Origin of the sequence: Leisingera methylohalidivorans DSM 14336, assembly GCF_000511355.1 — a bacterium.
In the GTDB taxonomy this organism is placed as follows: domain Bacteria; phylum Pseudomonadota; class Alphaproteobacteria; order Rhodobacterales; family Rhodobacteraceae; genus Leisingera; species Leisingera methylohalidivorans.
Genome location: NC_023136.1, coordinates 230,687 through 285,395, shown reverse-complemented (window position 1 = coordinate 285,395; position 54,709 = coordinate 230,687). Strand labels below are relative to the sequence as shown.

Annotated in this window: 44 protein-coding genes and 2 pseudogenes (1 of these 46 only partly in view); 33 read left to right on the top strand and 13 right to left on the bottom strand. The window is 62.9% G+C overall.

The features are described from left to right. The first annotated feature begins 10 nt into the window (after positions 1-10). Entirely contained in the window at positions 11-922 is a 912-nt protein-coding gene (locus tag METH_RS22480; protein WP_024092620.1) for a LysR family transcriptional regulator, read from the top strand. 692 nt (positions 923-1,614) lie between these two features. Here METH_RS22480 and METH_RS22475 read toward each other — a convergent pair. From METH_RS22475 to METH_RS22460, 3 genes are all read right to left on the bottom strand, one after another. Beyond that, positions 1,615-2,697 carry an extracellular solute-binding protein gene (locus METH_RS22475; RefSeq protein ID WP_024092619.1) on the bottom strand — a complete coding sequence of 361 codons (1,083 nt, stop codon included), beginning with the start codon at positions 2,695-2,697 and terminating at the stop codon, positions 1,615-1,617. Next, positions 2,688-4,397, bottom strand: coding sequence for an ATP-binding protein (locus tag METH_RS22895; RefSeq protein WP_024092618.1), 1,710 nt, complete (start codon positions 4,395-4,397; stop codon positions 2,688-2,690). The genes METH_RS22475 and METH_RS22895 overlap by 10 nt, the downstream gene beginning before the upstream one ends. Before the next feature lie 1,009 nt (positions 4,398-5,406). Next, a complete protein-coding gene (locus METH_RS22460; protein WP_024092616.1) occupies positions 5,407-7,431 on the bottom strand; it encodes a TonB-dependent receptor family protein in 2,025 nt (674 codons plus the stop codon). A 435-nt stretch (positions 7,432-7,866) separates the two neighbouring features. Here METH_RS22460 and METH_RS22455 point away from each other — a divergent pair, with 435 nt between their 5' ends. Genes METH_RS22455 through METH_RS22440 form a run of 4 tightly spaced genes read left to right on the top strand, consistent with a single transcriptional unit; the run spans position 7,867 to position 11,705 of the window. Continuing rightward, a complete protein-coding gene (locus METH_RS22455; protein ID WP_245603023.1) occupies positions 7,867-8,859 on the top strand; it encodes an ABC transporter substrate-binding protein in 993 nt (330 codons plus the stop codon). After that, positions 8,856-9,902, top strand: coding sequence for a FecCD family ABC transporter permease (locus METH_RS22450; RefSeq protein ID WP_024092613.1), 1,047 nt, complete (start codon positions 8,856-8,858; stop codon positions 9,900-9,902). The genes METH_RS22455 and METH_RS22450 overlap by 4 nt, the downstream gene beginning before the upstream one ends. Continuing rightward, positions 9,892-10,926 carry a FecCD family ABC transporter permease gene (locus METH_RS22445; protein WP_024092612.1) on the top strand — a complete coding sequence of 345 codons (1,035 nt, stop codon included), beginning with the start codon at positions 9,892-9,894 and terminating at the stop codon, positions 10,924-10,926. The genes METH_RS22450 and METH_RS22445 overlap by 11 nt, the downstream gene beginning before the upstream one ends. Continuing rightward, a complete protein-coding gene (locus tag METH_RS22440) occupies positions 10,923-11,705 on the top strand; it encodes an ABC transporter ATP-binding protein (protein ID WP_024092611.1) in 783 nt (260 codons plus the stop codon). Before METH_RS22445 ends, METH_RS22440 begins: the two co-directional genes overlap by 4 nt. Before the next feature lie 92 nt (positions 11,706-11,797). Here METH_RS22440 and METH_RS22435 read toward each other — a convergent pair whose 3' ends face one another. Both METH_RS22435 and METH_RS22430 read right to left on the bottom strand, forming a co-directional pair. Next, entirely contained in the window at positions 11,798-12,124 is a 327-nt protein-coding gene (locus METH_RS22435; protein ID WP_024092610.1) for a YnfA family protein, read from the bottom strand. Beyond that, positions 12,121-12,534: a MerR family transcriptional regulator gene (locus METH_RS22430; protein ID WP_024092609.1), complete on the bottom strand. Its 414-nt coding sequence runs from the start codon at positions 12,532-12,534 to the stop codon at positions 12,121-12,123. The genes METH_RS22435 and METH_RS22430 overlap by 4 nt, the downstream gene beginning before the upstream one ends. 76 nt (positions 12,535-12,610) lie before the next feature. On the opposite strand from METH_RS22430, the gene METH_RS22425 reads away from it, so the two are divergent. From METH_RS22425 to METH_RS22395, 6 genes are all read left to right on the top strand, one after another. Next, positions 12,611-13,003, top strand: a complete 393-nt coding sequence (locus METH_RS22425) for a mercuric transporter MerT family protein (RefSeq protein WP_024092608.1) — start codon at positions 12,611-12,613, stop codon at positions 13,001-13,003. A gap of 12 nt (positions 13,004-13,015) precedes the next feature. Next, complete coding sequence (locus METH_RS22420) at positions 13,016-13,330, top strand: heavy-metal-associated domain-containing protein (RefSeq protein WP_024092607.1); 315 nt, start codon at positions 13,016-13,018, stop codon at positions 13,328-13,330. 240 nt (positions 13,331-13,570) lie between these two features. Beyond that, complete coding sequence (merF, locus tag METH_RS22410) at positions 13,571-13,795, top strand: mercury resistance system transport protein MerF (RefSeq protein WP_024092605.1); 225 nt, start codon at positions 13,571-13,573, stop codon at positions 13,793-13,795. Between the two features lie 143 nt (positions 13,796-13,938). Then, positions 13,939-15,363: a mercury(II) reductase gene (gene merA / locus METH_RS22405; protein ID WP_024092604.1), complete on the top strand. Its 1,425-nt coding sequence runs from the start codon at positions 13,939-13,941 to the stop codon at positions 15,361-15,363. Between the two features lie 136 nt (positions 15,364-15,499). Continuing rightward, positions 15,500-16,102 carry a cytochrome c biogenesis CcdA family protein gene (locus METH_RS22400; protein ID WP_024092602.1) on the top strand — a complete coding sequence of 201 codons (603 nt, stop codon included), beginning with the start codon at positions 15,500-15,502 and terminating at the stop codon, positions 16,100-16,102. Between the two features lie 228 nt (positions 16,103-16,330). Continuing rightward, complete coding sequence (locus METH_RS22395; RefSeq protein WP_024092601.1) at positions 16,331-17,575, top strand: MFS transporter; 1,245 nt, start codon at positions 16,331-16,333, stop codon at positions 17,573-17,575. 533 nt (positions 17,576-18,108) lie between these two features. Here METH_RS22395 and METH_RS22390 read toward each other — a convergent pair. From METH_RS22390 to METH_RS22360, 7 genes and pseudogenes are all read right to left on the bottom strand, one after another. Next, positions 18,109-18,852 (bottom strand): annotated as a pseudogene (locus METH_RS22390) (IS91 family transposase); the annotation flags it as partial. Between the two features lie 81 nt (positions 18,853-18,933). Next, positions 18,934-20,487, bottom strand: coding sequence for a DUF4384 domain-containing protein (locus tag METH_RS22890; RefSeq protein ID WP_024092598.1), 1,554 nt, complete (start codon positions 20,485-20,487; stop codon positions 18,934-18,936). After that, on the bottom strand, positions 20,484-20,891 hold the full coding sequence (locus METH_RS22380) for an ExbD/TolR family protein (protein ID WP_024092597.1): 408 nt from the start codon (positions 20,889-20,891) through the stop codon (positions 20,484-20,486). The genes METH_RS22890 and METH_RS22380 overlap by 4 nt, the downstream gene beginning before the upstream one ends. After that, positions 20,888-21,298, bottom strand: coding sequence for an ExbD/TolR family protein (locus tag METH_RS22375; protein ID WP_024092596.1), 411 nt, complete (start codon positions 21,296-21,298; stop codon positions 20,888-20,890). Before METH_RS22375 ends, METH_RS22380 begins: the two co-directional genes overlap by 4 nt. A 16-nt stretch (positions 21,299-21,314) precedes the next feature. Further along, a complete protein-coding gene (locus METH_RS22370) occupies positions 21,315-21,932 on the bottom strand; it encodes a MotA/TolQ/ExbB proton channel family protein (RefSeq protein WP_024092595.1) in 618 nt (205 codons plus the stop codon). A 3-nt stretch (positions 21,933-21,935) separates the two neighbouring features. Continuing rightward, positions 21,936-22,355 (bottom strand): hypothetical protein, encoded by a 420-nt coding sequence (locus METH_RS22365; RefSeq protein WP_024092594.1) that lies wholly within the window; start codon positions 22,353-22,355, stop codon positions 21,936-21,938. Between the two features lie 64 nt (positions 22,356-22,419). Further along, on the bottom strand, positions 22,420-23,265 hold the full coding sequence (locus METH_RS22360; RefSeq protein ID WP_024092593.1) for a hypothetical protein: 846 nt from the start codon (positions 23,263-23,265) through the stop codon (positions 22,420-22,422). Between the two features lie 186 nt (positions 23,266-23,451). Between METH_RS22360 and tssA the strand changes: the two genes are divergently transcribed. The 22 genes and pseudogenes from tssA to METH_RS22250 all read left to right on the top strand — a co-directional run bounded on the left by tssA (position 23,452) and on the right by METH_RS22250 (position 53,771). Further along, positions 23,452-24,522 (top strand): type VI secretion system protein TssA, encoded by a 1,071-nt coding sequence (gene tssA, locus METH_RS22355; RefSeq protein WP_024092592.1) that lies wholly within the window; start codon positions 23,452-23,454, stop codon positions 24,520-24,522. A 78-nt stretch (positions 24,523-24,600) separates the two neighbouring features. Further along, positions 24,601-25,116 (top strand): type VI secretion system contractile sheath small subunit, encoded by a 516-nt coding sequence (tssB, locus tag METH_RS22350; RefSeq protein ID WP_024092591.1) that lies wholly within the window; start codon positions 24,601-24,603, stop codon positions 25,114-25,116. 15 nt (positions 25,117-25,131) lie between these two features. Further along, the gene (gene tssC / locus METH_RS22345) at positions 25,132-26,628 is read left to right on the top strand and encodes a type VI secretion system contractile sheath large subunit (protein WP_024092590.1); all 1,497 of its coding nucleotides are present in this window, start codon (positions 25,132-25,134) and stop codon (positions 26,626-26,628) included. 67 nt (positions 26,629-26,695) lie between these two features. Beyond that, complete coding sequence (locus tag METH_RS22340; RefSeq protein ID WP_044008849.1) at positions 26,696-27,196, top strand: Hcp family type VI secretion system effector; 501 nt, start codon at positions 26,696-26,698, stop codon at positions 27,194-27,196. Between the two features lie 91 nt (positions 27,197-27,287). Next, entirely contained in the window at positions 27,288-28,091 is an 804-nt protein-coding gene (locus METH_RS22335; RefSeq protein ID WP_024092588.1) for a type VI secretion system accessory protein TagJ, read from the top strand. Then, positions 28,084-28,581, top strand: a complete 498-nt coding sequence (gene tssE / locus METH_RS22330) for a type VI secretion system baseplate subunit TssE (protein ID WP_024092587.1) — start codon at positions 28,084-28,086, stop codon at positions 28,579-28,581. Before METH_RS22335 ends, tssE begins: the two co-directional genes overlap by 8 nt. A 1-nt stretch (position 28,582) precedes the next feature. Next, the gene (tssF, locus tag METH_RS22325) at positions 28,583-30,460 is read left to right on the top strand and encodes a type VI secretion system baseplate subunit TssF (protein WP_024092586.1); all 1,878 of its coding nucleotides are present in this window, start codon (positions 28,583-28,585) and stop codon (positions 30,458-30,460) included. Beyond that, positions 30,424-31,479 (top strand): type VI secretion system baseplate subunit TssG, encoded by a 1,056-nt coding sequence (gene tssG, locus METH_RS22320; protein WP_024092585.1) that lies wholly within the window; start codon positions 30,424-30,426, stop codon positions 31,477-31,479. The genes tssF and tssG overlap by 37 nt, the downstream gene beginning before the upstream one ends. 1 nt (position 31,480) lies before the next feature. Continuing rightward, the gene (gene tssH, locus METH_RS22315; RefSeq protein ID WP_024092584.1) at positions 31,481-34,204 is read left to right on the top strand and encodes a type VI secretion system ATPase TssH; all 2,724 of its coding nucleotides are present in this window, start codon (positions 31,481-31,483) and stop codon (positions 34,202-34,204) included. Between the two features lie 35 nt (positions 34,205-34,239). Next, positions 34,240-35,487 carry a hypothetical protein gene (locus tag METH_RS22310; protein ID WP_024092583.1) on the top strand — a complete coding sequence of 416 codons (1,248 nt, stop codon included), beginning with the start codon at positions 34,240-34,242 and terminating at the stop codon, positions 35,485-35,487. A 69-nt stretch (positions 35,488-35,556) separates the two neighbouring features. Next, entirely contained in the window at positions 35,557-36,411 is an 855-nt protein-coding gene (locus METH_RS22305) for an ion transporter (protein ID WP_024092582.1), read from the top strand. After that, a pseudogene (gene tssB, locus METH_RS25095) lies at positions 36,404-36,916 on the top strand (type VI secretion system contractile sheath small subunit); the annotation flags it as partial. The gene METH_RS22305 and the pseudogene tssB (METH_RS25095), both read left to right, overlap by 8 nt. Before the next feature lie 339 nt (positions 36,917-37,255). After that, positions 37,256-41,368 (top strand): type VI secretion system contractile sheath domain-containing protein, encoded by a 4,113-nt coding sequence (locus tag METH_RS25310; RefSeq protein ID WP_342667109.1) that lies wholly within the window; start codon positions 37,256-37,258, stop codon positions 41,366-41,368. Between the two features lie 64 nt (positions 41,369-41,432). Next, entirely contained in the window at positions 41,433-43,544 is a 2,112-nt protein-coding gene (locus METH_RS22290) for a type VI secretion system Vgr family protein (RefSeq protein WP_024092580.1), read from the top strand. Between the two features lie 9 nt (positions 43,545-43,553). Continuing rightward, positions 43,554-44,162 (top strand): DUF6931 family protein, encoded by a 609-nt coding sequence (locus METH_RS22285; RefSeq protein WP_044008888.1) that lies wholly within the window; start codon positions 43,554-43,556, stop codon positions 44,160-44,162. A gap of 15 nt (positions 44,163-44,177) precedes the next feature. Further along, positions 44,178-44,480, top strand: coding sequence for a PAAR domain-containing protein (locus METH_RS22280; protein WP_024092578.1), 303 nt, complete (start codon positions 44,178-44,180; stop codon positions 44,478-44,480). Positions 44,481-44,524: 44 nt separating this feature from the next. Next, positions 44,525-45,964 (top strand): type VI secretion system-associated FHA domain protein TagH, encoded by a 1,440-nt coding sequence (gene tagH / locus METH_RS22275; RefSeq protein WP_245603022.1) that lies wholly within the window; start codon positions 44,525-44,527, stop codon positions 45,962-45,964. A gap of 47 nt (positions 45,965-46,011) precedes the next feature. Further along, positions 46,012-47,352, top strand: coding sequence for a type VI secretion system baseplate subunit TssK (tssK, locus tag METH_RS22270; RefSeq protein WP_044008848.1), 1,341 nt, complete (start codon positions 46,012-46,014; stop codon positions 47,350-47,352). Positions 47,353-47,366: 14 nt separating this feature from the next. Further along, positions 47,367-48,800, top strand: coding sequence for a type IVB secretion system protein IcmH/DotU (gene icmH, locus METH_RS22265; protein ID WP_024092575.1), 1,434 nt, complete (start codon positions 47,367-47,369; stop codon positions 48,798-48,800). Continuing rightward, positions 48,797-52,369, top strand: a complete 3,573-nt coding sequence (tssM, locus tag METH_RS22260) for a type VI secretion system membrane subunit TssM (protein ID WP_024092574.1) — start codon at positions 48,797-48,799, stop codon at positions 52,367-52,369. Before icmH ends, tssM begins: the two co-directional genes overlap by 4 nt. Beyond that, positions 52,369-53,049, top strand: a complete 681-nt coding sequence (tagF, locus tag METH_RS22255) for a type VI secretion system-associated protein TagF (RefSeq protein ID WP_024092573.1) — start codon at positions 52,369-52,371, stop codon at positions 53,047-53,049. Before tssM ends, tagF begins: the two co-directional genes overlap by 1 nt. Beyond that, positions 53,049-53,771, top strand: coding sequence for a PP2C family protein-serine/threonine phosphatase (locus METH_RS22250; protein ID WP_024092572.1), 723 nt, complete (start codon positions 53,049-53,051; stop codon positions 53,769-53,771). The genes tagF and METH_RS22250 overlap by 1 nt, the downstream gene beginning before the upstream one ends. Before the next feature lie 81 nt (positions 53,772-53,852). Here the strand turns inward: METH_RS22250 and METH_RS22245 are convergent, their stop codons facing one another. Next, positions 53,853-54,709 carry the final stretch of a serine/threonine protein kinase gene (locus METH_RS22245; RefSeq protein WP_024092571.1) on the bottom strand. Its footprint extends 1,312 nt past the window's final position, so the window shows 857 of its 2,169 coding nt (coding positions 1,313-2,169); its start codon lies off the right edge, out of view — the gene reads right to left on this strand; its stop codon occupies positions 53,853-53,855.

The following is a 54,709-nucleotide window of genomic DNA, read 5'->3' as shown; positions in this document are numbered from 1 at the left end:
AAGCCACCGCATGGACCGTCCCAACTTGCCTTTGAATGCCTTACGCGCCTTCGAGGTCGCTGCGCGGCAGGGGAGTTTCACCCAAGCGGCTATTGAACTGCGGGTCAGCCAGGCAGCTGTGAGCCATCAGATCAAAGGGCTGGAAGACCTGCTTGGAGTGCAGCTTTTCACCCGGACGCCAAAGGGCCTGCTCCTGACGGATGAGGCCATGGCATTGTTCCCCGTGATCAATGACAGCCTCGACCGGGTTGGGCGGGTTCTCGATGGTTTTCTGGACGGACGGTACCAGGAGACGCTGCATGTGGGGGTTGTCACGACCTTTGCCGTCGGGTGGCTGATGCCGCAACTGGCTGCCTTTCGCAGCGCCCACCCAGGGATCGACCTCCGCATCTGGACCAACAACAACCGGGTGGATATTTCCAAGGAAGGCTTGGATATGGCAATCCGTTTCGGCGCCGGGCGCTGGAGCGGGATGGAGACCGTTCCTCTTATGGAAGCACCGTTGACGCCGCTTTGCTCTCCACGGCTAGCAGAATATCTGCAGAAGCCTGCCGACCTGCACGGACACGTTCTCTTGCGTTCCTATCGGGCGGATGAGTGGCCCGCATGGTTTGATAAAGCCGGTACAGCCTGCCCCAACCTGTGCGACCCGATATTTGACAGCTCCATCGCCATGGCAGACATATCCGAGAATGGGGCGGGAGTTGCGCTGCTTTCCCCGGCAATGTTTGCCGAGAGATTGGAGACTGGGCGGCTAGTCGCACCATTTCCCGTTCAGATAGAAACCGGCCGCTACTGGCTGACATACCCTGCTCACAAACCTCCCACACCGGCTATGATAAGCTTTCAGGAATGGGTTCTCGACTGGAATTCCAAGGAATCCCCTCAGGCAGCACCGAAGGCGGGCGCGATTGCAAAGTAGTGTCAATCTCGTTGTTCAGATTACTGAGGCCAATCGCTGCGCTAACCTCGAACCTGCAGCTAAGGACCGGTTTTGTGAAGTTTCACTGCGGCATTGAACCGATCAACGAAGGTCTGGATTGGGCCGTCCCTTCTCACGTATTGTTGCTTCACACGCAGTATGCTGCATCTGCTCGGTAGATAAAATGGGCTCACTGCTGCCTTGCGGCACCGCAGCGCCAAAAACCAACACGAGCCTGCCCCAGGCCCACTATGACCGGCTCGAGCCAGCCCAATTCGGCCATTCGCACGAAGCGCAGCGATGCCTTCGCTGCAGGCGCGAAGGATCCCGCCAGTCTTCCCGAGAGCGGACCTCTAGGCGAGCTCAGCTTGCCAGGACGATGCTGCACCCCGCTCGAAGGTCAGAGAAGCGCAGGAAGCGCCCTTTGCAAACTCGGCCGTGTGACGTAGCCAGCCGAAGTTTTGTGCTGCGGTGCAGCCCGCCGTTTCTGCCGTTCGCTGCGGCCGCGAGGTTCTGGAGCCGGTGAACTCACACAGTGCGGACGAAGCGACCTTTCGCTGCGTTCGTTCCAACGGCAGCTTTATTGCCTCCGGGAACCTTGATGCCAAAGGCCTGTACGGCGGGCCAGCGCCGCCGAGGCCATGTTCGCTTCTGTGAAGATTCTCAGCGCACTGCGCTGACGCCCGATGCCGCTACAGCCCGATCTGAAGCAGCCTCCAGCGGTGGTCGAGGCCGCGTTTTTCCTCGCCACTGCGGGGTTTGACGAAATAGAGCCTGTCGCGGGTTTCTTGCGGCAGAGTCAGCGCAGGAATTTCGTAACTGGGATCGCCGATCTCTGCGCGCGCGGCCAGCACGCTGTTGGTGGCATTGGTGAAAAGCGTCGCCCGTGCCATCTCCTCCGGTTGGAGTACGTGATTCACCAATTGGTTCGATGCATCAAGGTTGCTGGCATCGCTCGGGATAACAAACAGGTCTGCCCATAAATTGGTGCCTTCCTTCGGCATCACGTAGTGATACCTGTCGCTTTCCTGCTCCAGCAGTGGGGCCAGCCCTTCCGTGCTCCAGGCGACTGCCAGGCAGACTTCGCCGTCCATCAGCGCATCATACTGATAAGAATCAAAAGAGCGGACATAAGGCGCGATGGCGGACAGCACGCCGAATGCGGACTCAAGATCCTGTTCCGATTTCGATTGCGGGTTCAGACCAAGGTAGGCGAGCGCGGCGGCCACAACTTCCTCGACAGAATTGACAATTGTAATACCGCAGTCCGCGAGCTTGCTGGCATTTTCAGGGTCGAACACCAGTGCCCAGCTGTCGAGCGGTGCGTCAGGCAAGCGCTTTAGCACCGCGTTGCGGTCATAGGCGATCCCGGTAGTACCCCACAGGTACGGCAGGGCGTAGCCTTCTGCTTGCGGCATTGATGCCAAGAAAATCTGCATCAGCTGGGGGTCGAGTGCGGCCGCGCTGGGAATATCAGACAAGCTGAATTTCCGGATCGCCCCGGCCTCCGTTAAGCGCCCGACAGATTCAGAGGAAACGACCGCCAAGTCATAGTTGGTGCCGCGGGCAAGCAGCCGCGCTTCGGCCTCGTCGGCATCTCCATAGGTGTCCAGCACGATCTCAGTACCCGTGGCTTCCTGGAAACCTTCGACGGTTTCCGGATCGATGTAGCCGCTCCAGTTGTACAGCCGCACCTGACCGTGGTCCGCTGACGCCGGGGCTGCCAGTGCGGCCGCGGCAGCAGCGACTGCGGCAATCTTCGATTTCAGGCACATTTCGCATTCCCTTCAGGGGTTATGCCGGCCTCCTCCGGCCAGAGACGGGTCAAGGCAGCGGCGAGCGCCGCTTTGTTGACCGGCTTCGCAAGGTAGTCGTTCATGCCTGCAGACAGGCCTTCGGAACGCTGTTCGCTCATCGCGTTGGCGGACAAGCCGATGACCGGCACCGGCTCCAGGCCCAGTTCCTGCTCCTTCGCCCGGATCGCCCGGGTGGCATCGAGCCCGTCCATATCCGGCATCCGAACATCCATCAGCACCAGATCAGGTGCCCAACTGCGGGCCAGCTCAACTGCTTCAACGCCATTCCCTGCGGTTATAACGGTGCATCCCAAACGCTCCAGCATCTTGCCCGCGACTATTTGGTTAACCCGGTTGTCATCAGCGACAAGCACCTTCTTGCTGAACGAGGCGCCGGCCGGTTCGGGCTCGGGCACTTCGGCGGGGGGCGGAACTTTTTCGACCGGGAACTCCACAGTGAATTCGGAACCTTCGCCCTCCGCGCTTTGCAGCGATATCCTGCCGCTGATCGCTTCGGTGAGATTTTTTGTGATGGCGAGGCCCAACCCCGTTCCGCCAAACCGCGTGGTCGTGGTCGCATCGGCCTGCGCGAATTGTTCGAAAATCCGTTCCTGGGCTTCCGGCGGGACCCCGATCCCGGTGTCCCTGACGGCAACCCGGATCACCCGTGTGCCGTCCTGGGCTGACGGCAGTTCCTGCAGCTTCACTTCCACCGAGCCGTTCTCGGTGAATTTCAGCGCATTGCTGATGAGGTTGACAACAATCTGCCGGATCGCCGTGCTGTATCCCAGCACGTGCCAGTTGTTCACATCGGTGCTTTCGCTCAAATTCAGGTCGATATTCGCACTCTGGGCCCGCGCGGAAAACAGGTCGATGACCTCCAGGCAAAGCACGCGGACGTTAAACGCCTCTGCCTCCATTTCCAGCTTTCCGGCCTCGGCCTTGGACAGGTCCAGGACGTCATTGATGATGCTCAGCAGGGAATTGCCGCTGATGATCATCATGCGGATCATGTGCCGCTGCCTGTCATCGAGCTCAGTATCGTTCAGCAGCTCCGCCAAGCCAAGCACACCGTTCAGCGGAGTCCGGATTTCGTGGCTCATGGTCGCCAGAAACACCGACTTCGCCTCCGACGCAGCTTCGGCCTTGCGCCGGCTCGCCTCGATCTCCGACTGAGCGCTGATGATGAAGCGCTCCATTGGCACATGCACGAACCGGGCGGCGACATACACGCCAATTGCCCCGATGGCGACAGCCACCAGGGCATAAATCAGCTGCGTTTCAGCCGCGATCCGGCCGCTTCGCGCCTCGGCCTCCTTGGCCTTCATGAACAGCGGCAGCAGCCGTCTGGACAGGTCCGAAGCCAGCGCCGCAGCCTTTGAAACAGCGGCGGCGTCCCGGTTTCCGGCGGGGTCTGTCAAAACCCCGGTCAAAAACACGATGTCTTCGAGTTCGGATACTGGGTTCAGCGTTGGCTGGGACAGGATTTCCTGCGCTTGCGGCGAAAATGCAGCAAGTGCGCCGGCGCCGGTGAGTTCTGTAAGCGAGTCTGCCGCGGGCCTTGCGCTTCGCCGGATGCGCCCGCGCGCGATCAGCGCCTTCTGGCTGCCCGGCTCGTCCCTCAATTCATCAAACGCCAGCGACAGTTCGGCAAGTGAGACCAGAAGCTGGTCAAGCACCCTGGTGTTTTCCGCCCGCTGGGCTACGCTCCTTTGCCCGGACAAGGTTACGCAGAATGCGGCCACTGCGGCAGCCAGCAAGATCGCCAAGGCGATGCCGCTGCGCAGCCGGAGATATTTTCGAGTGACTCGCTGCTTTGTCATTTGGGGCCCGGAGTTTTGTTGTTTTGATAAGCCCTTGCGGCAACTTCTGGCAGACTAGAACTGAATTTCCATTCTGAAAAGTAAGCATTGAAGATCAATTAACCGGCCGATATCGGAAAGTTTACCCAGAATTCCTGTTCCTGCTGCCTGAAAGCGGCTCTGATCCGGTCAGGGCTGGACACGGCTAAATCCTTCAAACTTCTTTCAAATTGAGAAATATCGAGGTCTTGCGGCCGCGGCATGAGCCATTGGACGTGAATAACGGCGAGAGCAATTGCGTATTTCCTGAGAACGGACAGCGAAAATGGAGCATTGACCGGCAGCATTGACTACGCGGGCATTCTTGCCTTTCGTAGCATCCGGCAAACTGGAATTCTAAGCGGCCGGACACTACGCTCGGCCTAAACGTGAACTTTCAGGGTGAGGCAGGGAGGCGCCCGGAGCAGATGGGCAACGATCCCAAGATCGTTGCCTTTCCTTTGAAGCGGGACAAGTAAGCGGCGGGGACGCGGCGAGCGCCGCACCGCTGCCAAGGACCGCGAAATCGCGCGGCCGCGCTTAGGTTCAGTTGCGGCCAGAAAGACAAGGCGCGTATAGCGACGCCAATGTGCTGCCGTCGCTGGATCGCGTTAACAGTGATGGCCACTGTGAGAATGGCAACCTTCAGCTTGATTGCCGCTTCATCAACTTCTGGAAATAGGCTGCTGACGACCAAGAGTTCCGAAGGTTGATTTCCGGCACTGTTCCCCGTCAGGGAACATGAGTTTGGGACCGATCAAGAGGCGCCGGCCAGGCGCGGATTCCACGAACAATGGGAAAGCGGCGGCCTGGCCGGCGATGGTGCGTTTTTTGCCTGGAGCGCTGATCAGAAGTCAGCTTGGACGGCAACAACAAAGCTGCGTCCCGGCTGGGCAACTCGGCCGATGGGGCTCACGTCAACACCGCGGGTGTAATAGTCCTCATCAAAGAGGTTGTTGATCGCTGCGGTAAGGCGGACATTCCGGTTGGAAACGCCGAGGTCCTTGGACGCCTGCAGGTTCCACACCCAGGCAGACGGCAGAGGGCCCGCCGAGCCATCGGCCGTTTCAACCTGGGTATTGGCGGCGTCACTGAAAGCAGCGCTGCGGTAATGGCCATTGAGGCCGAAGGCCCAGCTGTCCAATTCGTATTCAGCCGTCACATTGAACTGATGGTCCGAGGCGTAAGGCACTTCGTTGCCCGCAAATTGCCCCGCAAGCTGCTCGGTATCGGTCAATGTATAATTCGCCTTCAGCGACAGGCCCGGCACCGTATAGGGCTGCCACGCGGCGGTCAGCTCAACGCCCTGGTGCCGGGTCTCGCCCAGGTTCTGGAACTGCAGGCTGGCCCGGTCGAACTCAATCTGGTCGGAGAAATCGATCCGGAACAGCGCAGCGCTGAGGCTGATGTCCGAGGTTGGCTCATAGCGCATCCCCAGCTCGTAGTTCCACGCCAGTTCGTTGCTGACCGGCGCGCCGCGGGTCACCTGCGCCACCTGCGGAACGCGCAGGGACTTGTTGGCATTGGCGAACAGGAAGACGCTGTCCGCCGCCTGGAAGCCAACCGCCAGGCCGGGCAGGAGTTCGGTGGTGCGGTTGCCCGACGCAGTATTGTTGATGCGGTCGCTGAAATCGGTCTCTACAGACTCGTAGCGCAGGCCAGGGGTGATCTCCAGCCGGTCATTCATCAGTGAAACCGTGTCGCTGATGTAAGCAGCATAGGCGTCGGTTTTGAAGTACCAGTCCCGCGCGGCCGTGGTGGTGCCGGTGGTGAGATTGGTGCGGTCGACGGCAAAATCGACCTCTTCGCGCACGTACCGGGCGCCGACCACCAGCTTGTGCGAGGCATATCCGGTGTGGAACAGATTTGTGTAGCGCGGTTCGGTGCCGTAGACTGTGAATTCGCGCGGGCTGCTGGCCACGTCAGTTGCCGGGGTGTCCGGGTCGAACGGCTGGCCAAAATCGAAGGTTCGGTCCGATTTATGCGCGAAATTTACCCAATGGAATTCCCCATTGCTTCCGATCTGGCGGTCATAGGTCAGAGAAGCGCGCAGGGTTTTTGCATCAAAGGCATCATGCGGGCGCGTTGATTGGCTCGGATCCTGTTCGTAGGCCTGCGACGACAGCGCCCCGGGCAGTTCCGCGTCCACATCGTAATACTGCAGGCGGCCTTTCAGGCTGCTCCAGTCATCAATCAGCCACTCACCATCAACCATCACGTTCAGGACATCGGTTCCGGAATGCTCCCGGCCGCCGTCGCCAGTAATTGCGTTGACCTGCGCTTGCAGACCGAAATCCGGGGACACGAAGCCGCCCCACCGGAAGTAGGTGTCGCTCAGAAGGTTGCCGGTGCGTTCATCCACGATGAATTTCTGCTTGGCGGTGCCGGAAACCTCTTGCGGGATCGGCTTGCTGATCAGGTCGATAACGCCGCTGACGTTGTTCGGACCGAAACGGACAGCTCCGCCGCCGCGGACGATATCTGCCCGGGCGATCATTTCCAGGCTTGCCGGAAACAGCGAGAGCCCGGTCCCGGTGTAAGGTGCCAGCGCCAGCGGGATACCGTCCAGCAGCATCATGACCCGCTCACTGCGCAGCGGGTTGAGGCCGCGGATCCCGATGTTGGGCAGCACGCCGGTGCCGGTCTCGTCCTCGACACGGACGCTGGGAACCTTGCGCAGCGCATCATCCAGCGTCCGGTTCGCCTGCTCATGGAGGTCTTTTTCGGACAGGACATCACGTGCGCCCGGGTAACGCTTGACCTCTGCTTCCGTGGAATCGCCGAGCCAGCTACCGTCGACAGTTATTGCTTCCAGTTCGAGGACTTCGGCGTCCGTCTGATTGGCTGGCTGCGCATGCAGAGCCGCCGGCATCCCCAGGCTTGCGGTTGAAAGTATCAGAAGTCCCAAGGTGCTGACTGGCGAGCCAAGAGACCGCTCTGGCCGTATGTAAGTATTTCCTGCGTGAGTGGTTCGCATTTTCGTGTTCCTCGTCCCGATCGAAATTCGCATCCGGAAGAACTGCTTGCAGGAGTTGATCAGCGCATTCTTTGCGCCAGCCGGTACCCGTGAGCATGGGGCAGCCGGCAGGTCTCTCTGTCTTTTGTTTGGCTGTATTCGCCGCGGTTCACATGGTCCTGATGCAACCGGGCTTGACGGACTGCCGCTTGGCTGGGTCCCGGCTCTCATAGGTGGCAGCCCCCGCGCCGTCAATCCTGACAAAAAAACTTTTTTGCAGGCTGCTAATGGCCGTGGAACCCGCGGATATTCTGAACAATCGCATTTCTGACAAAAAGACTTTGACGGCGCATGGCCTTGCCTGTAACTGCAGCAGCCATCAGCCAGCCCTCCGGCGAGCCAGATATGCAAACGAGCTATGGTCCCGGTTACATGCGCTGTTTCATTCTTGCCATCGTTCTTGGTCTCGCCGCTGCTGCCGCTCAGGCGCGTGAAGTGGTTCATGCGCTTGGCACGGCACATGTACCGGATGCGCCTCAACGGATCGTGGTGCTGGAGTTCTCCTTCCTCGATGCCTTGGCCGCGGCCGGGTTGAAACCGGTGGGCGTCGCGGATGACAACAAGCCGGAGCGCATCCAGCCTGTGCTGCGGGACCTGACCGGAGACAGCTGGACCAGCGTCGGCACCCGCAAAACCCCGAGCCTGGAAGTGATTGCCGCGCTGCAGCCTGATCTGATCATTGCAGACACCGCCCGGCATGGCACAATCCGTAGCACGCTGGAGCAGATTGCTCCGGTGATCTTCTACGACAGCCTGACTGGCGGATACGAGGATGTGCTGTCTCAGGCTGCCCGTATCGGCGAAGCGGTAGGCCGGGGCGAGGAAATGGCTGCATTTCAGGCCGGTCACGCTGTGCGGATGAGCGCGATACGTGAGCAAATCGCGGCCGCAGCCAATGGCCGCCCCGCGCAATTCGGGGTCGTAAGCAGCCGAGGGCTCTGGCTGCACAGCCCGCAATCTTATGCCGGCACATTGCTGGACGTTCTCGGCTTCGATGCAGCCGGGCCAGAGACCGAGGGCAGCTCCTACGGCGCTCTCTACCAGACTGTAACGCTTGAGCAGCTATCGGAAACCGATCCCGCCATTCTGATCCTGGGCAAACCTGCCAAGGGGGATACGATTGATCAGGCCTGGGCGTCCGAAGCACTTTGGCAACAGCTTGAAGCGGTCCGGAATGGAAATGTCTTTGATGTTTCCTCCGATCTCTGGTCCCGGTCGCGGGGCATGCTGACCGCCGAACAGTCCGCAGCAGATCTTCTGGCCATCGCAAAGTCGCTCCAGTGAACGGGGCCCGCTGTGTGATTCAGGCCGGCGAAAAGCATACGGTCCGCTGGGACCGGGTATTCTGGGTGCTGGCCGGATGTGCAGCCTTAGCGGGAGGCACCGGGCTTTCGCTGGCCACAGGCGGGCGCAGTGATGTCGGGCTTGCCGATCTGTCAGGTTTGTTCCGGGGTGCTGAGGCGACACTGGCCGAACAGACCATGCGCGATATTCGAGTGCCGCGCACCCTGTCGGCGGTGCTGCTGGGCGCCAATCTCGGGGTGGCCGGGCTGCTCCTGCAAGCGGTGACACGCAACAACCTGGCTTCGCCGGGCCTGCTTGGAATCAACCAGGGGGCGGCGCTGGGGATCGTGCTGGGAGTGGCGGCTCCCGGGTTTGCGGCGGTGCCATTGCCGCTGCTGGCGACGTTCTGCGCCCTTACCGCGGCAGCTCTGACCTTTGCCATTTCGGGGGCATTTTCCGGGCGTATCGATGCGATGCGGCTGATATTGGGCGGGATTGCCGTGGGCGCACTTGGGTTTGCCGCAGTGCGGCTCGGCTATACGCTGGAGGACGACGTGTCGCGTCAGATCGTGCGCTGGACAGTCGGCGATGTCGCCGGGGTGCGGATGGATGCTGTGGTGCGGCTGGCTCTGGTCGCGGTGGCAGGCGGCGGCTCAGCCTTCGCCCTGGCTCACCGGCTTAACCTGATGGCACTGGGACAGGCCGCCAGTCACGGGCTGGGCGCAGACCCCCGCCGCACGCTGGCCGCCGGCACGGGTTTAGCAGCCATTCTGACCGGGGTCAGCGTGTCCGTGGCCGGCCCCATCGCGTTTGCCGGACTGGTGGTGCCCCATCTTGCGAAAAGCCTGGCAGGCCCGGATTACCGCCGGCTGGTGCCGCTGGCCGCACTTCTGGGAGCCGGGCTGATGGCCTGGGCAGATGCGCTCTCGAAATTGTGGCCAGGCATGGCGGAGATTCCGGTAGGCGTGGTTGTGGCCCTGATCGGCGCACCCTGGCTTCTGGCGGCAGTTCTCAGCGGCAAAGGAGCAGGCAATGCTCGCTGATCCTTTATCCTATCACCGTTTCGGCAGCCGCCGGGCTTCCTGCCCCCTGATCTTTCTCTCGCTTGTACTGACTGCTGCCGTGCTGTTCGGCCTCACCAGCGGCGCAGTTCCCATCCCTGCCAGCGTCCTATGGAACACGCTGTTTGGTTTTGAGGGGCCCCGTCAGGATTTCATTATCCTCAACCTGCGTCTGCCCCGTACCCTTCTGGCTGCGCTTACTGGTGCTTCGCTCGCTGTCTCCGGGGCGGTGATCCAGTCGCTGCTGCGCAATCCGCTGGCAAGCCCGAAAATCGTCGGCATCAATTCAGGCGCCGCCTTTGCGGTTCTTGGTTGCACGTTAATCCTGCCCGCTCATGCCAGCGGTTTGGCCCCCTATGCGGCAGCAGCGGGAGGGTTGGCGGCTGGCGGTCTGGTGTGGATCATGGCCAGCCGGGGACAGACGGATGCCGCCCGGCTGACCCTGATCGGAATTGCAACCGGGTTTGCGCTGGATGCTGCGGTTGAATTTCTGCTGGTCACCCAGACCGGGCCTGAGTTTTCAGCGCCGATGATCTGGCTGACAGGCAGCCTGTGGGGCCGCGGCTGGCCGCATCTTGCCGCTGTCGCGCCGGTACTGACTGTGCTGATCTTACTGGCTTTCCTGCTGAGCTTCCGGCTGGACCTGCAATATCTCGGCCCCGCCCGTGCGGCAGCGCTTGGGGCGCGCAACCGGCTGGAACGCGGAGCGGCCTTTCTCGTGGCAGTCCTTCTGGCCGCCATTTCCGTCAGCGTGGTCGGGGTCATCGGCTTTGTCGGCCTGATGGCGCCGCATATCGCTATGCGGCTGGTCGGCGGGCGCCATTGGCCGCTGCTGCCTGCCGCGGCGCTGACCGGCGCGATCTTCTGCGCGGGCGCTGATGCCGCCGGCCGCGCCATCGCGCCGCCGGTCGAGATTTCAGCCGGCATCATCACGGCGTTGCTGGGCGCGCCGTTTTTCATTTGGCTTCTTGTAACAGAGAACCGCAGTCAGAGAGGCACCGGATGATCGAGCTTGAAAACCTCGTGGCAGGCTACCGGTCTTTCCGCCTCCACCCTGCAAGCTTGCGCTTTGACGCGGGCAAGCTGACTGCTCTGATTGGCCCGAATGGCTGCGGCAAGTCCACCCTTTTCAAGGCGGTATCCGGGCAGCTGAAAGCGGATAGCGGGCGGATCCGCGTTAGCGGTGAAGACATTGCGCGCCTGTCCCCCCGTGCCCTCGCCCGGCGGCTCGCCCTGTTGGCGCAGGACAATGAAGTGCCGCCCGGGGTCACCGTGGCTGATCTGGTAGGCTATGGCCGCGCCCCGCATCAGAACCTGCTGGGCATTGGTGATGCCGCCGACCGGGCTCTTGTGGCCCGTGCCATTACCCGGATGGGGCTGGAGGAGCTCGCCGGGCGCAAGCTGGCGACCCTGTCCGGGGGGCAGCGCCAGAGGGCATTCATTGCCATGGTTCTGGCCCAAGACACGCCGGCGATGCTGTTTGACGAGCCGACCAGCTGGCTGGACATCCGCCACCAGGTGGAGGTGTTGAGACTGATGCGAAGCCTGGCCCGCGAGGGGCGGAGCTGCATCACTGTGCTGCACGACATCCCGCAGGCGGCCCGCTATGCCGATGAAATCGTGGTTATGAACTCAGGCCGGGTAGTGGCGCATGGCGCGCCTCGGCAGGTGCTTACGGCGGAGCTGATCGAACAGGTCTATGGCCTGCCTGTCGAAATCCATCCCGACCCGGTAACCGGAACACCAGTCCCGGTGCCGCTGGAGACGGTCTGCCCGGTTCAGTAGTTCAGCATGCAGCAGAGATTGGCTTGCCAAGCATCGCAAGTGGCGGCTGTCAACATGCGTCAGCCAAGGTGGCGATAACCCGGAGGCGGGAGTCAACCTCGAGACGGTACCAGGATGAGTGCGCTGCCGATCAGGCAAATCGTCATTCCTGTTATATCCCATCGGTCGGGGCGGTTGCCTTCGGCCAGCCACATCCAGAACATGGAACTGGCGATATAAACGCCGCCATAGGCGGCGTAGGCCCGGCCGGCAAATGCGCTGTCTGCGCGCGTCAGAAGGTACGCGAACAGCACAAGGCTTGCGATGCCGGGCACCAGCCAGAGCGGCGACCGGTCCAGACGCAGCCACGCCCAGAAGGCAAAGCACCCGGCGATTTCCGCCAGGGCTGCCAGGGCAAAGATCAGAAACGTCCCGGTCAAGATGCCAGCGCCTCCAGCACCGGGCACTCCGGGACATCCTCGCCGGAACATTGGGCAGCTGTTGCGGCCAGTACTTTTTCGATTCTGCGAAGGTCTGCAATTTTCCGGCGTACATCGCTGAGATGGCGTTCGGTCAGGGCTTTCACCTCACCGCAGGTCTGGGTGCCGCCGTCGACCAGGCCAAGCAGATCTTTGATTTCTTCAATGGCAAAGCCCAGCTCGCGGGCCCGCAGGATGAAACGCAGGCGCTGAACATGGGCTTGCCCGTAGATGCGGTGGCCCGCAGCCGTGCGCGGCGGGTCCGGCATCATGCCGGTTTTCTCGTAATAGCGGATGGTTTCAAGGTTGCAGCCCGTTGCCTTGGCCAGCTCCCCCCGGGTGAGAGCTGTCGCGTCTTTGTGATCCGGCATCGTATAGAACCTCCTTGCCCCTGTAGCTACTACAGGCCTTACACAAGGTGCCAGCACTATTTGTGAGGAGACAAATATGAGGATTGCTGAAAAGCAAACCAGAGAAGCGGAAACAGGTGTGGACCGAAGCAGCAAAGGCTGGCTTGCCGCGGGCGGGCTGCTTGGCGCGGTTTTTGCGTCCGCCTGCTGCGTCGGGCCGCTGGTATTGCTCACGCTCGGAATCTCGGGAGCCTGGATCGGCAACCTGACCGCCCTTGAACCCTACAAGCCGGTTTTTGCCCTGATCGCGCTTGGCTTCATCGGCGCCGGCTTCCGGCAGGTTTACTTCCGCAAGCCGGTCACCTGCGAACCGGGGTCCTACTGCGCCAAACCCTCCTCGGCCCGCATCACCAAGACAGCGCTCTGGATTTCGCTGGTTCTTGTTGTGGCAGCTCTCACCATCACCTTGTGGGCGCCGCTCTTCTACTGAAAGGAATATCTCATGAAGAAATTGCTCGCTGCCGTTCTCGGGCTTGGCCTTCTTGGGATGGCCCAATTTGCGGCTTTGACGATGCCCGCAGCCGCCCAAAATCTTGCTGCGGAGGAGACCGTGACCTTCGAAGTCGAAAACATGACCTGCGCGCTCTGCCCGGTGACGGTGAAGCGCGCGATGGAAGGCGTGGACGGCGTGCGCTCCGTCGAGGTGGATTTTGACGCAAAGACAGCCACCGTGGTCTTTGACACAGCTACAACGAGCGCCGAAACCATTTCGGCGGCCTCCGCAAATGCCGGCTATCCGGCAGTGGAGAAAGGCTGATCCCATGCGTGACAGCCTGATGGGAGGCTTCGCTGCGGCGGTCCTGGCCGCACCGCTAGTGATAATCTGCTGTGGCGGCGGCGGTGTCTTTTTGTCTGCGCTCGTTGGAACCGCGGGCGGATGGCTGACTGGGTACGGTGTGATTTCCATTGGGCTGGCGGCTGCGGCTCTTACACTGGTCCGGCGTGCGGTGCGCCGCGGCCGCCCGGCCGGCCAGTGTCTGGCTGGGAGCAACAAACCATGACTGAAAAAACTGACCGCAAGTTGCTGACCACTGGAATCGCGGGCACCCTTGTCGCCGCATTGTGCTGTTTCACACCAGTCCTGGCAGCGCTCCTTGGCGTTGTGGGGCTTTCTGCGGTGCTGGGCTGGATCGACTATGTTCTGTTCCCCGCGCTGGCGTTCTTCCTTGCCCTGACGGCCTATGCCGTCTGGCGGAGGCAGCGGCGGGCACAGCAGAACTGACACGGAATTTTGTGACGAGGATTGTTGCTGCCCCCCGTTGGGGCGGGCTCATTTCGGGCTCAACCCGGTGCCGGCAAAGACCGCCGGAGCATAACCCAAACACATAACAAAGGCGCTCGTGCGCGTCTTGAAAGGATAGACCAATGAACAGCGACTGCTGCACGCCAAGTAGGGAATATGACCTTGCAGTCATTGGGGCCGGTTCGGCCGGGTTCTCGGCCGCGATCACGGCCGCCGAGGGTGGCAAACGGGTGGCGCTAATCGGGCATGGCACCATCGGCGGCACCTGCGTGAACGTGGGCTGTGTGCCTTCGAAAACAATGATCCGTGCCGCCGAGGCGGTACATGGCGCGACGGCTGCGCATCGCTTTCGCGGCCTGAAAGGCAGCGCAGAAGTCACAGACTGGGCTGCGATCATTAGGGCCAAGGATGATTTGGTGGCCACGCTGAGGCAGAAGAAATATGCCGATTTGCTCCCAGGATACGAGGGTGTCACCTATATTGAGGAAGGCCCCGCGCGGCTGGTTGCGGGCGGGGTCGAGGCCGGAGGCTGGCTGATCCGGGCGCCGAAGGTGATCATTGCAACGGGCGGAGGGCCCGCGCGGCCGGATATCGCGGGTATTGAGGATGTGCTGTCCCTCGACAGCACCTCTCTGCTTGAGCTGGACCATCTGCCTGAGCGCCTGATTTTTCTGGGCGGCGGCTATATTGGAGTCGAGTTGGCGCAGATGATGTCCCGGATGGGCGTCGATGTGACCCTTGCCTGCCGCTCCCGCCTGCTGCCGCAGACCGAACCCGAAGTATCTGCGGCGCTGGCGGATACCCTGCGCGACGAAGGCATTACGATTTTGGACGGCGTTAGCTATGAGGGCAGCCGCCGCGACGGCGGCGACGCAGTTCTGAACGTGCAAAAGGACGGTGCGGTGCAGGATCTGGCAGCAGACTATCTCGTCCTGACTACCGGGCGCACCCCGAATACCGAGGGGCTTGGCCTGGCGGAACTGGGGGTTGAAACAGATACGCGAGGGGCCATTGCTGTCGGCGCGGATATGCAAACCAGCCGCCCCGGCGTCTATGCGGCTGGGGATGTGACGGACCGCGATCAGTTTGTCTACATGGCGGCCTATGGCGCGAAACTGGCGGCCCGCAATGCGGTTCTGGGCGGCAGCGAGACTTACGATAACGCGACGATGCCCTGGGTTGTGTTCACCGACCCGCAGGTGGCGGGCGTCGGCCTGACCGAAGCGCAAGCACAATCCGCGGGCCATGATGTAAAAACCAGCGTTCTCACACTCGACAACGTGCCGCGCGCGCTTGCGGCACGGGACACGCGCGGCCTGATCAAACTGGTGGCTGATGCCAGGACAGACCAGCTGCTGGGCGGTGTTATCATGGCGCCAGAAGGCTCCGACAGCATTCAGACTCTGGCCATGGCCTTGAAATTCGGAATGACCGCCAAGGCACTTGGAACTACGATCTTTCCCTATCTCACCACAGTCGAGGGGCTGAAGCTCGCAGCGCAAACCTTTGATATGGATGTGGGTCAGCTCTCCTGCTGTGCAGGGTGAATTGGGAAGCAAATCGGATGACCGGTTTTGAAGCTCTCCTGCATGACATTGACGGCCTATCGCTTATCGCGGTCGGTCTGGTGCTGCTCGCCGGATTGGTGATGGGCATAGCCCGAGTTCGTTTCCCCTGATTGCCGTGGCGGCGGGGCTTGGCGCCAGAAAGGGCGCGGGGTCTGAGGCGGACAACAGCCGCGCCCGCGGATTTGTTCTGTCGGTTGGCTTTGTGCTCGGCATTGTCACGGTGGACATCATCATTGGCGCCTTGTTCGGCTTTGCTGGACTTGCGGTCATGCGCGTGCTGAATGCGGTTCTTGCGTATGTGTATGCTTTGCTTGCCGCGGTGCTGGCGCTTACTGGCCTGGCGCTGTGGCGTAAACTGCGCATTCGTATCCCTGTGCTTCGTCCCGAGGCTGGGTCGGCCCGGACCTTTCTTGGAGCTTACATACTGGGCCTGCCGTTTGGCCTTTCCACCTGCCCTGCCTGCACACCAATGGTGCTGCCCGTCGTGATTGCAGCGTCTTCCACGGCGGATCCCTTTTTGGGTGCTGTGCTTATGGGCGTCTTCGGCCTGGCGCGCAGCCTTCCTTTGGTGATCGCCGGGACTTCCGCTGCCAGCTTTGTGCAGCACCGGCATTCCAGACACATTGTCCGTTGGGCAGAACGCCTGGGCGGCCTGCTGCTGATCTCGGCTGCTGTCTATTTTGCCTGGCAGGCTGGGCGTTATGCCGGGCTGTATTAAGCCGGCATGGGGTTTCGGGCGCCGATGCGAGCGCAGCCTGCATAGCAGAAGGCAGATTGACCTTCCTGTTGGCGGAAACAGTAGGCTGAGGCAAGCAGAAGGGAGGTTTCCATTGATCGTGGTAATTTCCGGATTTTCCTCCGCATCGCGCCCCTTCCTCCCGGTGTGGCTGCGGCTGCAACAGTTCAGGGGCATTCGTCTGGCCAACCGTGCGGATTGGGCGGAGCGATGACACCCCGGCAGCGTTTCTGGCATGTGGCGGCGGCAGGGACCGCATTTCAGGCCGGTTCTGCTGCGATAGACAGTTCTACCATCATGGCCGCGCTGATCCTCCAGCTCACCGGGAGTCCACTTGCGGTTGGCGCAGTGCCCGCGATCCTGAGGCTCGGCTGGCTCACGCCACAGAACTTTGTCGGCTATCTCGCGGGGCGAAGCGGCGCTTCAATGCCATTCTACGCCGCCGGAGCACTCGGCCGGACCGCAGCTATCGCCTTGCTGGCCACAGTACTTTGGCTTGGCTCGGCCGCAGAATGGCGGCCGGCATCAATTGGCGCCGCGGCGCTGGCGCTCTGGACGCTGTACGCCTTTGTAAGCGGCATTGCCGGCGTCCCCTGCAATGATATCGCCGCCCGCGCGGTCCCCTCTAACCGCCGCTCGCGCTTGCTGGCGCTGCGGTTTTTCGGGGGTGGACTCGCCGCATTGGCAGTGGCGGCCTTGGCCGGTCATTTCGTCAGGTCCACGGAGTTCCCCGTCTCCTATGCAGCTGTGTTCGGGATCGCGGCGTCATTGATGCTGGTATCTTCAGTCCTCTTAGTCTCAATACGGGAGCCGGAGCGCCCGGGCATCTCGGAAGGCGCAGAGAGTTTCGCGGCCAATTTCCGCGAGCGGCGCACGGCCTTCCGGAAAGATCCCCGCTTCCGCCTGTTCGTCTTCGCGCAATGCAGCGGTGGCGCGGTGCTGATCGCGGCCCCGTTCTATGTGGCCGCCGCCGCGGATATGGGGCTTGATCCTGAAAACATTGCGCTTCTTCTCGGCGCCCAAACGTCAGGTGCTCTGGCTTCCAACCTGCTCTGGGGCTGGCGGGGCGATACGCGCGGCAAGCTTCCCCTCATGCGCCTGGTCTCTATCCTGCGGCTTGCACCCCCCTTGATTCTGCTGGCCCTGCTATTCCTGAAGATGCCGCATACGCAAATTCTGATCGCTCTTTCGGTTGTATTCCTGCTGCTCGGCGCCCTCGCAAACGGATTAACCATCGCTGTACCCGGGCTGCTGATGGAGATTTCCCCGGAACACTGCCGGCCAGCCTACTCCGGGTACTTCAAAGCGCTGACTGCCCCGGCGTTTATCTTGCCGCTTTTGGGTGGGGTGGTCTATGGCGCTATCGGAGCGGAGGCTGTGTTCTTCCTGTCGGCTGTTTCCGCGGCGGGGCAGGTCTGCGCCTTGTTACCGATGCGCACCAAGGAGAATTTGTAACCCTTCCGCCAGACCGCATTGTTGTTTTCAAGACAAGGGACGGTTTGGATCAGTTCGGTAGAGGCTGAGCCATTCTGCTGCAAAGACAGTCTTGCCAGGCGAAGCTGCAGTTTGAGCAAAAAACCAAGGGCCTTTTTGTCCGCTCCTCGATGGTCGGAGCGGCCCCCAGCGAATGTGCGGTTCGGAATCAGCCTGATTTGGCACGAGTGAATGACCGGACCGGGGAGATCTGCCGCGTCGCCGAATTTTTGGCGCTGCAGCGGCGATAAATCTGACAAGGAGGAAAGCGCGGGCGGCTTTCGTTGCTATGGGGGTTGTGCGTTACGAGTTCAGCCTTCGTTGGCCGGATCGCTGGGGCTGATCGCTTTGACGAGTGCAGGCGCGGCGGTTTTCACGGCCTGTTGTTGCCGGTTGGTTTGTCTTTTCGCATCCATTAGCCTGTTTTGGTGCCTGTTTTGGTGCCTGTTTCATGAGGCCGGGCGCAGTGATCGGTGCGGCGTCTGCATATCGCCGGGCCGGGCATTTTCGCTGTGTCATGCGGCCTCCCCCAATGGCGGCGCGCGGGATTTCGGGGTTTGGCCGCGGGTGAATGCCTCAACGATGCGCATCGCCCCGCCGCATTTGGGGCCAGGCCGGCACACGATCCGGCCGTCGGGATCTTCGCTTGCCGCTTCACCGGTTGCCTGACCGGGTTCGGGCTCCGCGTTGAGCAAATGCCTGATCTTCTTGATCCTGCCGCGGCGGATGCCGTTGGCGAGGAAGCCGGTGTGGCGGATGCGGTGGAAGCCGGAGGGCAGGACATGGATCAGGAAGCGACGGATGAACTCGTCCGTGCGCAGGCGCATGATCTTCAATCGGTCACCGCGCCTGATGCGGTAGTCTTTGCAGCGGAAGGCCACCGTGCCGGCATTGGCGCTGACCAAGCGCTGGTTCGAGATCGCGACGCGGCGGGTATAGCGGCTGAGACCGGCCAACACGGCTTCGGGCCCTCCGAAGGGTGGCTTGGCGCAAGCAACCCAATCGGTCTTGCGTAGTGGCGCGGGATGGGCTGCCAAGCTGCCGGAGCCGGTCAGTCCCGCCAATGCTCCGAAGAAACGCAGCTTGCTCGTCCGGTGCAACCGGATCAGCCCTTCAAGGAACAGGCGCCGGAACAGCCGGGACAGGACCTTCACGGATAGGAAGAACCTTGGGCGGCAGCCGATCCAGCGGGTGCCGTCCTGGGACAGCCCGCCACCTGGCACGATGGCATGCACGTGCGGATGGTGGGTCAGCGCAGCGCTCGGCCCAAGGCCGCCAAGGCACGGCGGCGCCAGCCGCGGGTCTGCGGGCGCGGGAGTTCTGCGCTTTCAGTCAGTTGGTCACGGAGCATGGGTGGTGATCAGGAAATAGACCCATTCGCCCTTGAAATCAAGGTGTTCGGTGCGGGCCTGTGCAACTTGGGCGCGCAGGAACTCAAGGTAGGGGGCCGCGGGTTCGCTGAGCGGACGGGGATCCGCATAAAGCGGGTGCGAGGCGGCAAAGGCGACGGCGATTTCCTGGCCGTAGGGCGGGCCGACGGTGATCTGCAGGCCGGGATCGCCGGCCTCTCTGGCACCGACACGCAGGGCGCTTTCAGGGGCGGTCTCTGCCAGCGGCGCCTGCGCGTCCGGCGCCAGATGCAGCACTGCGCCGCCGGCGTCGAAGTAATCCACATAGACATAGGCCGGGTAATCGGGGGCGGTGAGGTCGAAAAACAATCGCTCGCCGCCGGAATAGTCGAGCACCCGGGCATGGGCATCGGCGCCGACCAGCAGCGGGTTGGTGATCTGGTCGGTGCTTTGCGGCAGGCCGACGCCCGAAATCCCCGCCAGCGCGCCGCATTGCGGGCGGGGCAGCAGGCGCATCTGGTCAGAGACCATGATATCGGCGCCCATCCGGGCCTGAAGTGCGGCCAGGACGGGGGCGCGAAGCCCGTCCTCGGGCAGGTGGCCGCGGACCTCCAGCGTGGCGGTTTCCGGCACGAAGGCGACCTGCAGGCGGGAGCAGGGCACTGCGGCGAGGATGCCGGCAACCCCATCGCGCAGCGGGCCGCTTTCGGCCACGGCATCGCCGGGCTGCACAAACGCCTGAAACGCCGCGAGGGAGGTCGGGTCAATGTCGCCGGCCCCGCCCTGGAACGCCAGCGCCGCCTTGATACGGGGGGCATCGGGAGTGGCGGCGGGGGTGTGCTGCGGGCGGGGTTCTGTGCCCGCCAGCGGGGCGGTTTCGGGCTGTGCCTCGGGGCTGGGCTGGCTGGCCGGCGCGGTTTGCGGCAGCGCTGCCGGAGTTGGGTGCGCGGTGGCGGCCGGCGCCACCAAGGCCGGTGCGGTTGCCAGCGGAACTGCGGTGTCCTGTGCGGCGGCCAGCAGGATTGGGGCGGCGGCGGCGGCTTGCGCGGGCGGCGCCGCGGGTTTTGCTTCAGGGGTGTTTTCCGGCGCAGGTTCAGCAGCTTGGGCCTGCTGGCTGTCGGGCCGGGCGGCAGAAAGGCGGGGGGCTGGAGCTTCAGCGCTGGCCAGCCTGTTTTCAGAAACTTGAGCCGGAAGCGCCGCGGCGGCTTGGGCGGCAGCGGCCGTGAGGCTGGCCGCCGGGGCTGCGGCAGCGGCAAGACGGTCTGCCGCGGGGGCCTGGGCTCTGGCGCGAGACTGGGGCACGGCGCCTGCAGAAAGGCCCTGGCTTTGCGCCGCGCTTTCAGGGGCTTGTTCGCTTTCAGCCGCCTGCGGTCTGGCTTCGGAGCGGGGAATACGGTGGGCCTCGAGGTTGAGGCTGCTTTCGGGGGCAGGCTGCTGCGGCACCGGATCCGGCGCCAGCGAGATCAGCAGCGCGCCGGCGCCCGCGGCATGAACCAGGGCGGACCCCGCAAGCCCCAGCGCCCATATGGCCGGGGGGCGCATCATCCTTCGGTTTCCGGTGTGACCACCAGCACCACATCCTTGAACCCCAGTGCTTCTGCCTGGGCCACCAGCGGCAGCACCCGGCGCAGCTCGGCCGTGCGGTGGGCATTGATGCGCAGGCGCAGCTCCGGGTCGTCTGCCAGAAGCGCCGAGAGGGCAGGGGAGAGGGCGCCGCGGGGGATGGCATCGCCGTCGAGCGCAAGGTCTCCGGCGGCGGAGACGGCGAGGGTGATGCCGCCCGCCGGCATGTCGCGGCCGGTGACGGCGGTGGCGGGGCGGACATCGAACGGCGCGGTGGCGTCCATCCGGCCGATCAGCATGAAGAACACCAGGAGGAAAAACACCACGTCGATCAGGGCGATGATGGTTTCCGAATGGGGGCTGCGGGCGGGGCGGTTGAGTTTCATTGCGCCGCCTCCAGCCGCAGCACGCGCAGGCGGGTGACCCCGGCAAGTGCTGCGCCGTCCATCACGGTGATCAGCGCCTGGGTCCGGGCGGCGCCGGAGGGCAGGATCACCACCTGGGTCAGGGGGGCATCGGCCACCGCGGCGGCGAGGGCGGCGCGCAGGGTATCTGCGGTCAGCGCGGTGCCGCGCAGGACGGGCACACCATCGGCGCCGAGGCGGATCATCAGGGTTTTTGCTGGTGTCCGGGGGCTGCCGGCCGTGCCTGCGGAGGGTTTCACCGCCGGGATCATGTCGAGGTTCAGATAGGTGGAGGTCACCATGAAGAACACCAGGAGGATCAGCATGACATCGATCATCGGCACCAGCGAAATCAGGGCACGGGGGCGGGCGGGCCGGTGGATCCTCATGGCAGCTCCTCCCGTATTAGCGCGACCCGTCGATCAGCAGCAGGCGGCCGGCGGCGCTTTCGATGGCCTGGGCGGCGGCGTCGATGCGGGCGGCGAACAGCCCGGCGGCCACGGCGGCGGGGATCGCAACCAGCAGGCCCGCCGCCGTGGTCAGCAGCGCCTGCCAGATGCCGCCCGCAAGCACCGAGGCATTGGCGGCGCCCTGCGCCAGTTCAAGCTCTTGAAAGGATTGGATCATGCCGAGCACAGTGCCGAGCAGGCCGAGCAGAGGCGAGACCATGGCGATCAGCTCCAGCAGGCGGATCAAGGCGTTCATCCGGCTCACTTCCTCATTGCCGCGGCGGGTGAGCTCGTCCTGCAAGAGCGGGCCGCGCAGACCTTCCTGCAAGGCCTGCATGGCATAGCGCATCACCCTGTCGGCCGGGGATTTTCCACCCGCGATACTGTCCTGCGCCTGCTTGCGGTCGCCGCTTTTCCAGAGCGCAAGGGCCTGTTCGCGCGCGGACCGGCCGGAGCGGACCGGCCAGAGCTGGATCAGCTTTACCGCAATCACCGTCAGCGACAGCAGCGACATCAGCGCCAGCAGCGCAATCACCGGTCCGCCGGTGCCGAAGATTTCCCAGGTGCCGCTCATGGCTTATTTCACCAGCGGCGCGGCAGCGCGGGAGCCAAGCTCCAAGATCGGGAAACAGTCGGTCTGGTCCTCATTCTGGGGCTGGCAGGAGGTGATGTCATGCAGCAGGATTTCCGAGATGTTGCTGCAGTTGATTTCGGGGATTTCAAAGAGTTTCAGAGTGGTGCGCTGGACGGGCAGGGGCGCGGCGTCGATCGACAGCAGCCGGTCGATCACCCCCTGGCCATCGAGGATGGCGAGCGACATTTCAAACCCCTCGAAGCTTTTGCCGGTCTGGTTGCGGAACAGGAAGAAGGCGCGGCAGCCGCCGCCTTCGATCTCCTCGGTCTTGTTCAGCTCAACCCGCAGCGGGCCGGTCTCAGCCGCGGCGGTGAGCGGCAGGCAGATCAGGGTGAGGGCAGTCAGCAGGCGTTTCAGGGGCATCACTGTCTCCGGGTTCCGGTGGGATGCCCGGCCCGCAACCGCTGCGGGCCGGGCTGTTTCGGGGTCAGACCAGGGCGGTCAGGGCCTTCTCGATCTTGTCCATGGCGTCGCGGGCCGAGTCGAGATCACGGCGTTTCAGATGCCGGGCGGCCACATGCAGGGCGCGGCCAAGACGGTCGCGGACCTTGCCCGGGGCGCGGGCGACATTGGCCTGCAACGACTGGGCGCGTTTGACCTGGGCGCCCAAGCTGCGCTGGTCCATCTCGCGCTGGCCGCGTTTCATCGATTTGGCCTCATCCTCGCGGTCCTGGCCGATGCGGGCGACAGCGCGTTCGATCACCACGACCATGGTCTCGGCCTCCTGCAGGCGGCCGTCGTTGATCAGGCTGACGGATTTGGCGAGCGCGCGCTTGAGTTTCAGCTCCAGCGGTCCGGGGGCAAGGCCGATGCGCGGCTGAATGCGTTTCAGGCGGCGCTTGAGCGGCGCGATGGCCTGGGGGTCGATGCCGGAGGCGGAGATGTCGGCGGCGTTTTCCTCGGTCACCTGGCCCTCAGCCTTTTCCGGTTTGAGACTGTCCAGGAGGTTGCCGCCGTCGTCATAGAACAGCACGTTGACCTGGGGCTTGTTGCGCCGGAGGAAAGTCTTCAGCTCGGTGACCATCCGCTGCGGCGCGCTTTCGCAGGTCATTTCCATCTCGCCGGAGCGCACCACATAGGTGCCCCAGGCCATCGGCGGGCCGCCGCCCTCCTTCTTCATCGGGGTCTTCAGGGTTTCCGGTTTCTTGCCCGGCTGGATCATCAGCAGCGGGTCTTTGGCCTGGTCCAGACAGAAGGCGAAACTCATCCGTTTCTTGCAGCCCTCGCGAACCATCACTTTGACTTCCTTGCCGGAAATGCGCTCAATACTCATTATTCGCCCGCCGCAAAAAGCTGTGAAAACATTTGACTTTAGGATGCCGATAAGGCTCACTTGGGGTCAAGTTTTAGTTTGAGATTAGGGCAGCCTTAACCACCAGGCCCGAAAAGGGTGGGGGTAGCTTGACGTTAAGTCAATAGAGCCGCAGAACCGGAAAAAAGCGGGGGGGCAAGCGAGACAATGGATCCGGCAGCATTACTGCAATCCAAAGGGGATGACGCGCCCAGCGGCGAGAACCTTGAATACGATCCGGCCTTCACAGAGATGGAGCTGGCCGCCCAGCCGGGGGAAGAATCGGTTGTGGGCAACGAAAAGATCGAAGCCACGGATCCGGATTACCGCGAAGTTCAAAAGAAAGCCCTGGAGGTGCTGGAGCGCAGCCATGATCTGCGTGCCGCAGTGTTCCTGGGCGATGCGCTGCTGCAGTCCGAAGGGCTGACCGGTTTTGCCGATGTCACGGCCTATATCCGCGGCTGCCTGGAGGACTTCTGGGAGAGCTGCCACCCGGAGCTGGATGAGGACGACGGCGACCCGACCATGCGGATCAACGCGGTGCAGGATCTGTGCGGCCAGCCGGATGGGATGGCGGGGCCATCGCCGCTGTACCGCTCGCTGCGCCGGGCGCCGCTGGCCGAGAGCCGCGGCTTCGGCCGCTTCTGCCTGCGCGACATCGAGATTGCCGAAGGGGTGATGACCGCCCCCGAAAGCATGGAGCATATTCCCGACACGGCCACCATCGGCGCCGCTTTTCAGGACAGCGACGAAGAAATCGTGTCGGCAAGGCTTGCAGCAATCGTGTCGGCGGAAGAGAATGTCCGGGCAATCTCGGCTGTGTTCGATGAGCAGACACCGGGGCAGGGCCCGGATCTGAGCGCGCTGATCAAGCTGCTGCAGCAGATCGCCAAGCGCATCCGCGCCTACGGCAACATGAGCGCTGAGGAAGAGGCCGGCGATGACGGCGCTGCAGAGGATGCAGCGGCTGACGGCGCCGGAGAGGCCGCTCCGGCTGCTGGCGGGACTGCCGCGGCGGCAGCGCCGGGGGTGATCAATTCGCCCGCGGATGTGTCCAACGCGCTGGACCGTATCATTGCCTATTACCGGCGGCGGGAGCCGTCGAGCCCGCTGCCGATTCTGCTGGAGCGGGCGAAGAAACTGGTGGGGGCCGACTTCCTCACCATTATGAATGACATGGCCCCGCAGGGGGTGGAGAATGTCCACCTGATCGGCGGGATCGAAGACGACGACGATTGACACGGCGACTGACACGGGGCCGGCCGCGCTGCACGGCGCCGCGGCCGCCGTGAAAGCAAGACGAGTAAGGAGACCTAGATGGCCGGAAGTTCACAGAAATTCATTGCCCGCAACCGGGCACCAAGGGTCCAGATCGAATATGACGTGGAGCTGTACGGCGCCGAGAAGAAGGTGCAGCTGCCGTTTGTGATGGGCGTGCTGAGCGACCTGGTGGGCAAATCCGAAGTGGAGCAGCCCGCGGTTGCGGACCGCAAGTTCCTGGAAATCGACGTTGACAACTTCGATGACCGGATGAAGTCGATGGCGCCGCGCGCTGCCTTCACCGTGCCCAACACGCTGACCGGCGAAGGCAATCTGGCGGTCGATATCACCTTTGAGAGCATGGACGATTTCAAGCCTGCCGCAATTGCCGCCAAGGTGGAGCCGCTGCGCGAACTGCTGGAGGCGCGCACCCAGCTGTCAAATCTGATGACCTATATGGATGGCAAGACCGGCGCCGAGGATCTGATCTCGAAGATCATCCAGGACCCGAGCCTGCTGAAGACCTTGGCAGCGCAGCCGAAACCCGGCGGCGACGCCGAGAGCGAAGAATAAGAGGGGAGGACGAAGATGGCTGAAGAAGAACTCCAGGCGGAAGCCGCTGCCGGTGAAACCGCCTTTGGCTCGGCCGAATTCGCGAGCCTGCTGCAAAAGGAATTCCGCCCCAAGTCGGACCAGGCCAAGACGGCGGTTGAAAGCGCCGTCAAAACCCTGGCCGAGCAGGCGCTGGCAAACACCGCGCTGGTGTCCGACGATGCGCTGCGTTCGATCGAGAGCATTGTGTCGGCGATCGATGCGAAGCTGACTGAGCAGGTCAATTTGATCCTCCACAACGAGGATTTCCAGCAGCTGGAAAGCGCCTGGCGCGGTCTGCATTATCTGGTCAACAACACCGAGACCGACGAGCAGCTGAAAATCCGGGTGATGCCGATCACCAAGAAGGAGATGTCCAAGACCCTGAAGAAATTCAAGGGCACCGCCTGGGACCAGTCGCCGCTGTTCAAGAAGATCTACACCGAGGAATTCAGCCAGCTGGGCGGCGAGCCCTACGGCTCGCTGGTGGCGGATTACCATTTTGACCACTCGCCGCCGGACATCGAACTGCTGGGCGAAATGTCCAAGATCGCCGCGGCCGCGCATGCGCCGCTGATCACCGGCGCCAAACCGACCCTGTTCCAGATGGACAGCTGGGCGGAACTGTCGAACCCGCGCGACCTGACCAAGATTTTCCAGACCCCGGAATATGCCGCCTGGCGGTCCTTGCGCGACAGCGAGGATGCAAAATACGTCGGCCTGGCGATGCCGCGGTTCCTGGGCCGTCTGCCCTATGGCTCGAAGACCGATCCGGTGGACGAGTTTGCCTTCGAGGAAGACACCGCAGGCGCCACTAGCGAGAAATACGGCTGGGTCAACGCGGCCTATGGCATGGCGGTGAACATCACCCGCTCGTTCAAGATGTACGGCTGGTGCTCGCGGATCCGCGGCGTGGAAAGCGGCGGCACGCTGGAGAACCTGCCCTCGCATACTTTCCCGACCACTGATGGCGGCGTCGATCAGAAATGCCCGACCGAGATTGCCATCGACGACCGGCGCGAGGCGGAACTGGCGAAGAACGGCATGATGCCGCTGATCCACCGCAAGAACACCGATGTGGCCACCTTCATGGGGGCGCAATCGCTGCACAAGCCGGCCGAATATGACGATCCGGACGCCACCGCCAACGCCAATCTGGGCGCGCGGCTGCCGTATCTGTTCGCCACATGCCGGTTCGCGCACTATCTCAAGTGTATGGTGCGGGATAAGGTCGGCTCGTTCAAAAGCCGTCAGGACATGGAGTCCTGGCTGCAGGACTGGATCAACAACTATGTTGATTTCAACGCGGATATCTCTTCGGAGAACGAGAAGGCGCGCAAACCTCTGGCCGCAGCCGAAGTGGTTGTGGAAGAGGTCGAGGGCAACCCGGGGTATTATACCTCAAAATTCTTCCTGCGCCCGCATTACCAGCTTGAGGGGCTTTCTGTCTCGCTGCGGCTGGTATCCAAACTGCCCTCGGAAAAGGGAGGCTGATTTTCCACTCCCCAGCCTCAAACGATCATAGTGCAGTAGAGATCTTAGTTATTGAAAGGATAGAAAAATGGCTGCTAACATGTTTGTGCAAATTTCGGATGTCGAGGGTGACGCCACCGAGGAGCAGCACAAGAAATGGATTGTCATCCAGTCCGCAAGCTGGAATGTCGAGCGTGCCGTTGAAATGACGGATCTGGGCTCGACCCAGCGGATGCATGCAAACTCCAACTTCGGCAAGATTGAGCTGACCTCGCAGATGGGCAAGGCATCGAACGGCCTGGCGCTGTCGGTGGCCAATGGCACGGTGCGGCCGGAAATCATCATGCATTGGTGCCGTTCGGGTGACAGCGCCAGCGCAGGCCTGCTGGTCTATTCGGTCTGGAAGATGAAAGACGTGGTTGTCGACAGCTACTCGATCTCCGCAAGCGAGGACGGCATCCCGGAAGAAACCTGGTCGCTGGCCTATGCGTCGATCGAGCATGAATACAAATCGACCAACCAGAAAACCGGTAAGCTGACCACGGAAGGCACCTTCAAGTGGAACGTTCAGACCGGCAAGGTCGAGTAAAACCATTGGCCGACCCCGGGCGTATTTGCGCCCGGGGTCTGTTTTTTCTGGCGTATTTGCAGCATCCACCCTAGTTGCGGAGTAGATCCCGATGACACCCGAAGAGCATTTGAAAGCTGGTGATCCCAGGGCGGCGCTGGAGGCGCTGCAGCAAAAGATCCGGGGTGATGCGAGCAATGCCAAGCTGCGGGTTTTCCTGTTTCAGCTGCTGTGTGTGCTGGGCGACTGGAACCGGGCGATTGCCCAGCTGAAGGCGGCGGCGGGTCTGGATGAAGGCGCCACGGTGATGGCGCAGGCCTACCGCGAGGCGATCATCTGCGAAGTTTACCGCGAGAAGGTTTTTGCCGGTGAAAAGGCGCCGCTGATCCTGGGCGAGCCGGAGCAATGGCTGGCGCATCTGATTGAAGCGCAGAAACTGCTGGCGCAGGGCAATCCCAAGGAAGCCGCCGAGCTGCGCGCGAAGGCGTTTGATGCGGCCCCGGCCAGCCCCGGCGAGATCAACGGCAAGAAATTCGACTGGATCGCCGATGCCGATATGCGGCTGGGTCCGGTGCTGGAAACGGTGGTGAACGGCAAATACTACTGGCTGCCGTTTGCGCAGATCGTTTCTTTCGAGGCCGAGGAGCCGAGCGATTTGCGCGATGCGGTCTGGACGGCCGGCACGCTGACCCTGGCGGGCGGCGGTTCGGTGGCGGCGATGATCCCGACGCGGTATCCGGGCAGCGAAAAAGCCGACGGGCTGTCGATGCTGGCCCGCGCCACCGTGTGGGAGGATGCCGGGGCGGACACCTATACCGGCCTCGGCCAGCGGCTGCTGACGATCGGCGATGAAGATATTGCCATCATGGATGTGCGCACACTCCGGATGGATGGGCATGACGTAGAGAATGGCTGACAAAACACTGGCCGAGCGCCTGCAGCCATCGCTGCTGGACCGGCTGACAGACAATGCACCTAGCGATCTGAAGGAAACCCGCGAGAGCCGGGTGATCGATCTTTCGCGCTTGCGGGACATCATTCAGCGCGATCTGTCCTGGCTGCTGAACACGCAGAATGTGGAAAGCCATTTCGATGCGCGGAGATATCCGTCGGTCTCGGCTTCGGTGCTGAACTACGGGCTGATCGAGGTGGCGGGCGAAGCCTCGACCAGTGAAAAGGCCGAAGCGATCCGCCAGTCGATCAAACAGGCGATTGCCACCTACGAGCCGCGGATCATCGAAGGGTCGGTGGATGTGCAGCTGCAGGATGGCACTGATGCCACCGAGATGACCGTGGGGCTGGAAATCCGTGCCGATATGTGGGCGCAGCCGATGCCGCTGGAGCTGTATTTGCGCAGCAAGGTCGATCTGACCACCGGCGAAGTGGAAATGGAAAGGGCCATGTAAGATGGATACACGGCTGCTGACCCATTACGAAAATGAACTGAACTACCTGCGCGACATGGGCGGCGAGTTTGCTGCCGCCTATCCCAAGATCGCCGCGCGGCTGGGAATGGAAGGCGTTGAGGTTCTTGACCCCTATGTGGAACGGCTGCTGGAGGGGGCCGCCTTTCTGACTGCCCGCGTCCAGCTGGAGCTGGAGCTGCAGTATCCGAATTTCACGTCGAACCTGCTGGAAATCATCTATCCGCATTACCTGGCGCCGACGCCGTCGATGATGATTGCGTCGTTTGAGCCGGATGTGGCGAATTCGGCGGTCAAAAGCGGCTATGTGCTGAAGCGGGGCTCGACCCTGCGGTCGCGGCTGACCGAGGGCGAACAGACGCCGTGCGAATTCCGCACCTCTGCCGATCTGACGATGTGGCCGATCCAGATCACCGAGGCACAGTATATCGACGGCCGCGGCGAACTGGTCGCGGCGGGGGTTGCTGCGGGATATGATGCCCGCGCGGGCATCCGGCTGCGGATCAAGCGGATTGACGGCGATCCGATCAGCAAACTGGGGATGGATGATCTGTCCCTGTATCTGACCAGCGAGGCGGGCAACAGCTGGCCATTGCTGGAGCTGCTGTGCACCCAGGTGCAGGGGATCGTCGCGCGCTCCACCGACCGGCGGGCGGATTGGCAGCTGCCGCTGCGCGGCGCCAAAGTGGTGCAAAAGGGTTTCAGCCCGGAGGAGGCGCTGCTGCCGCTGCCGCGCCGGGTCTATGACGGCTACAGGCTGCTGCAGGAATATTTTGCGATGCCGGAGCGGTTCCGTTTTGTGGAACTGCAGGGGCTGCAGGCGGGGCTGAAGAAATCCGCGGGCAACGAGGTTGATCTGTATATCCTGCTGCGGGAGGGGATGCCGGAGATTGCCCCGATCATTGTGCCGGATGTGTTCAAGCTGAACACGGTGCCGGCCGTGAACCTGTTTGAAAAGCGCTGCGACCGGGTGCGGATTGCGCCGATCGATACCGAACACCATGTGATCCCGAACCGCACCGCGGGTCTGGATTTTGAGATCTACGGGCTGAACAGCGTGGTCGGGATCAGCGGCGAGGGGGAGGACGACGTGATCTTCCGCCCGTTTTATTCCGCCAGTGATTTCACCGCTGCGGGCGAAAGCCACCCGGCTTATTACACCGTCAAACGGCGGATGCGGCAGCGCTCGGAAAAGGAGCGCCTGCGCGGGGTGCGCAGCTCTTATCTGGGGTCGGAAGTCTATCTGACGCTGGTGGACCGGTCGCAGGTTCCCTATTCCCCGGGGCTGGAGCAGCTGGCGGTCAACGCGCTGTGCACCAACCGCGACCTGCCGATGCTGCTGGCCACCGGCAATGACGATGTGTTCCACCTGCCCGAAGGCGGCCCGGTGCGCAAAGTGACGCTGCCGGTCTCGCCAACCCGCCCGCATCCGACGCTGGCGCAGGGGGATACCGCCTGGCGGCTGATTTCGCACCTCAGCCTGAACTACGTGTCGATTGCCGAAACCGGCAAGGGCCAGTCGGCGGAGGCGCTGCGCGAGCTGGTCGGGCTTTATGCGCCCCTGGGCGACCGGGTGACGGAGAAGCAGCTGGAGGGGATCCTGTCGGTGGCCGCCCGGCCCATTGTGCGGCGGATGAGCGACGAGATCCTGTCGACCGCGGTGCGCGGGCTGGAGATCACCCTGGGCTTTGATGAAAGCTATTTCGAGGGCAGCAACATCTATGTGCTGGGGGCCGTTCTGGAGCGGTTCTTCCGCGGCTATGCCAGCATCAACTCATTCACGGAGACAGTCCTGAAGACTGAAAAACGCGGGGAAATTGCCAGATGGCGACCGGAAAAGGGCCTCGGCCGGACGATCTGAGCCTGTATGGCCGGTTGGCCATGGCGCCTGAAAAGCACCATGTTTTTCAGGCCCTGCGGGTATTGGAAGCGCATTTCGATGACGCCCCGCGTCTTGGCGAAAGCCGCCGCCCGCGCGAGGACAAGCTGCGCCTGGGGCAGGAGGCGGAACTGGCGTTCCCGCCCTCGACCATTGCCGCATTCAAGCCGGCCGAGGGGGGCAAACCTGCTGTTCTGACCAACCGGTTTTTCGGCCTGTTCGGGCCGCAGGGGCCGCTGCCGCTGCATCTGACCGAATACGCCCGCGACCGCAAAAGGAACCACCGCGACCCGACGATGGTGGCCTTTGCCGACATGCTGACGCACCGGCTGATGAGTCTGCTGTACCGGGCCTGGACGCAGGGGTCTCCGGCGGTCAGTTTCGACCGGGCCGATGATCCGATGGCGCGCAAAGTGTCCTCGCTGATCGGCTATAACGGGTTCAAGTTCACCGGCCGGGACGACATGCCCGATCTCGCCAAGCTGCATTTTGCCGGCCATCTGGCCAAGGGCGCCAAGAATGCCGAGGGGCTGGTGTCGATCCTGTCGGCGTTTTTCGAGGTGCCGGTGCATCTGCAGGAATTTGTCGGCAGCTGGCTGGAGCTGGAGCCGGACGACCGCTGGCAACTGGGCTATGGCGGGCTGGGCCAGTCCACCAGCATCGGCGACAAGGTCTGGAGCCGCTCGGCCAAGTTCCGGATCCGCATCGGGCCGCTGAAACTGGAAGATTATGAGCGGCTTTTGCCGGGCGGCGAGGCTTTGAAACGGCTGCGGGCGATTGTGCGCTCCTATGCCGGGGATTTTCTGGATTGGGATGTGAACCTGATCCTGGCCGGCGACGAGGTGCCGCGGGCATCCTTGGGCGGCACCACCCGGCTGGGCCATACCAGCTGGATCCGGTCGCGCCCGGACCCCGACGCGGACCAGCCGGACGTGAATGATTTATACCTGTACCCGGGATTTGGCGCCGGGGCTGAAGAGCGAGTAGAGGGAGGGATTTAAGATGACCGAGATCAGCCGCGTGGCGCTGTTTGGCAAGCTGAACAAGCTGGGATACCAGGCCGTTGAGAGCGCAACCGTGTTCTGCAAGATGCGGGGCAACCCCTATGTCGAACTGGTGCATTGGCTGCACCAGCTTTTGGCGCAGCAGGACAGCGACATTCACCGGATCATCCAGCATTATGATCTGGATGCCGGAAAGATTGCCACCGAACTCACCCGTGCCCTGGATATGCTGCCGCGCGGGGCCTCGACGATCTCGGACCTGTCGGATCATCTGATGGATGCGATGGAACGCGGCTGGGTCTGGGGATCCTTGCTGTATTCTGCGGGTCAGGTGCGCAGCGGCCATTTGCTGCTGGGGATGCTGAAGACGCCGGCCCTGCGCAACATCCTGTCGAACATGTCGCCGGAGCTGGCGAAGGTCGGCGCCGATGATCTGGCGGACAACTTCCATGATGCCACCGATGGCTCGCCCGAGGAACGGCTGGGCGCGCAGGATGGCTCCAACGTCACCGGCGGCGGCGCCGAGCCGGGCGAGGCCTCGGGGTCGATGGCGCCGGGCGCGATGGGCAAGGGCGAGGCGCTGGAGCAGTTCTGCACCGATTTGACTGAACAGGCGCGCAACGGCGAGATTGATCCGATTGTCGGGCGGGACGAAGAAATCCGCCAGATCGTCGACATCCTGATGCGGCGCAGGCAGAACAACCCGATCCTGACCGGCGAGGCAGGGGTCGGCAAGACCGCTGTGGTCGAGGGCTTTGCCCTGCGGATTGCGCGCGGCGACGTGCCGCCTGCCTTGCATGATGTGCGGCTGCTGGTGCTGGATGTCGGCCTGCTGCAGGCAGGCGCCAGCATGAAGGGCGAATTTGAAAACCGCCTGCGCCAGGTGATTGACGAGGTGCAGGCCAGCCCGGTGCCGATTGTGATGTTTGTCGATGAGACCCACACGCTGGTCGGGGCCGGCGGTGCGGCGGGCACCGGCGATGCGGCCAATCTGCTGAAACCGGCGCTGGCACGCGGCACGCTGCGCACCATCGGCGCCACCACCTGGGCCGAGTATAAGAAATACATCGAGAAGGATCCGGCGCTGACCCGGCGCTTTCAGGTGGTCAAAATCGACGAGCCGGACATTCCGAAGGCGATCTTGATGATGCGGGGCATCGCTTCGATGCTGGAAGGCCATCACCGGGTGCAGGTGCTGGACGAGGGGATCGAGGCTGCTGTCAGCCTGTCGGCCCGGTACATCCCGGCGCGGCAGCTGCCGGACAAATCGGTGAGCCTGCTGGATACGGCCTGTGCCCGCGTGGCGGTCAGCCAGCACGCGGTGCCGGCCGAAGTGGATGACAGCCAGCGCCGGATTGAGGCGCTGACCACCGAACTGGAGATCATCGGCCGCGATGAAACGGCGGGTTACGAGGTTGCTGACCGGCGCGAGGCGGTGGAGGCCGCCAAAGCAGTTGAAGAGGAAAGGCTGGCCGGGCTGACCGAACGCTGGGACAAGGAAAAGGCGGTTGTCGAGGGCATTCTGGACCTGCGCGCCAAGCTCCGGGAGGGAGCCGCGCCCGTGGACGCTGATCCGGATGCCGGGGATGACGGTGCGGAGGGCGCTGCCGGAAGCCCGCTTGCGGAGGATGAGCGCGCCGAGCTGATGCAGCAGCTGAAGGACAAGAATGCCGAACTGGAAGCGCTGCAGGGCGACTCTGCGCTGATCCTGCCGATTGTGGATCATCAGGCCGTGGCGAGCGTGGTGGGCGACTGGACCGGCATTCCGGTGGGCCGCATGGTCAAGGATGAGATCGAGACCATTCTGAATCTGGAGGAACGCCTGGCGCAACGGGTGATCGGACAGGACCACGCGATGAAGATGATCGCCAAGCGGATTCAGACCAGCCGCGCCGGGCTGGACAATCCGAACAAGCCGATCGGGGTGTTCATGCTGGCCGGGACCTCGGGCGTGGGCAAGACCGAGACCGCGCTGGCGCTGGCCGAGGTGCTGTATGGCGGCGAGCAGAACGTCATCACCATCAACATGTCGGAATACCAGGAGGCCCATACCGTCAGCTCGCTGAAAGGCGCGCCTCCGGGCTATGTCGGTTATGGCGAGGGCGGGGTGCTGACAGAAGCAGTGCGGCGCAAGCCCTACTCGGTGGTGCTGCTGGATGAGGTTGAGAAGGCGCATCCGGATGTGCATGAGATCTTTTTCCAGGTGTTCGACAAGGGGGTGATGGAAGACGGCGAGGGCCGCATCATCGACTTTAAGAACACGCTGATCCTGCTGACGTCGAATGTCGGCACCGAGACGATCATGGATCTGTGTTCCGACCCGGACCTGATGCCGGAGCCGGAAGGCATGGCGAAAGCGCTGCGCGACCCGCTGGTCAAAGTGTTCCCGCCGGCGCTGCTGGGGCGTCTGGTAGCGATCCCCTATTATCCGCTCAGCCCGGAGATGATCGGGGAGATCACCAAGCTGCAGCTGGGCCGGATCCAGAAGCGGGTGCAGGAAACCCATGGGGTGCCGTTCGAGTATTCGGACGCCGTGGTCGAGGAAATCGTCAACCGCTGCCAGGAGCTGGACAGCGGCGGCCGGATGATCGACGCCATCGTCACCAACACCATGCTGCCGGATATCTCAAACGAATTCCTGCGCCGCCTGATGGAGGGCAAGGAAGTGCAGAAAGTCGCCATCGGGGTCACCGGCGGGGAGTTCACTTACGCGTTTGATTGATCGCGCCTGAGGGTAAACAGCGGGAAGGAAGCCTCATGGTTAAACATGTTGTCATGGACCTGAAGAACCTGGACATCAAAGTATCCGGGCTGGAGATGGTCGAACCGCCGAAACTGTCGTTCAAGGTGGTGGTCGAGCTCGACAAGAAGATGGAAAAGGGGGTCGAGAAAGACCCGCTTTTGCAGCAGGAATTCCAAGCCGGTGCCAATGAGGTGCTGGAGCAGACCAAGGACACGATCGAGAAAAAGTGCAAGGTGTTCGACAAGCTGTTTGTTCAGATGGTGGCCAAGGGCGCCACGGAAAAGGACATGGAAAAGCAGCTGAAAGGGCTGAATGAGGCCATCAAGACTGACGTCAAGGTGGCCGAAAAAGCCGCCGAACTGGCGGCGCAGAAGGCCTGGACCAGCCTGCAGAAGAAGAAAAAGGAATGGTCCAAGTTCAAGATCAAGATCGGCGTGTCCATCACCGGAACCCTGGCCGGGCTGGCAGTGAGCATCGCGGCGATGGCGACCTCGCCGTTTTCCGGCGGCGCGGGGGCGGCGCTTGGCATCATCGGCCTGATCAAATCCGGGGTGTCGCTGGCCAAGGACATCGGCAAGCTGGCGATCAGCATTGATCAGTCCAAGACCATCCTGGTGAAGAACCTGACGGTGGTGGAAAAGGCGGCCTCGAACAAGGCGCTGAATGCGGCGAATGAAGTGTCGGCGGCAGTGTTTCAGGAGTTTCTCGGGATCTCGCAGCCGTCGGTGAAAACGGTGGAGGATGCTGCCGATACGCTGAAGGCGAAATACGCCCGGATGGTCGTCAAAATGCACGATCTGTCGAAGACGCTGAACAAGATCCTGAAACAGCAGGAAAAGCTGAAGAAGGAGTTTCTGACCGAGGTCGGCAAGAAGCTGAAGAAGCATCCCGTCAAGGACAAGAAGACTCAGCTGGTGATGATCAGCAAGGCGCTGGATACGGCCCTGGCGGAAAACTATGCCCGGGTTCAGAACGCCATCGAAAAGATCCAGGCGATGTATGCTGAAGCGCGCGGCTGGGCCAGCAACATCAAGGACCTGATGAAACGGGTGAAGGCGCTGACGATCAAGGACCCCAAAGCGCTGAAGGTGTTCCGCGAGGGGCTGAAGTTCGCAGCCCTGGCACTGTCTCCGATTGATGGCAATTCGATCGCCACCGGCGCCAAGGATCTGGCTTTGGGCGTGGGCGGCGCGGTTGGCGGCTATGCCTACGACAAGATCACCAGCAAAGCGCTGGACGGGACCGTGTTCGACGCGGCCTGACGAATGATGAAAGACCGCCGGGCGCTGAGGGTGCCCGGCCAGAACCAAACGACCGGGTGGAGAATCGCAGTGGACAGCAGTGCGCAAACCGAAGGGACGCTACGGGACAGGGCCCGGGAATTTGTTGAGCGCGATTGGGTGACCAACTCCATTCTGGGGGTGATCATTTTCAACGCGATCACCCTGGGGCTGGGCACCTCTGATACTGTCAATGCCCATGCGGGCGGTCTGCTGAATGTGATAGACCGGGTGGTGCTGGGCATCTTTGTGGCGGAGCTGGCGCTGAAGCTTTTTGCCTATGGCCTGCGCTTTTTCACTTCGGCCTGGAATATCTTTGATCTTCTGGTGGTTTCGGTCGGCCTGCTGCCGGACAGCCAGGGGCTGTCTGCCCTGCGCGGCCTGCGTGTGGTGCGCGCCTTGCGGCTGTTGTCCGTGGTGCCGCAGATGCGGGCGGTGGTGCAGGCGCTGCTGGATGCCTTGCCTGGAATGGGCGCTGTGATCGTGATGATCTCGATCGTGTTCTATGTGTTCGGGGTGATGGCAACGCTGATGTACGGCGATGCCTTTGATATCTGGTTCGGCACCCTTGGGCGGTCGCTGTATTCGCTGTTCCAGATCATGACGCTGGAAAGCTGGTCGATGGGGATCGTGCGCCCGGTCATGAATGTGTTCCCCTATGCCTGGGCGTTTTTTGTGCCTTTCATCGTGATCACCGCGTTTTCGGTGCTGAACCTGTTCATCGGCCTGCTGGTGAACACAATGCAGTCAGCGGTGGAAGCGGAAGCGGAGGCCGAATTTGAAAAACTGCGCGACCTGGTGAAATCGGAGACCGACGTTGTGGATGCGCATGTGATGGAGCTGCATGAGGAGATCAAGGCGCTGAGGTCAGAGATTGCGCAGCTGAAAGGAGGGGGCAATGGCTGACAGCTCGCAGAAGTTCATTGCCCGCAACCGGGCGCCGCGCGTTCAGATCGAATATGACGTGGAGCTGTATGGCGCCGAAAAGAAGGTGCAGCTGCCCTTTGTGATGGGCGTGCTGAGCGACCTGGCAGGCAAATCCACGGTCGAGCAGCCCGCGGTTGCCGACCGCAAGTTTCTGGAAATCGACGTCGACAATTTTGACGAGCGGATGAAGTCGATGGCGCCGCGCGCTGCGTTCACGGTTCCCAACACGCTGACCGGCGAGGGCAATCTGGCGGTCGATCTGACGTTCAAAAGCCTGGCGGATTTTTCGCCGGGGGCCATTGCTGCCAAGGTGGACGCGCTGCGTCCGCTGCTGGAGGCGCGCACCCAGTTGCAGAACCTGATGGCCTATATGGACGGCAAGACCGGCGCCGAAACGCTGATCGAGACGATCCTGAACGATCCGTCGCTGCTGGCGGCGGTCTCGGCGCCGCCGGGGGACTCCGGCAGCGCGGCAGCCTTGGAAAGCCTTCGCAGCCTGGAGTTGCCCGGGGAAGAGGCCGACAGCAGCGATGATGTACTGGCCGGACTTGCGGCTGCGGCACCGGAGGCTGCTGCGCCCGCGGATGAATCCGGCGGGGTTCTGGACGCGCTGCGCGACGCGGCGCCAGAAGATCAGGCGGCCGAGGATGCCTCGGCGGGGGTTCTGGAAGGCCTGCGGGGGGCGCCCCCCGGGGATGCAGCCCCCGAAGATACGTCCGCTGACGTGCTGGCCGGTCTGAGCACCGCCGCACCGGCAAACCCCGAACCGCAGGACATCGCGGCGGATGCCTTGGCGGCTCTGGCTGCGACCGGCGTGCCGGAAATGACAGAAGAGGACGGCGCCGCATCTGTTCTGGAGGGGCTGGCGCAGGCCGCTGTGCCGGAGTCGGCAGCCGAGGATGCTTCCGGAAATGTGCTGGACGGCCTGCGGGCGGCGGCGCCGGCTGAGGAGGACAATGAGGACGCATCGGCAGAGGTTTTGGCAGGCTTGAGCGCTGCGGAGCCGGCTGAGGAAGACCAAGGGGATGATGCCGGTGAGGCGCTGGCGTCGCTCGCCGCGGCAGAACCGCTGGACCCGGAAGAGGAGCACGGGGCGGACACAGTTCTGGAGGGGCTGGCGCAGGCGGAGCTGCCTGAAGCGGAGGACGCCGATACCTCCGGCGATGTGCTGGCCGGGCTGGCGGCGCAGGAACCCGCGGACGCTGGCGCGGAGGATGCGTCAGGGGCTGCTCTGGAAAGTCTTGCAGCCGTGGAAGTGGCGGAAGCTGAACTGGATGATCATTCCGGTGTTCTGGGCGCGCTCGCGGACATTGATGTGCCGGAGCAGGCAGACACGGCGGCGGAGGATGCGCTGGAAGGCCTGGCGGCGGTTGAAACTGCAGAGCAGCCCGCGGAGGACCACTCCGGCATCCTGGACGGGCTGGCAGAGCGGGCGCCGGAGGATGAGACGGAAGACGATACCGCGGGTGCCGCCTTGGAGAGCTTGGCGGCGGCAGATGCCCCGGACGCGGATGCTGCTGATGAGACTGCATCGGTTCTGGATGACCTGGCCGCGGTCGAAGTGGACGGCGGCGGCGATGACACGGCGGGGGCCGCTCTGGACAGCCTGGCCTCGGTGGAGATCGCCGAGGACGGGACCGAAGATGTTGCCGGCGTTCTGAGTGAACTTTCAGATGTTGCGCCGGAGGCAGAGGATGACGGCGGCGAAGCCGCTGCGGTGCTGGACAGCCTGGCTGAAACAGCCGTCGAAGACGATGTTGAGGAAGACAGCCTGGACGACGTTCTGGACGGCCTGCTGGACGATGCTGACGCGGAGGAAGACAGCGGCAGCGCGGCAGAGGATGCACTGGACAGCCTGGCCCCGGCTGAGACTGAAGAAACGGCGGGAGACGAGGCCGGTGATATTCTCGAAGGCTTGCTGGAGGGCGGTCTGGAACAGGACGAAGACACGGATGAAGATCCGGGCGCGGTGCTGGACAGCCTTGAAACGCCCGAGGAAACAGACGGCGGGGACAGCGCGGCAGATGTGCTGGCCGGGCTGGCGGAGGATCTTCCGGAGGACGCGCCAGTGGAGGAGGATGGCCTGGACGGCATCCTTGGCGGGCTGGATGAACCGGAGGACGATGCCGGGGACGGCGATCTGAGCGCTGCACTGGACACGCTTGAGACCCCTGCTGAAGATGAGGCCGGGGATAGCGGTCTGGATGATTTGCTTGCGGGTCTTGGCGGCGATGCGCCGGGCGAGGACGCGGCGGAGGACGTCCCGGATGACATACTGGCGGGCCTGGCCGAAGACGAAGACGCTGGCGGGGCTGACAGCGCGGGCCTGGATCCGGAGGCATTGCCGGCGGGTGGAGAGGATGCGGAGGCGCCGGCCGGAGATGATACTCTGGACAGGCTTCTGGGAGACCTGACTGACGAGGATGAGTCTGTATCCGCGGAAAATCCCGATGTGCTTTTGAGTGAACTGGAGGAAGAGCCGTCCGTGGATTCAGCGGAGGATGGCAGCAGCCTGGATGAACTGCTGGGCGGTTTGGACATTTCAGATCCCGCAGATGAGGACAGTTCCGAACTGAATGCGCTTGTTGATGGCGGGGACGCGGATGGCGGCGATGATTTGGACAGCTTGCTGGGCAGTCTGGACGAGCCGGAAGATACCGCCGCTGGAGATGAAGACGACAGCAGCCTGGATGATCTGCTGGGCAGTTTGGACGATGAAACCGCCGCCGAGGATGACGCGGCAGGCGAAGATGATCTGGATGCGCTGCTGGGCAGTCTTGATGCGGACGGCGCAGAGGCGGCGGAGGGTGCCAGCCTTGATGAGCTTCTGGGTGATCTTGGGACTGAGGAAGAGGAGGGCGATCTGGACGGTCTGCTGGCAGGTCTCGGCGAGGAGGCTTCGGCGGAGGAGGCGGAAGATGACGGCAGTGCCGAGGATGACCTGGATGCGCTGCTTGGCGGTCTAGGGGATGCGGAGTCCGACCTGGACAGCCTGATGGGCGATGACGGGGATATGGATCTTGATGATCTGCTGGGGGATCTTGGCGGTGATGACGAGGATGCAGGGGACGCGGGCGGCGAAGATCTGGGCGCGCTTTTGGATGATCTGGACGCCGGGGGGGATGACCCCGCGGCAGAGGCTGCGGCGGTTGACGTGCCGGATGATCCTGAATTCGCTTATGGCACCCTGAGCGCGGACCGGCCTGACGCGCAGAAGTTGGAGCGCAGGCGCTTCCGGCTGGCGGTTCTGGGTGATTTCTCAGGCCGGGCGGCCAGGGGCCAGCTGGAGACCGGCGATGGTCTGGCGGCGCGCAAGGCGATCCTGCTGGATCCTGACACGGTCGAGGATGTGATCGAGAGCTTTGCGACCAAGCTGGTGCTGCCGATCGGCAAGGAGGGTGCCGGGATTGCGGTGAAGCTGGAGGATCTGGACGGGCTGCACCCGGATGAACTGTATGAAAACGTTGAGCTGTTTTCCGAGCTGGTGGGGCTGCGCAAACAGCTGCAAAGCGGCGCGACCGCGGATCACGCGGCAACCACGCTGAAGGCCTGGGCTGAGAAATACGGCACCAGGGCGCGGGCGCCGAAGCGGACCTCGGCGGGCAATTCAGTGCCGGCCGACAGGCGGCTGAGCGCCTTTCAGCAGCTGATCGGGGCAACTGGCATCACCCCGCGCCCGGCCACGCCGGTGGAGGAGTTGCTGGCGCGGGTTGTCGGCCCGCATATCCGGGCGCTGCCGGACCCGGATGCGGCGGCCATGCAAAAGGCGGTGGATGAAGCGCTGTCGGATGCCATGCGGCTGGTGCTGCACCATCCTGAATTCCAGTCGGTGGAGGCGCAGTGGCGCTCGCTTGACCTGATGGCGCGCTCGATCGAGGACGACGATACGCTGGATGTGATGCTGTATGACATCTCGGCCGAGGAATTGGCGGCGGATCTGGCGGCGGAAGAAGACCTGTCGAAAACCGGGTTTGTGCGGCTTTTGACCGGCGAGCCGCTGGACGAGGAGACCGGGCGCGGCGGTTATTCGGCGCTGATCGGCATGTATCAGTTTGAAGAGACGCCGCCGCATGCGGAGCTGCTGGGCCGTATTGCGCGGGTGGCGGCGCATGTGGATGCGCCGTTTTTTGCCGCGATTTCGCCGGAGTTCCTGAAGACGCCGAAGGCGGAGCGGCCCAAGCTGGTAGCGGACGCCTGGGATACGCTGCAGGGCATGGCGGAGGCCGGGCATCTGGGGCTGGTCAGTCCGCGGTTCCTGCTGCGGCGCCCCTATGGTGAGAAGACCGAACCCTGTTATGAGTTTGATTTTGAGGAGTTTACCGAAACAGAAGGTCTGAAGGGCATGCTTTGGGCCAATCCGGTGGTGCTGGTGGCAATCCTGCTGGGGCGGTCGTTCCGTGAGAACGGGCCGTCTCTGCAGCTGGGTAAAATCATGACTTTGGGGGAGATGCCCTATCATTATGTGAACGACAAGTTCGGCGATCAGGTGGCGCTGCCCTGCACCGAGCGCAATATTGACCTGGATAAGATTGCGCTGGCGCAAGAACGCGGATTCATGGCGGTGAGCGCGGTCAAGGGGCGGGACGAGGTGCGGCTGACCTCCTTCAATTCGCTGAAGGGCAGCGAGATTCTGGGGCCCTGGACCGGCTTGCCGGCGCCCGAGCCCTCGCCGCCTGATCCGCGGGGGATGCCGGAACCGGCAGCTCCTGCGGGCGATACTGAGGACAGCGATGACCTGGATCTCGATTTGGATCTGGGCGGAGATGATGAGGATGTTCCCGGCCTTGATGATCTTGATCTTGGAGACGGCGGCGGGGATGACGATGGTCTCGGGGATCTGGACGATCTGTTGGCGTCGTTCGGAGACGACGGCGATGACGATGACGACGACGGGGAAATGGATGCAGACCTCGCCGCACTTTTGGATGATTTATGATGCGAATGTTTGAGAACACTGCCGGCGATTTCCGGCCCGGTTCCCGTCGCGGAAAGGAGGACCCATGGTTGTAAGTAAGGGCCATGAAAACGACCTCGCCTGGATGTCGGGGACATATTCCACCGACGGGCTGCAGATGAGCCGTGCGATTGTGCGCGAGGGGCTGAGCAAGCTGACCGAGACCACGATCGAATTTGCCGCGACCAAGAGCCAGCCCAAGCTGCAGGATCTGGTCGGCAAGCAGATGAATGTGCATGTGATGCGCCAGCAGACCGAGCATCAGTTCAACGGGCTGTGCGTATCAGTCGAGTATCTGGGCTTCCGCAACGGGTATGAGATGTATGTGGCGGAGGTGCGCCCCTGGTTCTGGCTGCTGACGCGGACCAGCGATCTGCGGGTCTTTCAGGAAAAGACCTCTGTCGATATTATCAAGCAGCTGTTCAGCGAGCACGGCTTCAGCGATTTCACCGACAAGCTGAGCGATTCCTACGAAGCGCGCGAATATTGCCTGCAGTACCGGGAGAGCGATTATGCCTTTCTGTGCCGGCTGATGGAGGAAGAGGGGATTTACTTCTACTTCGACAGCCCGGCCGGCGATACTGCGCGGGAGAAGCTGGTGCTGTGCGATGGGGTCAGCGGGCATTCTCCCATCAAGGGCGGCGCGGCCATTGAATTCCATGCCCGCGACGACAGCGACCGCCGCCGCGAGGAGCATATCTCGGAATGGGCCAAGGAGGAAATCCTCACCCGCGGCAAGGTCACGCTGAATGATTTCAACTTTGAGACGCCCTCGGCGGATTTGACGGCGGCCACCGCGATTGCCAAGGGGAACCACTCCTACAAGAACTATGAAGTTTACGACTACCAGGGCCGTTATCCGTCCAAGACGCCATTGGGGGACAAGCGGTCGCGGGTGCGGATGGAAGCGGAGGCGGTCAGGCACATCCGCTGGCGCGGCGCGTCGAGCGTGGCGACGCTGGGCACCGGCAGCACTTTCACTATGGAAAAGCACCCGGTGAAGGAGAACAACAAGGAATACCTGGTCATTGAGACTGAGCACCATATCAAGGTGGCTTGGGATTACGGGGAACGGGAAAGCCAGAAGACGGAAAAGGTTGCGACCAGGGGGTCCATGCGCCGCGATCTGAAACCGAAGAATATGGATGTGCCCGAGGAGATGGAGCATGACGTCTATGCCTCGACCTTCAGCGCGATCCTGAAATCCGATCAGTTCCGGGCGCCGCTGGTGACCCCCTGGCCGGAAGTGCCGGGGCTGCAGACCGCGACAGTAGTCGGCCAGAGCGGCGAGGAGATCTGGACCGACGAGCACGGGCGCATCAAGATCCAGTTTCATTGGGACCGCGAAGGCAAGGACAATGAAACCTCGTCGTGTTTTGTGCGGGTGGTGACCCCCTGGTCCGGCAAGAACTGGGGCATGGTGGCGATCCCGCGCATGGGGCAGGAGGTTGTGATCCAGTTCGAGGACGGCAATCCGGACCGGCCGATCTGCACCGGCATGCTTTACAATGCGGAAACCATGCCGCCCTATACCTATCCCGACGATCAGACCCAGCTGGGGATCAAGACCAACTCCTCCAAGGGCGGCGGCGGCTATAACGAGTTGATGTTCGATGACAAGAAGGACAGCGAACTGATGCGGGTTCAGGCCGAGAAAGATCATCAGATGCTGGTCAAGGACCGCTCGACGGTGACGGTGGGCATGGATGCGCCCGACCCGGAAGTGACCGGGGCCGATGAAAAGAGCTATGTGTTCACGGTTCAGCAGCACATGACGGAAACCGTGCATGAGGGCGACCGGACCGAGGTGGTGGAAACCGGCGACAAGTCTGAGAATATCCAGACCGGCAACATGACCCTGGACGTGGACACCGGCAATCTGACCGAAACCATTGCCCAGGGCAACCACACGGAGACTGTGTCGCTGGGCAATCTGACCGTGGACGTGACAACGGGCAAGATCGCGATGACCGCGGGCCAGGAGATCAAGATGACGGTGGGGCCTTCCTCGATCAAGATCGACAACTCCGGCGTCACCATCTCTGGCCCGATGATCAAGATCGAAGGCTCTGGTATGGTTGAGGCCAAGGCGCCGATGACCACCGTGAAAGGCGAGGCCATGCTGACCCTGAAGGGCGGCCTCACGATGATCAACTAGGTGGTGCAGATGTCGGCAAGATTTGAAAAGCTGGTGAAAATGCCCGCTGACCCGGTGGCAAAGCTGTTGTCGCGGGCAAATGTCATCCTGAAAACTCCGCTGGAGGCGCCGCCTACGGCGCAGGCGGGCGTGGTGCTGGAGGAGTTGGACCGCAAGGGCGCGCTGGTCGATTTGCTGCGGCTTCTGGCGGTGCTGCTGCCCCCGCGGGAGCGGGTGTGGTGGGCCTGCCTGGCGGCGCGCGACTACATCGGGCCGCGCTCGGACCAGGATCCGGCCTCGCTGACGGCGTCGGAGGCCTGGGTGTTTGAGCCATCGGAGGAAAACCGCGACAAGGCGCGCATCACCCTGGATCATGCCTATGTGGATGATGACACGGTGAACTGCGCGCTGGCCGTGCTTTATGCGGCCGGAACGCTGGGACCGGGAGAATTGAATCAATATCCGGCCCCGGCCGGCGCCTCCGAGGCGGCGGCCTTTGCCATGAATATGGTGGCCTTGGGTCAATTGTCTGATAAGTTTGAAGAACACGGCGGCGTTCTGATAGAGCGGGCGCTGGATATTGCGCGTGGCGGCAAGGGACAGGTGGTTCAGGTGCCGGAAGCGGCAACGCATAGCTGAGGGAGGATTTAAGGTATGGGAATGCCACAGGCCCGGATGACGGATTTGCATGCCTGCATGCTGCCCTCAACCCCGCCGCCGCCGGTTCTGCCGGTGCCGACGCCGATCCTGCCGCCCTGCGCGGTGACAGTGCTGGTGGCGAACCTGCCGGCCGCCCGTCTTGGGGATATGTGCACCGCCGCGCCCGCGCCGCATCCGATCATCAAAGGCTCTGCCACGGTGCTGATCAACAACATGCCGGCCGCGCGGATCCTGGACAACACCGCCTGCGGCGGCATGGTCGTCAAGGGTGAATTCACCGTGCTGGTGGGAGGTTAGGCCCAAAAATGGGAGTGACGCTGAAATTTCAGAGCTCGGGCGCGATGCCCGGCGATGCAGCCCCTGTTCCGATGCGGGGGCCGAGCCTGACAGTGGGGCGCGGCGCCAGCTGCGATCTGGTGCTGCCGGACCCCGATCAGCAGCTGTCGCGCAATCATTGCGTGATCGAGGATCACAACGGCAATGTGGTGGTGGTCGATCTCAGCTCGAACGGGACCTTTCTGAACTATTCCAAGATCCCGCTTGGCCGTACGCCGACGCCGCTTAACAACGGGGATGTGCTGTGCGTCGGCAACTATGAGCTGGTGGTGGAAATCCGTGACGATCTGGCGGATATCGGCGGTATGATTGCAGCACCCGCCGCGCAGGGGGCGGCCTCGCACGGCAATGCCGCCAATGCGCCGGATCCGTTGCAGCTGCTGGAAGATGCCGGGCCGGGCGGCGACTTCCTGGACGATCTGCTGGGCGAGGGGCTGAAGGGGCCTGCACAGCTGAACCCGGTGGATCCGATTGATGAGCTGCTGCCGCCCCTGGGTGAGGAAGAAGATCCTTTCTTTCAAAAATCTAGCGACGGGCGTGAGGGGGAGGGGGCGAGCTTTGCCAACCACAACCCGACCGCTTCGGACGGGTTTGCAGTGCCCGCAGCGCAGTCCAGTATGATCCCGGACGACTGGGACGATGATTTCCTGTCCGGTATAGGCGAGCCGGAAACCCCGGCGCCTGACCCCGACCCGCAACCCGTGCCGCCGCCGCGCGAGATTCCGTCTCCGGTGCCGGAAACCCCGCCTGCAGCACCACCGCCGGAAGTGCCGCCTGCACCGCCGACCGAGATACCGCCGGTGCAGGATACGGCTGCAGGGGATGCGAAAACCATTGCACCGGCGGCAGCGCCCCCGGCGCAGGCGCAGGACGCGGTGGCCGCTTTCCTGAAGGGCGCAGGCGCCGAAGTCAGCCTTGATCCGGCGGACCACGCCAGCACCATGGCGCGCATGGGCCGGGTGATGCGGACATTGGTCACCGGCCTGCGCGAAATCCTGATGACGCGGACCTCGATCAAGTCGGAATTCCGGATCGAGCAGACGATGATCTCGGCTGGCGGAAACAATCCGCTGAAATTCTCGATCACGCCTGAACAGGCGGTTGAAGCGATGGTCCGCCCGGCGACCAAAGGCTACCTGAGCCCGGAATCCGCTGCCGAAGAAGCGCTGCGCGACATCAAGGCGCATGAAGTGGCGATGGTCACCGGCATGGAGGCGGCGCTGAAAGGCGTGCTGAAACGGCTCGACCCCAAGGCGCTGGAAGGCCAGATCGAAACCAAAGGCGGCCTAAAGGGTCTTTTGCGTGGCAAAAAGGCGCAATACTGGGACGTCTATGAACAGCTTTATGCGGAGATTTCCGACCAGGCTGAGAATGATTTTCACGACTTGTTCAGCCGCGAGTTCGCGCGTGCCTACAAGGATCAGCTGGACAGGCTGAAGGACTGATGCGCACCGCGCCGCTGGCGCGTGCCCGCAACTGAGAGGAGATCCCGGTGTCCTGGGACAGTAAAGTACTTTGGACGGAGGGGCTGTTTTTGCAGCCGCATCACTTCCAGCAGTCCGACCGGTATACCGAGGCACTGGTTGCCGGGCTGGCGCGGCGGCTCAGCCCTTATGCCTGGGGCGTGAACGGGCTGGAGATCGACCATGAGGCGCTGAAAATCGGCCAGTTCGCGGTGAAGTCCTGCGAAGGGCTGACCCATGACGGCACGGTGTTCCGGGTGCCGATGGTGGATCCGCATCCGCCGGCGATGGAGGTGCCGTCGACGATCAAGGATTGCATCGTCTACATGACCGTGCCGCAGCGCCGCCAGGGCGCTACCGAAGTGGATCTGAGCGGCGCCGAACGTTCCGCCAGCCGGTTGCGCCCGGACAAGCAGGAAGTGACCGATGTGACCTCGACTGAGCGCAAGCCGGTGGAGCTGGATGTGGGCAAGATGCGCCTGCAGTTCGCGCTGGAGGTGGATGACCTGGCCGATCTGCTGGCGATCCCCGTGGCGCGCATCATCGAGGTGCGCCCGGACAAGGAGATCGTGCTGGACCAGGCCTTTGTCCCGGCTTGCCTGGATGTGCGGGCAGCGCCTGCGCTTAGCGGTTTCCTGCGCGAGCTGGAGGGGCTGCTGGCGCACCGGATGGAAGCGCTGGCAGGCCGCTTGTCAGAGGCGGGCGGCGCCCGCGGGGTGGCGGATGTGTCGGATTTCATGCTGCTGGCCGTGGTCAACCGGATGCTGCCGCAGGTGCGCCACCTGCGCAATATCGAGAATCTGCACCCCGAACGCCTGTTCACTGCCTGTGCCGGGCTGGCCGGGGAACTGTCGGTGTTCATGTCGACCGAAAAACAGGCGCCGGAATTTCCACCCTATACCCATGACAACCTGGTCGAGTGCTTTGCCCCGGTGATCCGGGTACTGCGGCAGTACCTCAGCTCGGTGCTGGAGCAGACCGCGATCCCGATCAAGCTGGAGGCGCGCAAATACGGCATCTCGGTCGGGGTGATTGCCGACCGCAAACTGCTGGGAAATGCTGGTTTCGTGCTGGCAGTCAGTGCCGACATCCCGGCCGAGGACGTGCGCAAGCATTTCTCGGGCCAGGCCAAAATCGGCCCGGTGGAGGAAATCCGCCAGCTGGTGAATTCAGCCCTGCCGGGGATCACGCTGCGGCCCTTGCCAGTGGCACCGCGGCAGATCCCCTATCATTCCGGCGTGGTCTACTTCGAGATGGATGCGGACAGCCCCTATTGGCGCAAGATGACGACCTCGGGCGGCATCGCGGTGCATGTGTCGGGCCAGTATCCGGGGCTTAAGATGGAGCTTTGGGCGATCCGTAATGCATAAGGGAAAATGCTGAGATGGCTGATTATGACGATCCCTTTGCCGAACCGGGGGATACCGACAAGACGGTGATCAAGCCGAACCCTGGCGGGCGGCGGACGGCCACGCCGGTGCAGCAGCCGGAGACACCGCAGGTCCAGCCTGGAGCGGAACAGACCGCGGCCCCGGCGGAGACGGGGCTGGATGCCTATGGCGTGCCGCAGGCGGCTGCACCGAAGCCGCAGGCTGCCGCGGGCGGGGCGAAGGCGCCGAAGATGGCGCTGACGGGGATGAACCAGCTGACGGCCTGTGCCTCGACCCTGTTTGCGCTGATCAGCCGGATCCGCAACCGGGCCCAGCACATGGACCCGGATGGTTTGCGCAAGAATGTGGTGGCCGAGGTGCGGGCGTTTGAAAACCGCGCGCTGCAGGCGGGCATTGCTGCGCAGACCGTGAAGATCGCGCGTTATGCGCTGTGCGCGACACTGGATGACGTGGTCCTGAACACGCCCTGGGGCGGGCAATCCGCCTGGGGGCTGCAGTCGATGGTCGCGACCTTCCACCGCGAGGTGGTTGGCGGCGACCGGTTTTATGACCTGCTGGCGCGGCTGGAAAAGGAGCCGGGCGGCAACATCGATATGCTCGAATTCCTGTACATGTGCCTGTCGCTGGGGTTTGAGGGCCGTTTGCGGGTGGAGCAGGGCGGTTCCGAGAAACATATGCAGATCCGCGGCGCATTGGCCCGGATCATCCGCAATCAGCGCGGCCCGGTGGAGCGCGATCTGTCGCCGCATTGGGAAGGCCTGGTCAAACCGTTCAAGGCGCTGTCTGTCTGGCGGCTGGTGTGGATCACCCTGGCAGCCACCGCGGCGGTGCTGGCGTTGCAGTTCCTGGGTCTCAGCTGGATGCTGTCGAACAAGACCGAGAATGTGGTCGGGCAGCTGACGATTGTCGATTCCGGCCCCAGGGCTGAGCTGGAACGGCGCGCGCCGCCGCCGCCGCCGCCGCCAACCGCGCCTACGACCGAAGAACAAATCGCCAAGGTCACCGGTTTCCTGGAGCCGGAGATCAAGGAAGGCATCGTGCAGGTCTTCCAGAAGGGCAACACGCTGATTATCCGGCTGGCCGGTTCAGGCATGTTCGGTTCCGGCTCGGACCAGCTCAGCCAGAAATTCCGGACCTCGGTGAACCGGGTGGCAGAATCTCTGAATGACGAAAAGGGCAAGATCATCGTGGCGGGCCATTCTGACAATATTCCCATCCGCTCGTCCCGCTTCCCGTCCAATATGGCGCTGTCGCTGGCGCGTGCGAAATCGGTGATGGCAGGGATGGCCAAGGTGATGACCGATCCGGACCGGCTGTCGGCCGAGGGGCGCGCCGACAAGGAACCGATTGCAGACAACAGCACCCGCGCAGGGCGGGCCAAGAACCGCAGGATCGAAATCTTGCTGGTTCAGGAGGTTGAAGGATGATCCGCCGTTATATCTTTCCCCTGTTCCGGTCGATCTACACCATCCTGCTGGTCCTGGCAGCGGTGCTGTCGGCCTGTGTATGGTTTTTCGCGCCGTTCATCGGCGGCGTCGAGTGGCGCCCGTTTGACAGCGTGATGTCGCGGCTGATCACCATCGGGGTGATCTTCCTGCTGTATTTCATCATCATCGCCATCATCTTCTGGCGGCGGCGCCGCAAGGACAAGGAGATGACCGAGGAGATCGCCGAGGCGGTGGACACATCGGAAGATGATGTGCTGTCCGAGGAAATCGGCGAGCTGCGCGGCAAGTTCAAGGACGCGATGAAGGAGCTGCGCAAGTCCAAGGGCGGGCGGCGTCACCTGAACGATCTGCCGTGGTACATCATGATCGGCCCGCCGGGCGCGGGCAAGACAACGGCGATTGTCAATTCCGGCCTGCAGTTCCCGCTGGCCGAGAAGCTGGGCAAGGCCGCGATCGGCGGCGTCGGCGGCACCCGCAACTGCGACTGGTGGTTCACCAATGACGCGGTGCTGATCGACACGGCGGGGCGTTACACCACCCAGGAAAGCGACGCCGAGGCGGACAATGCCGCCTGGCTGGGCTTCCTGGGGCTGATGAAGAAATACCGCAAGCGGCAGCCGATCAACGGTGCGATCATTGCGATTTCATTGTCGGACCTGTCGCTGCAGGATGAGATTACCCAGAAAAGCCACGCTGCCGCCGTGCGCCGCCGCCTGGCGGAGCTGCGCGAAAAGCTGGGCGTGCGTTTCCCGGTCTATGTGCTGTTCACCAAGGCGGATCTGATTGCCGGCTTCCAGGAGTTCCATGACAGCCTTGGCAAGGAAGACCGCGAGCAGGTCTGGGGTTTCACGCTGCCGTTGCCCAAAGGTAAAAAGGACGCCGCGCCGATTGCCGGGTTTGACGAGGAGTTCGGTCTGCTTCTGGGGCAGATCAATGCGCAGCTTTTGGAGAAGATGCAGACCGAGACCGACCATCAGCGGCGGGCGCTGATAGCTGGTTTTCCGGCGCAGGTCGCCTCGATGCGCGGGGTGGCGCGCGATTTTCTGACGGAGGTGTTCCAGGACAACCGCTATGAGCAGCGCCAGATGCTTCGGGGGATTTACTTCACCTCCGGCACCCAGGAAGGCACGCCGATCGACCGTCTGATGCTGGGAATGGCGCAGACTTTCGGCATCGGGCGGCAGGCGATTGGCACCGGGCAGGGCACCGGGCGGTCATTTTTCCTGACCCGGCTGTTTGAGAGTGTGATGTTCCCTGAGGCCGGACTGGTGTCGGCGGATGACAAAGTGGAACGGCGCTACCGCTGGACCCGCCGGATTGCGATCACCGCGACTGTGCTGGTGGCAGTTGCAATGGGTGCGCTTTGGGTGCGCTCTTATCTGAAGAACACCGATCTGATTGCCCAGGCCGAGGGCCAGGTCGCCGCCTATCAGGCCGCCGCGGCGCAATTGCCGCCCAGCCCGGTTGGCGATACTGACCTGGTGCCGGTGGCCGCTGCGCTGAACAATCTGCGCGACATGCCGGGCAATCCGGTGCTGTCGGATCCGGAGCCCGACGGGGCGATGACCTATGGCCTGTATCAGGGCGAAGTGATCGGCACCCAGGCTGCGCAAACCTATCGCGCGGCGCTGAACCAGCGGCTGCTGCCGCGGCTGCTGGTGCGGCTGGAGCAGCAGATCGAAGGCAATATCAACAATCCCGACACGCTGTATGAGGCGCTGAAGATTTATCTGATGCTGGGCCTGCAGGGGCCGATGAACCAGGATCTGGTCAAGGAATGGATGCGGCTGGACTGGGAGCGGATCGCCTATCCCGGCATCGCCCGCAACCAGCTGCGCGCGGATCTGATGGACCATCTGACCGCGCTTTTGTCACAGCCGATGGAGGAGATTGCCCTTAACGGCCCGCTGATTGCCCAGGCGCAGAACATCCTGTCGGAAATGCCGCTGGCGCAGCGCGTCTATAACGGCATCCTGAACTCTCAAAAAGCCACCAGCCTGCCGAAATGGCGGATCACCGACGTTGGCGGACCGTCTGTCAAGCGGGTGCTGGTGCGCAGTTCCGGCAAGCCGCTGAACGAGGGGATCGAGGGTATCTTTACCTATGACGGTTTCCACAATGTGTTCCTGCCGGAGGCTGTCAGCGTGGCCGAACGGGTGCACCGTGAAGCCTGGGTGCTGGGTGAGCAAAACGAAGCGGCCCAGAACAAGGCCGTGCTGCTGAAGCTGAGCCGCGACGTTCTGGACCTGTATTACAACGATTACATCAGCCGCTATGACCAGATCCTGGGCGATATCGACATCATCCCGCTGGAGTCGCTGTCCCACGCTGTGGAGGTGACCAATGTGCTGTCCGGGCCGACTTCGCCGGTCATCAATATTCTGACCGACGTCAGTAACGAGACCCGGCTGAATGAGGACAAATCGCTTCTGGACGCGAGCACTCTTGCCGCGGGCGCCCAGAACGTGGCCGCGATTGAGGCGCGATCCAACCTGTCGATCCAGGGGCAGATCCTGCTGGAGGCGCTGGTCGGATCTGCCGAAAATGCGCCAGGCCAGGCGGCCAAGCCGCCGGGGGCCTATGTGCAGGAGCGGTTTCAGTGGCTGCATGACCTTGTCGACCGGCCCGAAGGCCAGCCGTCGCAGCTGGATGATCTGATGGGGCAGCTGCAGCAGGTCTATCAGGAGCTGAACAAAATGTCCTTCTCCGGCGTCGCCACCGGCGGTCAGAGCGGCCAGGCGCTGCTGCAGTTCCAGCAGACCGCCAGCCGGATGGGCGGGCCGCTGCCCCGCTGGGCGACGCAGATCTCGGCCGGCTCCTCGGGGATCACCTCGGAAGGGACCAGGGCGTCGATCAATGCGCGCTGGCAATCGGCGGTGCTGCCGTTCTGTGAAAAGGCGCTGGCCAACCGCTACCCGTTCAACCGTTCGGCGCGGGCCGATGTGGCAATGGCGGATTTTGCCAAGCTGTTTGCGCCCGGCGGCATGATTGACGGCTTTTTCAACGACCAGCTGCTGAAATACGTCGATACCCGCAGCCGTCCCTGGACCTGGAAACGGGTGAATGACGTGGATCTGGGCATCAGCCCGGCGGTGCTGCAGCAGATGCAGTATGCCGCCGAGATCAAGGAAGCGTTCTTTGCCGGCGGGGCCCAGCCCGCGGTGCAGTTTCAGATCACCGTCAATGCGCTGGACCCGAAGGCAAAGGAAGTGGTGCTGGAGATCGATGGCACCAAAGTGGCCTATAATCACCGGTCCGGCGCGCCGACGCCTGTGGCCGTGACTTGGCCGGGGTCGGTCGGGCTGGCGCGGATCACCCTCTTGCCCAAGAAGCGCGACGCCGAGAATGCGATGTCACGCGATGGCCCCTGGGCCTGGTTCCGGCTGCTGGATGCGGCTGAGGTGCGGCGCACCAATGTCTCTGACCGGCGGCGGGTGAACTTCCGTGTTGGCGGGCGTCTGGCGCTGTTCGAGCTGCAGTCCGGGTCGGTCATCAATCCCTTCGCCCTGCCGGCAATGGCAAAATTCAGCTGTCCGAAGTCGATGTAATGGCAGGGTTCGGTGCATTCGGTAAGATGCCTTCAGCCGGGGATTTCTTCCGGCTGAACACGCCGGGCGGGTTTGTGCGGGTCTGGGATGCCTGGCTGCAGCAGGTTATGCTGGACGGGCGGGGGGCATATGGTCCCGGTTTTGATGCCTGCTACATGACCGCGCCGATCTGGCGGTTTACCCTGCCTGCCGGACTGGCCGGTGCGCAAAGGGTAATCGGGGTGCTGATGCCCTCGGTCGACCGGGTGGGCCGACGGTTTCCGCTGACGCTGATGGCGGCGCTGCCTGGGAATGGTTCGGCTGCCGTGCCCCATTTGGGCGAGGGGACGCTGTTCGAACGGCTGGAGGATGTGGCGCTGGATGCATTGGAGGATACGATGACCAAGGATAGCCTGGCGGAAGCGCTTGCAAGTATTCCAGTGCCGGGCATGCGGGCTGCGGCTCCGTTACCGGGTAATCGCCCGGATCTTGTTCTGGCCGGTGTCCGGGGGCCGGAAGTGCTGTCTGGCGCCTTGGAGGATGCCGCGCTGGAAGAAAGGCTGACTGGCTGCAGCCTGTGGACGGCGATGCTGGATGGCGTGCCGCGGACACTGGCCTGCAAAGGTCTTCCGCAGGGCGGCGCCGCATTGGGTCTTTTTGATCCAGGAGCGCCGGTTTGGGCGGATGCGGAGGGGCTGTGATGAACCAGTTGCGCAAATACCGCTATACCGCGCAGACCCATGTGGGGCTTAAGCGCAAGGTCAACGAGGATGCCGTTCTGGCACTGCCGGAGCATGATATCTGGCTTGTGGCAGACGGAATGGGGGGGCACGACGCAGGGGATTTTGCCAGCCGGCTGATCGCCGATGCGGCGGCCACGATCCCGATGGGTCTGGATCCTGCGGCGCGGATGCATGCGCTGCGGGAGGCAATACAGAACGCACATAAGGCGATCCGCGCTGAGGCCGAAGCCCGTGGCGGCGGCACAATAGGATCGACCGTCGCGGCGCTGGTGATGGCCAATCAGCATTTTGCCGGTCTATGGGCCGGTGACAGCCGGATCTACCGGCTGCGGGATGGCCATATCGAAATGCTGACCGAGGATCACTCGGCTGTGGCTGAATTCGTGCTGGCAGGTAAAATGACCTGGGACGAGGCGGAACAGCATCCGCAATCCAACGCGATCACCCGCGCTGTGGGTGTTGGGGAGGAGCTGGAGATCGATAAGATCCGCGGCAACACGGAACCTGGCGACCGCTTTCTGATCTGCTCGGACGGGCTGACAAAATATGCCACCTTTCAAATCCTGGAGGATGCGCTGACCGGCACACCGCTGGAAACCGTCGGCGATCAGTTGATCCAGATCGCGCTGAACGGGGGCGGTGCGGACAATATTACCGCTGTGGTGATTGACGTCCTGTGACGCTGCCGGCTTCCTGCAAAGAAACCGGCCGGAAAACGCGCTTTTTCCGGCTTGGAACTTCCGAGAAACTCCGGTCTCTGATCAGGGTCTGGCGGTGACCAGAATGCGGCTGTCCAGCGAGCGGATACGGCTGGAATCGGCCTCGTAGCTGGCCTGCAATGCTTCGGCAAAACCAACCGCGCTTTCGGAGGTCGGGCGCATGCCGTCAAACAGCGGTTCCGAGGAATGCAGGACCAATACTTTGCTTTTGCCGAGGGTGCTGTCATCAACCTTGAAAGCAATGCCGCCACTGGTGACAGATTCTTCAAGACTATAAGCGACCCGGACGGGAACTTCGCCAGCGGCATCGTCCCGCAGGCTGGCAACGGAATTGTCTTCGCGCGAGATATTGGGCAGCAGGTGGAACACATTTCCCGAAACATCCAGGATCGATACGGTCAGGTAACCCTCGGTCACATCATCCGGCAGCACAATATCGATGACCGGGTTTTCGCCAACAAAGAAACGGCCGGATGGATTGGGCTCCACGCTGCTTCCGCCAACGGCGAATTCCACTTTTGCACCGCCGGACGGGGCTTTGGGCAAATGCTGTTCGACAACGCAAAGCGCGTCGTTCAGCACCTCCACATCCAGCACCACCTGGCGTTCATGCGCCAGCGCCCGCAGCGCATCGAACAGTTCAAGCCGGGTGGCAGTGCTGGCGACACGGCCGCTGACCAGCACCGGATCGCTGGGCGCATAGCCGTCGTAATGGCCATTGCCGTCCCGCAGCAGCGGTCCGCAATCGGCAAAGGCTTCCATCACCGCCTGGACCTCGGCCACCGGCAGCATCGGCAGCTCAAACCGGATCTCGGCCTTGCCTTCCAACGCGCCGGGCAGGCCGTTGCGGAACCGCTCGTTCAGCGTCTCGGCGACATTAGCGTCGTCGGTGGTGCCCG

What these genes read in the sequence shown, in the direction of transcription:
- METH_RS22480 (WP_024092620.1), top strand. Translation starts at nt 11, where the DNA reads ATGGACCGTCCCAACTTGCCTTTGAATGCCTTACGCGCCTTCGAGGTC.
- METH_RS22475 (WP_024092619.1), bottom strand. Translation starts at nt 2,697, where the DNA reads ATGTGCCTGAAATCGAAGATTGCCGCAGTCGCTGCTGCCGCGGCCGCA.
- METH_RS22460 (WP_024092616.1), bottom strand. Translation starts at nt 7,431, where the DNA reads ATGCCGGCGGCTCTGCATGCGCAGCCAGCCAATCAGACGGACGCCGAA.
- METH_RS22455 (WP_245603023.1), top strand. Translation starts at nt 7,867, where the DNA reads ATGGCCTTGCCTGTAACTGCAGCAGCCATCAGCCAGCCCTCCGGCGAG.
- METH_RS22445 (WP_024092612.1), top strand. Translation starts at nt 9,892, where the DNA reads ATGCTCGCTGATCCTTTATCCTATCACCGTTTCGGCAGCCGCCGGGCT.
- METH_RS22440 (WP_024092611.1), top strand. Translation starts at nt 10,923, where the DNA reads ATGATCGAGCTTGAAAACCTCGTGGCAGGCTACCGGTCTTTCCGCCTC.
- METH_RS22430 (WP_024092609.1), bottom strand. Translation starts at nt 12,534, where the DNA reads ATGCCGGATCACAAAGACGCGACAGCTCTCACCCGGGGGGAGCTGGCC.
- METH_RS22425 (WP_024092608.1), top strand. Translation starts at nt 12,611, where the DNA reads ATGAGGATTGCTGAAAAGCAAACCAGAGAAGCGGAAACAGGTGTGGAC.
- METH_RS22420 (WP_024092607.1), top strand. Translation starts at nt 13,016, where the DNA reads ATGAAGAAATTGCTCGCTGCCGTTCTCGGGCTTGGCCTTCTTGGGATG.
- merF (WP_024092605.1), top strand. Translation starts at nt 13,571, where the DNA reads ATGACTGAAAAAACTGACCGCAAGTTGCTGACCACTGGAATCGCGGGC.
- merA (WP_024092604.1), top strand. Translation starts at nt 13,939, where the DNA reads ATGAACAGCGACTGCTGCACGCCAAGTAGGGAATATGACCTTGCAGTC.
- METH_RS22395 (WP_024092601.1), top strand. Translation starts at nt 16,331, where the DNA reads ATGACACCCCGGCAGCGTTTCTGGCATGTGGCGGCGGCAGGGACCGCA.
- METH_RS22890 (WP_024092598.1), bottom strand. Translation starts at nt 20,487, where the DNA reads ATGATGCGCCCCCCGGCCATATGGGCGCTGGGGCTTGCGGGGTCCGCC.
- METH_RS22380 (WP_024092597.1), bottom strand. Translation starts at nt 20,891, where the DNA reads ATGAAACTCAACCGCCCCGCCCGCAGCCCCCATTCGGAAACCATCATC.
- METH_RS22375 (WP_024092596.1), bottom strand. Translation starts at nt 21,298, where the DNA reads ATGAGGATCCACCGGCCCGCCCGCCCCCGTGCCCTGATTTCGCTGGTG.
- METH_RS22370 (WP_024092595.1), bottom strand. Translation starts at nt 21,932, where the DNA reads ATGAGCGGCACCTGGGAAATCTTCGGCACCGGCGGACCGGTGATTGCG.
- METH_RS22365 (WP_024092594.1), bottom strand. Translation starts at nt 22,355, where the DNA reads ATGCCCCTGAAACGCCTGCTGACTGCCCTCACCCTGATCTGCCTGCCG.
- METH_RS22360 (WP_024092593.1), bottom strand. Translation starts at nt 23,265, where the DNA reads ATGAGTATTGAGCGCATTTCCGGCAAGGAAGTCAAAGTGATGGTTCGC.
- tssA (WP_024092592.1), top strand. Translation starts at nt 23,452, where the DNA reads ATGGATCCGGCAGCATTACTGCAATCCAAAGGGGATGACGCGCCCAGC.
- tssB (WP_024092591.1), top strand. Translation starts at nt 24,601, where the DNA reads ATGGCCGGAAGTTCACAGAAATTCATTGCCCGCAACCGGGCACCAAGG.
- tssC (WP_024092590.1), top strand. Translation starts at nt 25,132, where the DNA reads ATGGCTGAAGAAGAACTCCAGGCGGAAGCCGCTGCCGGTGAAACCGCC.
- METH_RS22340 (WP_044008849.1), top strand. Translation starts at nt 26,696, where the DNA reads ATGGCTGCTAACATGTTTGTGCAAATTTCGGATGTCGAGGGTGACGCC.
- METH_RS22335 (WP_024092588.1), top strand. Translation starts at nt 27,288, where the DNA reads ATGACACCCGAAGAGCATTTGAAAGCTGGTGATCCCAGGGCGGCGCTG.
- tssE (WP_024092587.1), top strand. Translation starts at nt 28,084, where the DNA reads ATGGCTGACAAAACACTGGCCGAGCGCCTGCAGCCATCGCTGCTGGAC.
- tssF (WP_024092586.1), top strand. Translation starts at nt 28,583, where the DNA reads ATGGATACACGGCTGCTGACCCATTACGAAAATGAACTGAACTACCTG.
- tssG (WP_024092585.1), top strand. Translation starts at nt 30,424, where the DNA reads ATGGCGACCGGAAAAGGGCCTCGGCCGGACGATCTGAGCCTGTATGGC.
- tssH (WP_024092584.1), top strand. Translation starts at nt 31,481, where the DNA reads ATGACCGAGATCAGCCGCGTGGCGCTGTTTGGCAAGCTGAACAAGCTG.
- METH_RS22310 (WP_024092583.1), top strand. Translation starts at nt 34,240, where the DNA reads ATGGTTAAACATGTTGTCATGGACCTGAAGAACCTGGACATCAAAGTA.
- METH_RS25310 (WP_342667109.1), top strand. Translation starts at nt 37,256, where the DNA reads ATGACAGAAGAGGACGGCGCCGCATCTGTTCTGGAGGGGCTGGCGCAG.
- METH_RS22290 (WP_024092580.1), top strand. Translation starts at nt 41,433, where the DNA reads ATGGTTGTAAGTAAGGGCCATGAAAACGACCTCGCCTGGATGTCGGGG.
- METH_RS22285 (WP_044008888.1), top strand. Translation starts at nt 43,554, where the DNA reads ATGTCGGCAAGATTTGAAAAGCTGGTGAAAATGCCCGCTGACCCGGTG.
- METH_RS22280 (WP_024092578.1), top strand. Translation starts at nt 44,178, where the DNA reads ATGGGAATGCCACAGGCCCGGATGACGGATTTGCATGCCTGCATGCTG.
- tagH (WP_245603022.1), top strand. Translation starts at nt 44,525, where the DNA reads ATGCCCGGCGATGCAGCCCCTGTTCCGATGCGGGGGCCGAGCCTGACA.
- icmH (WP_024092575.1), top strand. Translation starts at nt 47,367, where the DNA reads ATGGCTGATTATGACGATCCCTTTGCCGAACCGGGGGATACCGACAAG.
- tssM (WP_024092574.1), top strand. Translation starts at nt 48,797, where the DNA reads ATGATCCGCCGTTATATCTTTCCCCTGTTCCGGTCGATCTACACCATC.
- tagF (WP_024092573.1), top strand. Translation starts at nt 52,369, where the DNA reads ATGGCAGGGTTCGGTGCATTCGGTAAGATGCCTTCAGCCGGGGATTTC.
- METH_RS22250 (WP_024092572.1), top strand. Translation starts at nt 53,049, where the DNA reads ATGAACCAGTTGCGCAAATACCGCTATACCGCGCAGACCCATGTGGGG.